Below are 41842 nucleotides of genomic sequence, written 5' to 3'. Positions count from 1 at the left end.
GGCGCTGGCCGATCCCCGACCGATGAGCTTGAAAGAAAAACAGCGCATGACACAGTTTACTTTACGCCCCCTCCGTCATTGGTCGTACCTTATATAGGTACGTGTGTTGAAACACAAGCGCAAGCCATATCATCAATACTATCCTGTCGTACCTTATATAGGTACGTGGGTTGAAACTCTGTCGTCTATAGATGAGATTGACAACTATGAGTCGTACCTTATATAGGTACGTGGGTTGAAACAAATATTTCTGTTGGTGCTTCTAAGTCTTCGGAACGTCGTACCTTATATAGGTACGTGGATTGAAACCGGGATATCAAATAAGAGTGAGTTTTTCGCAAAGGTCGTATTCTTTACGGGTACGTGGATTGAAACCAGAAAAGAAGATTACAGCAATCGTTGGAGCAAGTCGTATCCTTTACGGGTACGTGGATTGAAACCATATTCCGTAAAGTGCCTTTTCTACAGCCGCTCGTCGTATCCTTCACGGGTACGTGGGTTGAAATCTGTAAGTCGAGTACAGCGTGGCCGATCTTGTCGTCGTACCTTATATAGGTACATGGGTTGAAACATAGTATTTTGGAAAGCAGGTTCTTACGCATGAGTCGTACCTTATGTAGGTACGTGGATTGCAACTTTGTCTAATACGATCGTAAGATACGCGAGGTAGGTCGTACCTCATGCAGGTATATAGATTTCTCTGCGAGAAGGTTCTCGCAGAGAAATCCAATCCCATTTACACAATCGCCCTAATTTTATTCTATCAGCAACAGTTCTTCCGCCCAAGCCCCATCCAATACCAGTCCTGCCTGCGGATCATAGCTACTCGGATCCTCCAAAATGAAAACGCCTGAATATTCGATAACCTTACCACTCCGTACCAGCTCATCAAAGTCCCACTTTTTCACAGATACACTATATTGCTGTAACTTGCGTAATAGCCAAAATTCCGGACCTTTCTCTTTCAATTCTCTAATAAGAGCTGCACCATCACCATAATTGACCAGGATGGAAACAGAGTTCTTATCATCAATCAGGCAGAACTTCTCGGCAGCAGTTGCAAACATAAAGTTCATTTCTGCAAAACCTTTATATAACAAACCTTTTATATCTGCTTTATCAAAGGTATTACAACCACCATAAAAGAGCGTAAAATAACGAGCCATAACAGCCGGATCAAACAAATCCGTACGATCAGACATCCGAAGCAGTTCTCTCAAGGCAGTAGCTCCCTTCCCCATCAGACCACGTAAAAGAGTATTCTCTAAATTAAAGACAAAAACCTGACCTAATTGACCCACATGATTCAGTTTACCTTCCCTATTACACCGGCCTGCCGCCTGTATGACAGAATCCAATCCGGCAAAAGCCCGGTATACCACAGGAAAATCGATATCTACACCGGCTTCCACCAGCTGCGTGCTAATCACCCTGACAGGCTCATTGTTCTTCAGCTTTTCTTTTATCAATTTGATCACCTTCATTATATGTGCGGAACACATCATACGGGACAAGTGTAAAGTTCCTTTTGGCATCCTTTGATAAAGCTCCCGAGCTTCCTTACGGGTATTAACGATACAGAGCACACATTCGTAGCCGGTCAGTTCGTCGGCCAGATCATCGAAAGTCGTTGTCGACTCCGGCCAGTGTAATTCCACACGCTTAAAAGCTTCGAACAGATTTTCATGGGCAGAAGTTATTTCCTCAACCTGACTCTTCAACCCGTTAAAAGCATCTTGCCCCGTACCGATACGACCACTAAATACAGGCAACGTAGCGGTAGTAAACAGAATACTCACATTGAAAGCCGATTGCAAACCTTGTAATACATCCAACACCGGTCGTAGAAATTCGACCGGTAACATCTGTGCCTCATCCAAAATAACGATAGAATTACAGATATTATGGAGCTTACGACACCGCGAACTTCTACAGGCATATAATGACTCGAAGAACTGTACATTGGTGGTTACAACAATAGGAGCATCCCAGTTTTCTGTCGCCAACAAAGAAGCCGACCGTTCATCCTGCCGATCCACTTGCAGATTACTATGATGTTCCACCACATTTTCTTCTCCGAAGATTTTGCGTAATACGGCTGCCGTTTGCACAATGATGCTGGTGTAAGGGATAACGACTATGATACGATCCTTTTTATAACGAACCGCATGATCTAAAGCCCAGGCCATCGAAGCCAACGTCTTTCCTCCCCCCGTAGGTACCGTCAGACTGAAAAAGCCGGGGATATCTTTAGCTTTCTCCCGACAACGCGACAAAATAGATGCTCTCTTTTCATTGATAAAAGAAGAGGGAGCATTCACCGACAACTCTTCCATGTATTTATCAAAACATATTTTCAGCTCTTGCAAACTATCGTACTTACCTCTTCGCTCTGCTTGGTCAGGCATCATAAATTGCTCCGTATCCAAATAGTCGGCATCCACCAGACAAGAAAACAACATACGTATCCACAGATGAAACTCTTTTTCCGGATCACTCAATGCCGGAGCTTCCAAAGGCAGCAATTCTTCCAGCACTTCCACCGGAGCATCCTTTCGCATCTCCCCGCAGCACGACTCCTTTTGATAACGCCGACTCATATTCGCATCTCCGCCCGAAACCCAATCCAGTAAACCTGAATGATGCCCGGCAATACAATAGGACAACGGAGGATAACAATGCGGCAATTTCATTTTCGCCCAGATAGCTCCCGCTGTCGAATGATCCGGTTTATTCATCGGCTTCTTACTCTCTCCGGTCATTCCCGATGCATTACGAATATACGGCTGAAAATCTTCTGTAGTATACTTTCCCAGATCGTGCCATAACCCGGCCTGTTTTCCCCAGCCGGAAGCACCAAATACAGATGCAAAAGATTCACTGAATACGGATGTCCCTGTCAAATGCTCCTGCAATGTTTGAATTTTGAAAGATTCTTCATCCTTCCGGACATGAGCTATAAAGACATTTTCATCTCCAACTTCTTTCATACACAAAGTTTTATTATTTTATTTGTTATTTGCAATATTGAACCATACAAAGCTATATTACAATAATTTACGGCATTGCAAACACCTTATTCATTTGCAATACCGTTTGTCATCTGTCATACATCATTCATTCTTTACAACTGAATAACACGTTCCTTTCATGGTACGCCGCGAAGGTTTTTTATTTTTCTGCAATAGACGACCGAAGTAAGTCAACCGCTTGTTTCCCAACTTCACTCCACTTTTAGCTTGCAGATATTGAAGAATTTCAATAGCAGAAAGACTTTCACAAACCTCCTCGGGATATGGCGCACGAAAATACTGCAGGAATAACTGCTCTTCTACCGGAAGTTGCTGAAAAGCCTCGTTGTTTTTTGTCGTTGAAAACTCCTCTTCCGAAGTAAACCAATAACGTTCGCCAGCCGCTAAAGCAGCAGAAGCCTGTGCATAAAGCTGCTCGTAATTAATTGAAGCGGTATTGTCGATCGTCCCCGTTATGTCGATACAGATAAAACGTCGGCTTCCGGTCGGATCGGTCAACAAATCATAATTATTGCAGGTCGCGATAAACGAGGCATAACGATGTAAAGCCTGAACACTTCGTTTATAAGGCTGCCGGGCATTCACTACCGGCTTCTGAAGCACATGCTTCAGGAAACTCTGATAACCGGAACTGACCGAGTCGAACTCATCAATGTTTATCAGCGCAAAGCGAGTAAGCAGTAACTCCGCATCACGTTTATTTCCAAAATCGATACTATCCGTATAATACATACGTAAAGTTGGCGGCAACAAATTCCGGCACCATGTCGATTTGCCGCATCCCTGTGGACCGACCAGCAAAGGCAACGAACTATTAGCATGCAAATGATCGCGCCGACGCCAATGTGCCACCATACTCAAAAACCAGATATAAAACAGATTACGCCACGCCGGATTATCTGTCGGTAACGTATCTGCCAATGCCCGGATGTGATCTTTACCATCCCAGATCGGCAGATAATCCAGAAAATCTTCCAGCGGATAGAAAACCGGAACCCGGTCTGAATAGATATAACGTTTCACATCCCTGTCCCATAAAGGCAACTCTTCCGCTTGTGCGTTAAGCCCGATACTGTTCAACACCGTTTCGGTAACCGGGGCAAAATGAATATAAAAGGACCCTCTTGCCCGAAACTCCACCTCACCGGACAGCATATTCCGTCGAAACTCGTAACGGCGCTTCATAAACTCATTCGTTTTCACAGACAATAATTGCTCGGGAGCAACAACCGGCTTCTTTCCGAAATTATTCGACAACTGATAAGTCGTATGAATCATATCCCTTACCTCTTCTTCAAAAATAGACAAATATTGATAAACCATTGTCCAGCGTACGGCATCTTCTTCGGGAATACCGGAATGAAAACAGTTTTCGGCCAACCTGACAAGAAAAGGCCTGAGCTCTTTTCCCTCATCCAATCCCCCCGTTTTATCCAAAGCGTCCTGCATACAGGCATTATAAAAACGGGAAATGATACGACTACGGTCGTAACCCGGCATCATACGCAGCAAAGGATCTTCATATTCTCCGACCATTTCCCGGTAAGTCGCTTCAGCTGGCATTTGTAAAGGTTGCTCTTGTGTAAGTGGGATAGCCTGAGGATTATAATACAGCTCCGGATCATACGAATGCCGACAACCCTGATCCAGTACCGGTTTTTTCTGTTCTATATTCCGATTCAACTGAGCCTGGAAATAATTCACCGCACGCCGATAAGCTGCCGCATGAAAATATTCAGCCAGTTCTTTTGTCTGCGGCAGTGAGCCGTCCGGCAAAACGAAAGGTATCAGAATTTTTACGCTCTTTCCGCTTGAACCGGCAAAAGCAGCCAGCGTTTGCGGAGCCTGCGAAGCCAATGCTTTCATTTTCAATACCTCCTGCCGATCAGCCAAGCGGTCGACTTCCACCAGGACCAATCCGTTATAAGCCTGAAACTCCTGATTACTTTGTTTTCCCCGGAATACCGCGGCAAACAGCAATACCGGTATTTTATCTGCATGTATATTCCTGTCGCAAGGCATTGATGAAGATAATAATTCCCGCAGGTAATTTACTTCCCGGCTTTGTTCACCGGACTCAATGGCAGCCATCACCGCTGATAATTCTATATTTTTCAACGACTTACCATCGCCTTTTATTTGTGTAATTTTCATTCTTAGATCTATAAGTGCAACAATTCCATATGACAGATGACAAATACAATTGCAAACGAACAAGGCATTTGCAATTGTATATTCCGCTCAAGAACATATAATTACAGGAAAATATGACAAATAACAAATACTTTCCCAAAACTTTATGTATAAACGATTATTTCAGCTTCGTGAATTCAATACCACTCAGCTTTTCTTTTAGTTTCGGACTGGGTTTAAAGCTGATACTTTTCAATTTGATCGATTCGGCACGTATTTTAGAAGGAACTTCCACTTCCCGGTTCGGTTGGGCGGTGATACTGAACGTACCCAAACCGTCTATTGTAACGGTATAGCCATCTTTCAGATGAAATGCGATCATACGGGTCAGGTTTTCGATCATTCCTTTCACTTCTCCATAGTTGAAGGTGCTGGCATCGGCCATCTGTTCTGCCAGGGCGTCGAGATTAACATTACCGTTGCTTACGGTGGTTACTGAGTACTTCACCTGCTCTTTATTGGTAATATTGTCATTGATTTTCGTGAGTTTGTACTTTACAGCCATGCGGTTCCCTTTCTTTTAGATTTAATATTACTACTAGTTATATCATAGCTTACCACCTTCTATATCAAAGGTTACAATCCGGTAATATCAGCCTGTACAGGATAGTCGATTATGGTGTATAGGATAATCGGATAAAGTGTACACCGTGGTCTGCCGAGGTGTAGAGGATGGCTTTACTAAGTCAGGACTAAAGATATAAAATATCGGGAGAAAAGCAATAGTTTATAGCGAGTTTCTTTCTAAAAAGAAAAGAACAACTAAAACAGAGTAAAGCGGAAAAAGTAATGAACAACCGCAATATCGTAAAAACACATACCTAGTATTGCGAGGTATATAAATTTTATTTACTTTTGCGGCATGGATAATGAATTCATCGAAAAATGGAAGTCGCAGGTGAAGAAAGGAACACTTGCCTTTATTGTTTTAAACCTATTAAAACATAAAGAGATGTATGGCTATGAAATCATAGAGCACGTTTCAAAAACAATTTCTATCAACATTGCTGAAGGAACTCTGTATCCATTACTGAACAAATTAAAAGCAGAAGGACTTGTCATTTCCAAATGGGTGGATCAGACATCCGGAATCCCCCGGAAATATTATTCACTCACAGATCAGGGTAAAGCAACCCTGACAGAAATGACAGTTTCCTGGGATCAATTAACAGACTCTATTAAAAATCTATTGAAATGAAAAACATCGAATTTTCAGACAAAAACACAACTCTGTTATATGATAAATATATAAGTGAAGTGAAACACATGATTAGTACCTTGAGAAAAGAGGATCAGGAAGATATACTGATGGAACTCAATAGCCATATATATGAATCTATACAACACAATACATCAGGTTCCGAAACAGATAAAATAGCCGAAACCCTAGAAAGATTAGGAGAACCTCGTAAAACTTTTGCCCAACTCATTGCCGACCGCAAACTACAACAAGCGACAAAAACGTTTAACCCCTTACATGTTATGAAAGCACTGTCTTTAAATCTATCTAACGGGTTCATATATATTTTATTCAGCATTTCATACTTATTCTTATTTTGTTTTGGCTTTCTGATTTTCGCTAAACTGATATTTCCTCGCAACACAGGATTGTTTATTGGAGAAGATGATCTGTTTGTTGGATTTATAGCGAATATGACCGATAATTCTTTGTCGGAAGTTTTAGGTTATTGGTTCATCCCTATTATTCTCCTGGGAATGGTAATAATCTATTTGTTCATCACTTTATTACTCAGGCTAAAATGCAGATTAAAACTAAAAAAATAAATTATTTGCCTATATACATAGTATTACTAGGTTTCATTAAAACGGATAATAAACATATAATAATTAAAAACAAAAGAGTCATGAAGAGAATTGTTTTTTTAATATTCATATTGGTATGGAGCACTTTGTCTGAAGCCCAAACGATAGACGTGGCAAAATTGGACAGCTTATTCACATCCATTGAAAACCACAAAAAAGGAATGGGCTGTATCTCTATTTTCAAGAACGGAGAAGAGATATATCAAAGTAGTTACGGATATTCTGATGTTGAAAATCAAGTCAAAAACCAAACCGATACAAAATTCCGTATCGGTTCGATAAGTAAAACTTTTACTGCAACTATTATTATGAAGTTGGTGGAAGAAGGAAGGCTTTCGCTGACATCCAAGTTATCAGACTATTATCCTCAGATATCGAATGCAAATAAAATAACGATCGAATACTTACTACAACACAGAAGCGGCATTCCCAACTTTACCGATGTAGATGATTATACAAATTGGTGTACGGAAAAACAAACAAAAAAGGCATTACTGGATCGCATCATATCGGGTGGAACATCTTTTGAGCCGGGTGAGGAATTTGAATATTCAAACTCGAATTACGTACTCCTGACATATCTTGCAGAAGAAGCTTCTTCTAAAAGCTTTTCTGATTTACTTACTGAAATAATCTGTACACCGTGTCTTCTAAGCAATACTTACGTAGGAGAAAAGATCGATTCAAACAATAAAGAAGCATATTCATATATAAAACAATCCTCCGAATGGGAAAAGACAAAGGAAACGGATATGAGTATTCCTCTGGGTTCTGGTTTTATCGTTTCAAATGCTTATGATTTAAACAGGTTCATGTTCTACTTATTTTCTGAAAAGATAGTAAACTCAGAAAGTCTTAAACACATGACTTTATTGAAAGATAATTTTGGACTGGGTTTATTGAAAGTTCCTTTTCATGATCATACAGGTTACGGTCATACCGGTGGAATCGATGGATTCCAATCGAATGTTTTTTATTTTCCGGAAGAAAACCTGTCTATTGCCTTAGTAGAAAATGGCGTTTCTTATATGTTAAACAATATAGTTATAGGATGCCTAAGTATTTATTTTGGCAAAGCGTATGATCTCCCCGGATTTATTGATGCTATAACTATAACAGCAGAAGAACTGGATAAGTATATCGGTGTTTATTCTTCTCCCAACCTGCCTATTAAACTTACAATAACCAAGAAAGGTAATACCCTTATTGCACAAGGAACCGGACAACCGGAATTACCGTTAGAATGCGTCGGGAATAATATATTCCAATATGAAGGAGTCGATTTAACATTAGAGTTTTTACCGGAAGAAAACAAAATGATTTTGAAACAGTTAAAAATGACCTTCGACATGTCGAAGGAGAACTAAAAACCATTAAACAAATCAGACGCTGAAAGTGAACCCTGGCCACACACTTTCAACGTCTGATTTCTTATTTTCTTTAAAGCAATATCTACTATTTATCGAAACTCCCCTTCAACCTCCTTATCGATGGCTGGAAAAACGAAACCAGTCCAATCATTCCAACCAATACTCCTCCTATTATAAAGGTATTCCCGATCCCGATATTATCCGCCAGAAATCCGGTACTCAGCAATCCTATCATTGAAGGAAGCAAACTGACACTCATATAAAATGAGAACACCCGCCCCATCACCACCGGATTGATACGCGTCTGCATCACTGTAGTGAAAGATGCCATATAAAGAGAACCGGATATGCCGCCAATGGCCGTCAACCCGACAAACAAAGGATAACCCGAAACGGGTAATACGCCGGATAACAGGAATGTAATCCCTAACAAAATATACATCCAGTTTATCAATGAGATCTCGTTCAGTTTAAACTTCTTGATTCCCAGGAAGGCTCCTCCTAGCAAAGCACCTATCCCCCAAGCTGCCTCGACCAAGCTGATCTGATAAGCATTCCCCGAATAGTGATTCAGTGTCATCAAAGGGAACAACACACCGACCGGCATAATAAAGAAAGTAGCCAGGATAGACAGGACAAACAACCACGACAATCCATTCTGCGCACGCACCTCCGTATAGGCTTCTTTGGCTTCCTTCAATAATTGTACCTTTTGACTTCTCTCTTCATTCTCCGGATCAGGAATCTTTACAAACAGAAGCGAAGTACAAGCCAATGCTGCCCCGATCACATCCAACAGCAATATATTCGTCATCTCCATAAAGGAAATAAAAAGTGCTGCCAGAGCAGGTCCGGCAATATTACAGGCCGACTGAATGATCTGATTGATCCCGGCTATACGGATCAGTTCCGACTTAGGAGCCAGTAAAGGTACGGAAGCCTGCATCGCCGGCATATGAAAAGCCGATCCTACCGAACGCAAAGCCAGTAGGATATACACATGTCCGAGCTTCGCTACATCCAGATAGAACAGGACGGCAAGGATCAGCGTACAGAAAGCAATGAAGCTATCCGCCATGATCATGACCCGTTTCCTCTTCCAGCGGTCGACAAATATACCTGCAAACAATCCGAGTACCGACTGCGGAAGCATGGCGGCTATGGCAGCAAAAGCCAATACTTCAGCCGATTTAGTTTCAAAACTAAGCCATAAGATGATAGCGAAATTAACGATCGAACTGGTCAGGATAGAGAAGAACTGACCGGTCCATATAATAGCGAATACTTTTTTCCAGTTATTCATAACTTCTTTTTAATTAAAATAAAATATGTAGAAAAGAGGGTTCCCCATAGCCATGACAGGGAATCGAAACATAGGTTCAAAAGATAAGATGGCTCTTATCTATCGTTACACAAAGTAAACGAAACCAAATTTAGAAGTTATTGAACACATAAGATGATTTAATTTGATGCAATGATACGAATAAATTCCGAGATACCAAACTCTAAAAAAACGAAGGCTGCGGGATTCACATCCGACAGCCTTCTACACTAACCCTTAACTTTAACCAATGAAAAACAATAATCTACTTAATTAGTTTTTTAGCGAAGCGATTGCGGCTTCGTAATTCGGTTCGTTGGTAATTTCGGAAACAAGTTCCTCATAAACCACTTTACCTGCTTCGTTGACAACTATCACGCCACGGGCCAATAGACCTTTCAGCGGACCGTCAACCATCAGCATCCCGTACTTATCTTCAAAACATGAACACCGGAATGCAGAAAGTGTGATCACTTTATCGATGCCTTCCGTCGTACAGAAGCGTCCATGTGCAAAAGGTAAATCTTTTGATACGGCAAGTACCACAGTGTTGGGTAAAGAAGCGGCTTCTTTGTTGAAACGTCTCACCGAAGCGGCGCACACAGCAGTGTCCAGACTGGGAAATACGTTAATTACAACATTCTTACCTTTCAATTCTTTGAGAGATAATTCCGATAGATCACTTTTTACTCCTTTGAAATCCGGAGCCTCTGCTCCAACTGCCGGTAATGTACCGTTGGTATTTACTTCATTACCTTTAAATGTTATTTTTGCCATCTTTGTAGTATTTTATGTTTTACGTTAAAAGCGGCTCACAAATATAAGCGGCTTTGTATGACTAAAACAAAAGTTAAAGAATAATGTTTTTCCTTTTAACTCTTTTTAATTACTTGTTCAGAGAACAGTTTTTCTATCTTTGACGCAAAATTAAATGACATGGATTGGTTGATTATTTGTACATTACTTATCATCATTGTTTTACAGATTTTATTCCGTCCTAAAAAGGACAATACCGATACACAAAACGAATTGAAACGCCTGCTGGATGAAATGCAGCGTTCCTTCGAACGCATTGAAAAAAACTTCCGGGAGGACTTCCGCCTGAACCGCGAAGAAGGCCGCATCGTTGCCCGCGATAACAGGGAAGAGCTGACCCGTTCCATGAACGAATTTCGGGAAGCTTTCGACCGGGGGATCGCTTCCTTTAACAACCTGCAACGGGAAAAGTTCGCCAACCTGGACGAACAGCAGCGCATGTTGGTAGCAAACACCGAAAAACGTTTGGAGGAGATCCGCGTTACGGTAGACGAGAAATTACAAAAAACATTGAACGACCGGATCGGTCAGTCGTTCCGCCTGGTCACCGAACAACTGGAGAGTGTACAGAAAGGACTCGGGGAAATGCAGACACTGGCACAGGATGTAGGCGGCCTGAAACGGGTATTGAGCAATGTCAAGACACGGGGGAATATCGGAGAGATACAACTGAGTATGTTGCTGGAACAGATACTGGCTCCGGAACAATATGAGGCCAATGTTCATACCCGTAAAGGTTCGGATGCTGTCGTCGAATTTGCCGTCAAGTTGCCGGGACGGGATGATATACGCGAATACGTTTATCTTCCGATAGATGCCAAATTCCCGAAAGATATCTACGAACAGTTGCTGGATGCCTACGACAATGCCGATCCGCAGGCGATCGAGGCTGCCGGGAAGTTACTGGAAACGACGATCAAGAAGATGGCTAAAGATATTTCCGACAAATACCTGGCTCCGCCTGCGACGACCGATTTCGGCATCATGTTCCTGCCGTTCGAAGGTATTTATGCCGAAGTGGTACGCCGTTCTGCTTTAATGGAAGAGTTACAGCGTACTTACAAAGTGGTTGTAACGGGGCCTACTACGCTTGCCGCCATCCTGAACAGTTTGCAAATGGGTTTCCGCACACTGGCTATCCAGAAACATTCGGGAGAAGTATGGACCATTCTCGGTGCCGTAAAAAAGGAGTTCGAAAAGGTGGGCGGCATGCTGGAGAAAGCACAAAAGAACCTGCAAACGGCCAGCGGCCAGATAGAAGAAGTACTCGGTACCCGTACCCGCGCTATTCAACGAAAACTGAAAGATGTCGATACATTGAGCGACCGCGAAGCTCGTGCGATCATTCCTGAATTGGGACCGTTGACGGAGGAAGAGGATAATATAGAGGCTTAATTTTAGATCATACTAATTTGCAGAGATAAAGAATTATTATTTCCTTTGTATCAGTAAACATGTTCGTATGAAAAGGGATATAGTACTAAAAAAGCTCGCATTCTTAAAAGAGACGCTCTCGTCCCAATACGGGGTAAGCAAGATCGGCCTTTTTGGTTCCACTATACGCGGTGAGAACAAAAAGAATAGCGATATTGATATTTTGATAGATTTCCAGGAAGGAAAAGAAACCTATCAAAACTATATTTCAGTATGTGATATCCTGGAAAATTTCTTTCATAAACATAAACTGGATATAGTCACATTAAAAGGTCTCAGCCCTTTCATTGGCAAACAAATCCTCAATGAAGTAGAATATGTCTAAATCACATATCGTTTATTTACAGCATATACTTCAAGAATGTTACTACGTCACATCTGTTGTAACGGATAGTTTGCCTATGTACCAGTTCTTATCGGATGAAACATTAAAAAGAGCTGTTACCCGTAGCCTGGAAATCATAGGTGAAGCGACTAAGAAAATTCCGGCTGATGTAAAATATGAATGGAATGACATTTCATGGAAACAAATGGCAGGTATGAGAGATAAGTTAATTCATGATTATATGGGCGTTAATTATCTCATTGTTTGGGATGTTGCTAAAAATATTATACCGGTTCTTATTCCTCAGATTGAAGCCATTATTGATAATGAAAAAGAGAACAGGATAAACAGATGAAAAACGACGGTTTTACTTTCCGCAAACGGTTACGGAGTTTCGGGTATGCTTTCAATGGGATACGTTTATTGATTACCCGGGAACATAATGCCTGGATACATTGTTTTGTTGCTGTTTGTGTGGTTGTTGCCGGTATTTTGCTGGGACTGTCAGAGATGGAGTGGATCGCTGTCGTGATCGTGATCGGGGCCGTACTGGCTGCCGAAGCAGTCAACTCGGCACTGGAAGCGATAGCAGACTTCGTTTCGCCGGAATACAGCGAAGCCATTAAACGAACCAAAGACCTGGCGGCGGGAGCCGTATTAATCATAGCTATTGCCGCCGCAATCGTAGGCGGAATCATCTTTTTCCCTAAACTAATCGCTTTATGCTGAAACCAGGCGTTTTAAACAAAATAGAATCAATAACAGTTATTTAATTTAAATGATGAGAACAATGAAACTTCCCGAAGATCCGATGATGCTCTTCAGCGTAGTCAACATGAAACTGCGCGACCGTTATGCATCACTCGATGAATTATGTAGTAAAATGGACGTAGACAAAGATATGCTTGTCCACAAGTTGGCAATTGCCGGCTTTGAGTACAGTGCCGAGAACAATAAGTTCTGGTAACCTCCGTTTCTATATTTGCACTAACAATAAATATATGAAACGTACAACCTATCTCTTTGTCTTCCTCCTGGCCTTTATCACCTGTTTCCACGGTCATGCACAAGAAGTCAAGTTAAGCGGCAGCCGGAAAGCCGTCCGCACCTCGGGCGACGTACTTGCCTGCCTGACTCCGGCAGCCAGCCTGGCGACGGTATTGATCTTACAGGACTGGCAAGGATTGAAGCAAGGAGCACTGGCTGGTGTAAGTACCGTCGGAATGACGTATGCCCTGAAGTATCTGATCAAGAAAGAACGTCCGGACGGCAGCGACAACCATTCCTTCCCTTCCATGCACACCTCGGTATCTTTTACCGGAGCAGCTTTTATCCAACGCAGATATGGTTGGAAATGGGGAATTCCGGCATATGCCGTAGCTACCTATGTAGGTTGGAGCCGTACGTATGCCAAGAAACATGACTGGTGGGACGTGGCAGCCGGAGCTGCTATGGGTATCGGCAGTGCCTATATCTTTACTCGTCCGTTCGCCCAAAAGCACAACCTGACACTCAGCCCGCTTGCCGGTGACAAGCATTTCGGTATTTATGCCTCGATGACTTTCTGACGCCACACGGCACAGACAAAAAACAGCCCGGACATGTATTCGCTACAGATCCGGGCTTTATTAGCTCTACGTGGCTAATGTAATTTATATGAGAAATAATCACTCGTAATGTAAAGCCTCCGCCGGCTGAAGGCGTGCTGCCTCATTGGCCGGATACCAGATTCCGGCAATGATCATCCCTACGATCAACAGATAAGTGATCAGCATGCCTACGACAAAACGGAGGACCGTGTTATCCATCAGCACCGTATTCGTCAGATCTGCCAACATGATATTGACACAGATCACTACCGTCGGAATAAAGGCAAGAGTCAGCAACAAGATGCCTTCTCCCAGGACAGTGGTTCGCAGTTGGCTGCGAGTAGAACCTAATGCCATGCGAAGTCCCATTTCCCCCTGCCGCTGACGGGTACGGAACCAGAACGTACCGACTATCCCCAGAAATATATTGATCAGCAGGAAGAGCAGGATAGACAAACGGGTATTCATCTCTCCTTTGCCGTCACGTATGCCGTCCTCCCGTAAAACAGACAGGGGTGTGATACTCTGCAGATAAAGATTTCCAATCTCCACCTGATTACTATTCTCTTTCATAAAGGTATCGGCAAAATCCCTGTCCGCTTCCGGTTTTACCCTTACCGAGACTTCGGCCCAAGGAAGGAAATCGGCATTTATCGTTTTTATATCCCCTTCCCCCATACAGAGATAAACATTCGGTCTGGGCCGCTTGAATTCCGAACCACGCACAGTCCCGCAGATGGCTCCTACTTTAGTCGTCCAGGTATTATCACCGGAATAGACAATCTTTCCAAAGGCATCCTCCCCCTCGAATATCTTATCGGCTGCATCTTTTGTCAGGACAATGCTATTGACAGTCACCCCCTCTCCCGGCTGCCGGTTACTTCCCGGTACCGCAGGGATACGGTAGACATCAAAATACTCCGGTGTTACGTAATAGATGCGGCAAGCCGTCTTCTCCACTACCGTATCACGTCCCAAAGACATATAATTGTTTATATTGTTATACGGTACACCGAATCTCGACAAAGTAACAGCTTCCACCCCCGCATGCAGCCTGAGTCTGTTCATCGCATCCCACAGGTCCTCGCCTACAACTGCAGGATGCTCTTCGGGGGACAGATACCCTTCGGCACCTTCTTCGCGTGCACTGAACTGGAGCTTATAGGTATGGTCGATATCAAACCCCATAGGAGCATTGAAAGCATACAGTGTCACCAGCAAAAAATCGACTATGTACCACAAGCTAACGGCAACAAGCAACAGTTCACCGAACAACCAGCCGTTACTCTTCCGCTGGTTCCATATTTGTTTTAATATATGATTGATCATCTTCGTATGAGTTTAGTATTCATTCAACGCTTCCATCACATTCTTCCGAGCCATCCGGTAAGCCGGTATTCCCGCCGACAACAAGTTCAGTATAAGACAGAACACAAAGGCATAAAGGAATATCACCGGGTTAAGCAGCTCCGTCACCGACAACGCCGGCGTGCCTCCAAAGACAGAAGAGATAGAAGCAAAACTGTTACTCAGCAACCAGGTACGCATCAACCAGATCGCGATATAAGAGATGAACAATCCGATGATACCTCCCAGCAGGGTCAGCACCATACTTTCCGAAAGAATCTGCACCACCAGCGTTCCCCGGGTAGCTCCGAATGCCTTACGGATACCGATCTCCGACATGCGCTTCCGCATCTGCGACAAGGTCATCCCCGACAGGTTAATGGCAGGTACGAGCAACAGAATAACGATCACCAGCATATATTGCAGGATGGTCTTTGTCTTGTCAGGCCCCATAGCTCCCAACCCTTTGATCTCCCATTCCAGGTGGGTATCGGGCTGGTCGTACAGGGTGAGTTTGTAGTCGGCCAGCGAACTGTTGTAACGAACCAGCTGCCTGTCCAGTTCCTGCCGGATGGCTTCGAAATCGGAAGAGGAATGTGCCAGGATAATGGCCTGATACCACCCGGTTATACTCTCTGCCCAGGTATCGTCGGGGAAAGGCTGCGCCGAATAAGACACCCATACTTCGGAATACGAAGCTTTGGCAATCGTAGACACATCCTTCACTACGCCACTGACGGTATAGGGTTTATAGCTGATCATGATCGTCTTGCCAGCCGCATCAGAAGTACCATAAAGCCGATTGGCAAGCGACTCCGCGATAACGACCTTCTTGATACCCGACTGCACCTCTTCCTTCGTATACGGGCTACCGGCCACAAAGTCGAAGTCGAATATCTTCCAGAACACATCGTCGGTAAACAGCATCAGGCAATCTTTCTTCTCCTGCCCTCCCGGGATGGAAGCCAGCTGGCTGCGCCAAGGGGAAACGATGGCGACAGCTTCCGGCGTTTCCATTGTCTGGATACATTCCCGGATCGTTTTCAGGGAGAGGTAACCGTTACCATGATTTGCACCTTTAAAGTCACGTCCGCCCCACCGCACATACATGGTCCGGTCGCGGTTGTCCTCCGGCGAATAGTTATTTACCCTCACCTCGTAAGTGATCACCATCACCATGATCATACAGATAGCCAAAGCTGTTCCCAGAATGGAGATCAGGCTGAGGAGTTTATTCTCCTTCAGCATGGCCAGGGCTTGTTTGAAATAGAGTTTATACATAGTCGTTATTGTTGTTTATGCAAGGGCGGTTCGCGAACCGCCCGTACGAGATAGTTTATTCATAACGCAAGGCTTCCGCCGGTTTCATTCTCACGGCACGCCATGCCGGATACAGGATACCCGAGATGATCATCAATGCCATGAGCAAGCCGGTCAGAGCAATCCCCGTCAGGAAACGGACAGCGGTAAAGTCCGCCCAATTAAGGTTGACCAGTTCGGCTATCCCCAGGTTGAAACTGATAACAACGGCGGGTAGCATAGCCAAAGCAAGCATGACCAGCCCTTCACCTATCAGCAATGCCCGTAGGCCATGCCTGGTAGAGCCCAGGGCTACACGTAACCCCATCTCTCCCCAGCGATGCTGCGTGCGGAACCAAAATGTACCGGAGATTCCCAGAAAGATATTGATACTCAGGAAAACCAACAAGTTCAGGCGCATCCGGATATCACTTTCCACCGGACTCACTATTGCTTCCCTTATCAGCGAAGAAGAGCGGACATCCATCAGATAAAGGTTTCCAACCGACAGTTGCGCTCCCATATCCCGGCGGAAATCCTCACTGAAACGGGCCGCGGCATCGGGACGGATACGGATACACAGTTCCATATTCTCCAGGTTGCCCGAACCAAGCTCACCGGCTATCTCATCTTCCGACAATAGGGAGTAATAGCAAGGTCTGCTCTTCTCATATTCCGTCCAGCGGATAGGTATGCAGAGTGCCTTCACCTCTTTAAAGTAACCATCCTTCCCGATCTGCAGGCTCTTACCCGGAGCACTTTCTCCCGGCAGCAACTCTTCGGCGCCATTGGCAGACAAGATGATAGAATGTACGTCGAGTGCATCCGCCAACGCCGGACCGTTCCCACTTTCGCGCTCTATACGGAAAACACGGAAGAAAGAAGGTGTCACTTTATATCGTTGCATAGTCACCCCCACCGTATCTTTATAGAACAGGCGGCTGTAATAGACCTGGCTGGTATATCCCGTCGAAGCATACGGCTGAGAGCCGATCGACATAGATACTTCTTCTACGGACGGATACTGCCGGATACGCTCCATGATTGTCAGCAGGTCAGCTCCGGTAGTCGTTTCTTTCGTTTCGGGATCAATATAGCCGTCGCTTTCCGGGGTACGTTCTTTGATATCGACGCGGTAGGTATCCGCAATATCAAATCCCAGCGGGGTACGGACTATCGTGGACAGCACACTCATATAATCGATGACGTACCACAGGCAGACAGATATTAACATCAGTTCCGTCAGGATCCAGATATTCCTCTTGCGCTGATTCCATATGATTGTAAACAGGTGTTTGATCATTATATGTTCCTCCTCATTCTCCTTTTAACGATTCAACAATAGGTATCGACGACACACGCCACGCGGGAACGCAGGCACTCAGCAGGTTCAGAAAAGAACAGAACAGGAAGGCGATCAGGAACACCTCCGGACGGATCAGAGCCGATACCGGAACCTCCGCCGTCACATCCATGCCGAAATAGGTAGACGATGTGAACATCGAATCTTTCAGCAGATAAAGGAACCAATAAGAGAGCAATAACCCCAGCATCCCACTGATCACCGACACCACGATATTCTCGTACACGATCTGTCCGAGCAATCCCGCCCGTGTACTGCCGAAAGCTTTACGTACGCCCAGTTCGCTCACCCGTTCCTGCATCCGCGACAAGGTCAGTCCCGACAGGTTGATGGCAGGTACCAGCAAGGCGATCAGAATCGGGAGGATGGCACTGAGATAGATAGACTGCATATTGGGCATCCCCGGTCCGAAGCGCATCTCTTCCACATATTTCGTATCGGGCTGGTCATAGAAATAGACTTTATGATCGACCAGCGTATTATTATACTGTTCCGTTTGCCGGGTGATCTCGTCGCGTATCTCATCGAAGTCGGACGACGAACGGGCAACGATCATACATTTGTAATGCCCCATGATATTTTCCGAACCTTTTATCTCCGGAATACCGGCTGCGGTAAAAGGTACCCAGGCATGGGCATAGGAGAAAGTAGTACGGGGTGTGACATCCGCCACCACGGCACAGACCGTATAGGTAATAAAACTAAACTGCATGGTCTTGCCTACCACCTGATCGATCGTACCGAACATCCGGCGTGCCAGCCATTCGCTGATCACCACTTTCCGGATACCGGCATCAAACTCGGCTTTGGTATAGAGATTTCCCCTCAGCACGTTGAAGGAACAGATTTTCCAGAACACATCGTCGGTAAAGAGCACGAAACAGCGTTCGCCCGGATTACCGGGAACCGTTGCCAGGCGTGACTGTGCCGGCGAAGTGATGCTCACCGCTTCCGGTATCTCCAGCGACTGGAAACACTCGCGGATCGTCTTCAGCGACAGATAACCGTTCGCCTGGGTACTCTCAGTCAGTTTATCCTGCACGCCGACCCATTTGACATAAAGCGTCCGTTCGCGGGCGGTCTCCGGAGCTATATTCCTGTACATTGCCTGATGGCTGATAATGATCGTCATAATGAACGATATCGCCAGGGCCGTACCGAATATGGAGATGAAAGTGAGCCAGGGACTTTCTTTCATCATTTGTATGGTTTGTTTGAAGTATTGTTTATACATAGCTTTTGTTGTTTATATTTTGTATATACAGTTCGTATTAGGGAACGCAGACGACGCAGACAGAGCGCAGAAGAACACTGATAAGAATATTAATTAGTCTGCGAAACTCTGCGTTATCTGCGTCGTCTGCGTCCCCTAATATAGACTGTAAACAGGATTTACTCATAATGTAATGCTTCCGCCGGTTCCAGATGTGCCGCCTTGCGGGACGGATACCAGACAGCTAAAGTGATAATAACAGCCAATAATAGCCATGTCAGCAAGCTGACAAGCAACAGGCGACCGACAGTCACCTCCATGACTTCCGTGCTCAGCAGGCCGGCGAAGGCTACATTCACACAGATCAGCAAGGCAGGTACGGCAGTAATGGTCAGTATCATCAATCCTTCACCGATCAGCAACTGCTGCAGGCGGAGACGGGTAGAACCGACAGCCATGCGAATCCCCAGCTCGTTACGGCGGCGGTTCACACGGAACCAGAATGTCCCGATCACAGCCAAAAAGACATTGATCAGCAGGAAGAGGTTAATGGCAACGTCCAGCTTCTGCCCACCCGTATTCATCGAGGTAGCCAGATAGTTCGTACGTACATCGGGATAATATTGAACATTCGCCAGCCAGAAGTTTCCTGCCGCCAGCCGGTGTTTCATATCTTTTTTAAAACGGACGGCATATTCGGAAGCACTTTCCGCCGCGACATTCGGACGAACCCGGAAACAGATCTGCATCTTCCCCAGCTCCTGTTCACCCATCCTGAGGATACTCCGTTCCTTCATCTCTTTAAAGACAATCGAAGGCGGTTGACTGAACTCTTCGCGTTTCACAGCCCCCGTCACTCCCTTCACACGAAAACGAAAGGTATCATCCTGAAGGATAAGCAACTCCTCGCCGTCCACCTTCGTCGAACCGAAACATTCCATCGCCATCGGCTCACTGATAAGGATACCCTCCTGAATAGCAGATGCCAGCTCATCCGATGAACCACCATCAGCCGTATGTATATCGAATACACGAAAATAACCGGGTGTAACGTTGAAGTCAAAGGCATTCCGGAAAAGAGAATCCTTCTCCTGAAAGTAAGTTTCCGAATTGGACATATAGGTATAAGGCATCGAAGCGCCGTTCGCCATACCTACCACCTGCACGTCGGGATGTGCCTCCAACTGGCGGATGATACGCATGAAATCCTCTCCCGCCCCCTGGCTTCCCTTTTCGTAGGCAATATAGGAAGCGCTGCTTGAAGGACGCACTGCCAGCGTCACCTTATAGACATTTTCAAATGAATATTCCATCGGTTGCGCCTGTGTTATCCGGTTCATCATCATCCGGTCGACGGCGTACCAAAGCAGTACAAAGACGACAAGTAGTTCGATAAACACCCAGGTATTGCTGCGGCGTTGTGTCTTGATCAGTTTCAGTATATGTAACAGCATATCTATCTCTTTAATTGTGGTTTAATGACTCAGTTATATTCACACGGATCGCACGCCAGGCAGGGATCATCGACGACATCAGGTTCAATACGAAGCAAACCAGGAAGGCATAGCCGAACACGGCCGGACTCAACAGCATTCCGAATGTCAGTTCCGTCTGCACACTGCCCTGTATCATGGCAATGATACCCGGAGTAAGCAGCAACTGCTGGAAAAGCGCGACCATCCCATAAGAGACCAGTAGTCCAACCAATCCGCCCGGCAGCATCAGCAACAAGTTTTCTATCAATACCTGTGTCAACAGCCGGTTCTTACGTGCCCCGAAAGCCTTCCGCACACCCAGTTCGGAGATGCGATCCTGCATCCGTGAAGCGTTCAGTCCGGACAAGTTCAGAGCCGGGATCAGCATGAAAAGCAGGATCAGAAACAGGAGTATCAGATAAACCGCAGTCACGGAGCCGCCCATCACAAACTGGCGGACCACATGCGTCAGATGCGTCTCCACCCCATTCATCATACTTAGCTTTCCGTCGGCCAGGGTCGTATTATAACGGTCGATCATTTCTTCCAATTCATGGCTCACCTCATCGGCTCCCATCCCGTCGGCAGGTAGAATACAGACCGTCAGCAAGCCGACCGACACATCACGTTCGTCGGAAGCCGCCATAACCAGCGGTATGGAAGTATAAGGCATCCACATATCGGCATAAACGGACGGTGTCACGGCAGAGATATCCTTTACCACACCGCTGACGGAATATTCGGTATCATCGAGCAGGATGCTTTTTCCCGTCACACCGGTCGCCGTCGAAAAAATACGCCGTGCCAACGATTCGGAAACGACCACGCGGGGGAAACCCGACTGGAACTCCTCCTCACTAAACGGCTTCCCTTCGATAAAAGAAAAAGAAAAGAGGCGCCAGAAGCTATTGTTCGTCCCCATCACCTGCACCTTCTGCGGGTCGTCTCCGCCGGGAATCTGCACATAGGTATCACCATGAAGCAGGCTTGTAATGGCCGTGTTGGTCATCAGTGCCACCTCCTTCGCCGACTTCAACGGCATCAGGCATTCTTTAGCAGAACGGATGCCCCAGAAGAAAGTGGTGTTACTTTTACCCCGTTCATATTTCATCTGGTCGACATACAGATATTTGCCGCGATGCACTTCGGGAGCGATATCGGCGGTACGGATATGGTACACGATCGCCATGACCATCACCATCGAGATAGCCAGTCCGGTACCGATAATGTAGACCGCGCTGTAGAAGCGGTTCTGCTTCATCAGGTTCCAGGCTTGTTTGAAGTATTGTTTATACATGGTTCTATTCCTTTACTTTGTGTTTTTACTCATATTCTAAGACCGTTATTCATAGTGCAGGGCTTCGGCAGGTTCCAGATGCGACGCTTTGCGCGACGGATACCAGGTTGCCAGGATGATCGTTAATGCCAACGTCGCCCAGGTAATCAGGCTGACGACAAAGAAACGTAGCGTACCGGCAGGCATCACCGTAGCGGAAAGGAGATCCATCCAGACCAGGTTCGCACAGACCAGCAAGGCCGGGAGTGCGGCAAGTGTCAGCAGAACCACTCCCTCCCCGATCATCAGCGTCTGAATGCCCGAACGGGTGGAACCGACCGCCATACGTAATCCTAGTTCACTGCGCCGGCGGTTCACGCGGAACCAGAAAGTACCGATCACAGCCAGGAAGACGTTTACCAGGAAGAAAACACCCAGTGCGGAGAATAGCTTCCGGTTGTTGGTTTCCTTCGAGTTAGCCAGGAAGTCGGCACGTATATCCCGGTAACTTACCACGTCCGACACCCAATAATTCCCGGCTGTCAACTGACGTTTCATCTCTTTCAGGAACTGCTGTCCGTAGTCGGGAGAAGAGATCCCCGGACGCGTCCGGAATGTAACCTGTATCCGCGTAAAATCACTTTCACCCATTTTCCTCTGAAACAAAGGCAAATCCAAACGGGTAAAGAGTGTATTCTGATGTATCAGATCGTATTCATCGTTACGTAGCTGTTCTGTTACGGCCACTACATGCCTGGGTATCGAATCGCCATATCCATACAGTTCCGCTCCGATCACATCAGTACGTCCAAAAAGCTCTTCTGCTATTCCGGCAGAGATTGCCATATCTGTCGTGTTCAGCATATCCGGCAACTTCTTTCCCAGCTCCTCCGAAGACTCCCCTGTAGCCGAACGAATACCGAATACCCGTAAATAGCCGGGTGATACCAGCATAGACCGTACATCCAAATGAGTAGAATCCCTCCTTATCCCGTCTCCCATATTGGAGTGCGTATAAGGCAGCGAATAATACGATACCCCCACTACTTCCACATCCGGATGCCGCTCGATGCGTTCGATGATACGTTCGAAGTTATGCAACGGCTCCTCGCTTCCCTCCTCATACCGGATGAACGAAGGACTTTCCGCCGGGCGAATCGAAACGACTGCCTGATAAACATTATCCAGCTTGAAACCTATCGGACGGTTCATCTGAATACCCTGCATCAGGAAATAATCCGCCATGAACCACAGTACGACAAATACGACCAGCAGTTCTGCCAGCACCCAGCTATTGCTACGGAACTGTGCCTTAATCAATTTCAATATATGTGTTACCATTGTCTTATCGTTTTATTATCCGTTCAACGCATCTGTTATATTCACCCGGACAGCCCGCCATGCCGGGACCATCGAAGACAGCAGGTTCAGCACCAGACAGATAAGGAAAGCGTAAAAGAACACCTCCATATTCAACAGCATCCCCGGTGAAAGAGCTATCGTGTTGCCTGTCCCCATCTGCATCGCAAAGAATCCGGAAGACAACAGGATATTCCGGAAAAGAAACACCAGCACATACGAGAACAGCAACCCGGCTATTCCCCCCGGCAACATCAGTATCATATTCTCGGCAAATATCTGCGACAACAGGGTCGAACGCGATGCCCCGAAGGCCTTCCGTATGCCGACTTCCGGAATGCGGTCCTGCATATGCGACGTATTCAACCCCGACAGGTTCAACGCCGGGACCAGCAGGAAAAGCAGCAGTACGACAGCAAGAATGAAATAGGTTTGCTTCCTGTCCTTATAAAACAAGCTGCCGATCATATAATCCGCATAAGACACAGGCTTGCCGTATGTAACCTGCCCTCCGGCCAAACCCGTATTATAACGTTTCACCGACTCCGCCAATTCATCCGTCAGCGTACCGATATCTTTCGCGTCACGAAGCTGAATCTTAGCGATCAGAGGTCCGGCCGAACCCTCATCCTCACTCGTCATCTCTTTCATTATAGCATTCAAAGAAGAGTAAGGAACCCAAACTTCCGCATAGACATCGGAAGTAATGCCGGACACATCGGCCACTACCCCGCTTACGGTATATCTCGCCTCATTAATCAATAAGGTCTGCCCGGTCGCCTCGTTTTCCCCGAACAGGCGGCGGGCCAACGATCCGGCCAACACCACACGCGGAAGGCCAGACTCGAAATCTGCTTCGGTAAACGGTTTCCCCTCCCGGAAGTTAAACGAATAGACTTTCCAGAACTGGTCGTTGCACCCCAGCAGGTTGACCTTCGGCATTTCTTCATGCCCGGGAACCTGTACAAAAATATCCCCCAACATAAAACGTGTAATAGAGGGATCGGTAGTGACAGCCACCGCCTCAGGCGTCTTCAGGTTATAAATCACTTCCTTTAGGAACCGGGGACCGCAACTACTGTTCAACGAGCCTTTATCATCGTTCATCCGGTAAGAAACATATCTTACATAACATATCCGGTCACGGTGGACCTCCGGTGCAATATTGGCTGTCCGGATATGGTAAACCACCGCCATCACCATTACCATCGAAATGGCCAGTCCCGTACCGATGATATAAACGGTACTGAAGAAGCGGTTTTGCTTCATCAGGTTCCAGGCTTGTTTGAAGTATTGTTTATACATGGTGCTATATTATTTGTTTTGTTTCTGCAAAGGCAAATGCCGTGCCATAAATGTAACCAGCTGATAGTAAGCATGAATGCCAAATCCGGAAGTGTTCAATAACGAACAGTGCTCACGGTTTCGAACACTGCGGTGTCCGGTATGATATATTGTCCGGACATATTACCTATCTTTGCATTCAATAGTAACCTATAAGTCTTATGGATAAAGAACTTCCCCAATCGAAGATGACCGTCAAACCCGGTAAACTATTCGTCAACCTGACTAAAAGCCAGCTTCCCGGACAGGAACCGTTTTATAAAGGAACACTTCCCTTTCATCCTTCACTGACCCTCGAGGATATCGCCGAACGCGCAGTGAAGAATCGTTCTTCCTATTCGCACGGGACGCTCATTGCTTCCTTCCGCACGATGGTGGAAGAGATATATGGTGCCATCGAAGACGGCTTCAACGTCGACTTCGGACTGGGGCGGACAGAAATGACCGTCAAGGGCCGCTTCAAGACTGAATACGAGAAGTTCGACCGCGAACGGCATGCGATTTGCATCAAACTCCGTCCTTCGCCCCGGCTTAATCAACTGGCCGGTTGGTTTCCGGCGGAGGTCATCCCTTACTACCGCAACGCACCGCTACCCAACGAAGTCAGCATCCATAATGACTGCTACCGTCAACAGGAGGATCGCGAGTTCTGCGTTATCCCAGCCAACTATACTCTTCCGCTCTTCATTCATGGCAGCCGTCTCAAATTGATGGGCGATCATCCGGAAGTAGGCATCATCATCAGACAGGAAGAGGGCGAGAAAAAGTATTTCATCAATCCCCGGATGGTTTTTATCAATGAGTCGACACACCTGGCCTTTATGCTGCCCGAGCCGTTGACACCGGGCAGGTGGGTGGCGGAGGTGCATAGTCAGTACAATCCTAGCTACCGCCTCTATCAAAAGCCTCGTGTGGGGATGGTCACCCTTACTGTACTCGACACTACCGCATCGGGACGCGGCGACTAACTGTATCCGGGTGCGGATCTTCACCGCATCGGGATGCGGTAGTCTACTGCATCAGGGTGCGGCACTGCCTATCCTTAGGCTATCGACACTACTCTCTAACGGTGTCGGGGTAGTACACAGTCTCCATCAGTCTTGCCAGTGACACACCCCCTGCCCCCTCTCAAGAGGGGAAAGATTACTCCCGCCATTGAAACGGACGGCATCGGCCATCCTAAGGGAACGCGAAGCGTTCCGGGAAAGGCCTCAGCCGGTGAGCGTTAAACGAAGGTGAAAGACGAAGCGTCCGGAGGCTGTGCTGTTTGAGCGAAGCGAGTTCACAGACGACAGCGTAGTCTTTCACCGGAGTAGCGAAGCGAGTGCAGCCTTGATCTTTTGGTTACTTTTGGATCAAGCCAAAAGTAACGACCTATTGAACCTGGCGTCCGTCGAAGAAACGCACCGTACGGCTGGTTTGCTGTGCCTGTGCCTCGTTATGGGTAACCATTACTATGGTGCGTCCGTCTTCCTTGTTCAGTTTATGAAGTATCTCCATAACCTCGATACCCATCTTTGAGTCCAGGTTACCGGTCGGCTCATCCGCCAGGATGATCTCGGGATTACCGACGATCGCACGGGCAATGGCTACACGCTGGCACTGACCACCGGACAACTGGGTCGGGAAGTGACGCATACGGTGACTCAGACCGACCTTTTCGAGAACGGCTTCGGCTGCCTTGCGGCGTTCGGAGGAAGAGACGTTGCGGTAAAGTAACGGCAACTCCACATTATCCAGGACATTCAGGGAATTGATCAGGTGGAACGACTGGAAGACAAAGCCCAGCGTCTTATTACGGAAAGCTGCCAGTTGCTTGTCGTTCATATGGCTCGTATCCGTACCGGCAATTTCCACCATACCGCCTGTCGGAGCGTCCAGCAGGCCGATAATGTTCAATAAGGTCGATTTTCCACAACCGGATGGTCCCATGATGCTCAGGAATTCACCTTTCCGGATATCCAGATTTACATTTTCCAGAGCAACTGTTTCGATCTCCTTCGTGCGGTAGATCTTTTCGAGGTTTGTTAACTTGATCATGATGTTTGATATTTAATTGTTATTATTGATTAATTCGTTATTTACAAGTTTTAAGTTCTCTCTTTATCAAAGTCAGAGGTAACTATTCTCTTATCAATGTGACTTCGCAAATGCAGGTTCATTTGCCGTCTGCTTTAGCTGACGGTTTACAGTTGTTTCTCTCTCTTGGCTTCAGCCACATTTCTCTTCAATAGAGAGATTGTTTAAATGGGACTAAAGTCCAAAGAGATAAACCATTTACTTATCCGTCAGCTAAAGCAGACGGCAAATGAACCTGTAACTAGGCATGTCTTATTTATGACTGATGGCTTATACCTTGATAGGTTCACATCTTTCTATATTTATTTTCTTATTCATAATGTAGTGCCTCCGCCGGTTTCATCTTCATCGCTTTACGGATCGGGAACCAGATACCGAGGGTGATCATTCCTGCCATCAGCAGATAAGCCCCTCCAAAGGTCGCCGCGAACCGCCACCAGGTATACGGAAGACGATAGGTGTCAGGCATATCGAAGTAAAGCATATTGATGATGAATACCAGCAGGAAAGGGACAGTGAGAGCCAACAGGATAAGTCCTTCGAGGTTCATCAGGCGGCTGAGCTGACGACGGTTCGAGCCGAGAGCGACACGCAATCCCATCTCCCCCTGTCGTGCCTGCGTACGCAGCCAGAAGGTTCCGATGATACCGAAAAAGACGTTGATCAGCATGAAACCCACCAGGGCGGTCTTTTTCTTCATATTGTCTTCGCGGCTCTTCAGAATCTGGCTTCTCATTTCACTGAGCGGGACGACACTCGAAACGTAGACATTGTTAACCGTCAGCCGGTCTCCCATCCCTTGCAGGAGTGCTTCCATGTCTTCCGCCCGGAAACCGGGTTTCATTCGCACCAGGCAGTCGACAGCCTGCGGTTGATTCTCTTCAATTTCCCCGAGCAGCTGCTCCCGGGTGGGTATCTGGTAAAAGAAAGGTATGCTCTCTTTATATTCCGACTCGCGGACGGAACCGGAAACCGCCAGGACGAGCAGCTCATCCGAACTCTCGGGATGATACTTGACAAACTGCCCACGAGCCGAACCTTTCTCCCCGTAGAAAGCACGCTCCATATCGGCGGAAATAACGATCCCGGTTCGTTGTCCGATAAGCGTTGAAAGATCCTTTCCCTCTTTTTCTTTTATCCGCAATACGGTAAAATACTCAGGAGTGACGGTCGACTGTCGGAAACCTGCCTTGATAAACGTATCCGCATCTGCCCGGAAGAGTGTCGACCAGGAACGGTTCTCCGTATAGACACAGCCGACGTGGGACAATGAAACTTCTTCCACCTTGTCTTCCTGACGGATGTTGTCGACCAGACGCAGTACGTCCTCACCTTGTCGGGTGGTGAGTAACGAGTCTTCCACGTACCCCGAAGTACCCGGCATAATAACTCCCAACTGCACCTTATAAACATTATCGATATTGAAACCCAACGGTTGGTAGTAGGTGTACTTATCCACTAGCAGTGAATCCATCATGACCCATAGAATGCCGACTACAACCAGAAGTTCGGCAAAGATCCAGCCATTGCTGCGCCGTTGGTTCCAGATTATCTTTAGTACATGCTTTATCATTTTCGTTTCGTCTTTTATCTTGTTATTTATCTATCAAGTCTTCTCCTTTCAACGAGCCGGCTATCTGTTCATTGGCAATGCGCAGGGCAGGTATCCCAGCTGAGAGCAAGTTGAGCAACAAGCAGAATAACAAGGCGATGAAGAAGATACCGGGCTTAAACAGCATATCGCCTTGCAACGTCGTATCGGCATTGGGCAACAAGAAGTCGCGACAGACAGTCAGAAGCAGGAACGAAAGGATCAGGCCGATCACACCACCTAGCAGGGTCGTCACACTGTTTTCATAAAGAACCTGGCGTACAAGTGCACCGGAGGTTGCCCCGAATGCCTTACGAACTCCCATCTCCCCGCGGCGTTTCTGTACGGCCGATTGCGTCACGCCCATCAGGTTCAGCGCCGGAACGAGCAGTAGGAAAAGCAGCAGGCCACCCATCTCCGCGAGGAAATCTTTCAGTTCGACTTTGACCTGCCCGATTGTACCGATTGCCTTGTCGAAACGGGTAATCGGGTTATGGAAAAAATGAATCTCAGCTTCCTGCTTCGTTGAGTTATAACGAGCGATCTGTCCCTTCAGTTCTTGGCGGATGGCATCGAAGTCAGATGCATCACGAGCCAACAGGCAGGTATTGAAAGCACCCGACATATTCTCGAGGTATGCCATATTGAGTACCATCGGATTGGTCGTATAAGGTGTCCAGACTTGTCCGTAGGAAGAGTCGGAGGCACGGCTGACATCTTTCACCACCCCGCAAATCGTAAAAGGCTGACGGTCGATGATGACCGGCTTTCCTACTACCTGAGTCGTGCCATACAGCCCCCTCGCAACACTCTCGCAGACAACAGCCTGGTGAATGCCGGATGTGAAGTCTGCCTCCGTGAACGGCTTGCCTTCCAGAAAAGAGAAGGCGTAGACCTTCCAGAAACCCGGATCGGTATAAAAGATCTTATATGTCTTAAACATTTGCCTACCGGGCAACGACAAAGGGTATGACATCGTGAACCAGGCAGACACGGCTTCGGGCGTTTTCAACGAATAGAAGCATTCGCGGACAGCTTCGACAGACATGTTTCCTCTGCTCCAGCTGTTCTTAGTCTTTACTTCGGTTCCTTGTTCCACATAGAGCATCCGGTCGCGGTTCACCTCTGGTACAAAATTGGTCAGCTGTACCTGAAAGACCAGGATGACGATCATGATCATTGCGATAGACAGTGCCGTTCCGAGTATGGATATCACACTGATGAGAGGATTCTCACGCAGCATGCTCAGGGCTTGTTTTATATATTGTTTGATCATATTATTGTTGGGTAGGGACGGTTATTTGATTTTAAGCTTGTTCTTGTCCTTGTAGCTGCTCATGTCGGAGACGATGACTTCGTCGCCGGGCTGCAGGCCGCTGATCACTTCCACGTATTCGTAATTGCTGTCACCCAGCTGGACTTTGCGTTTCAGCAGTTGGTCGCCGTTGATGACGAACAGTTCGTATTCGCCTTTGCCAACGTAATAAGAGGCATTAGCGATACGCAAAACGTCGTCTTTTATTGCGTTCATCACATATACGTCTGTCTTCAGGCCGGAGCGGAGGCGGCGGTGGTTGTCTTCCTCCAACTGTACGGTAAAGGAGATGACGCCGTTCTTTGAAAGCGGGGTGACGTCGCTGACGGTACCTTCCAGCTTATCGCTGCCGATCTTAACGACCGCCTTACTGCCTGCGGCGATACGGTCGCCATACGTGTCGGCTATCTCTCCTTCGATCTTGAAATGGGACAGGTCGGAGACGATGGCGACTTTCGTTCCCTGTGGCACCTGGGCACCGATCTCGTTGTTCACATACGTCAGGATAGCCTTACGCGGCGAACGAATCTGGGCATCGTCGAGGGTACGTTTCGTTTCGGAAAGACCTTTGCGGAAGATATTGAGGTCGAGCTCTTTTACCTTCAGGTCAGCCTCGGAAAGGGCTTGTTCGTTGATGTATTTCTGTTCGTCTTCCTTCAGTTTGAGCTGGCTGACGTTGAAATCGAGTTCTACCTGGCGCACTTTGTCGGTTGTTCCGGCACCGAGGCTGTCGAGATAGCGTTCGTTACGGAGTTCCACGGCTTTCCGGTCGAGTTCCATGCGGGACACTTTCAGTTTCATTTCCATTTCAGACAGCTTGCTTTGGTTGGTGACTTTCAGCTTTTCCAGTTCCAGGCGTTTCATCTGTTCTTCATCCAGCAGTTTGTTGTATTCGGTTTCTGCACTTTGCAGGTCCAGTTTCAGGATGGGGGTACCGACATCCACGGAGTCACCGCCTTTTTTATAGATCTCGACGATGCGGGAATTGATCGGTGAGTTGATTATTTCTTCAAAGGCGGGAATCACTTTCCCGGATGCGCTGACCGATACTTCGATCACCCCTTTATCCACTTTCGAAATAGTAATGTCTTTACGATTCAGGCTGGTTTGCAGAAAAGAGATGACAACGGCAACGACGAGAACGATGCTCCCTACCCCTGCCCCGATCTTGATGATCTGTTTGCGTTGTTCTTTTCTCCGAACCTCTTTCGATATCTCTCTGTCCATATTTAGTATTGTTTTTATTTTCTGTCCTCCTAGGGGCAAACTCCGTGCCAAAAAGCTAAACAGCTGATTATGTGCAAAAAGGAAGGATGAATGTGTGTTCAATATCGGACAGTGTGTTCGGTTTTACGGAAAACATTCCAGGTATGACGGTTGTTCTTATTACCATTAAAACAGTAAACGTATGAATGCTAAAACAACACTTTTCACACTCTTCGCGGGTTTAGCCATCCTGCTGGCTGGTTGCGACAATAACGACGATGATCACAAAGATGCAATCGAACCGACCGAACCGGTTATGCAGGCTTTCAACAAGAAATATCCGAATGCCTCCAACCCGATCTTTACGATAGAGGGTAATTACTACGTAGCGGAATTCACGAACAACGGTGTCTCTACCGAAGCGTGGCTAACCGAACAGGGCAAGTGGATGATGGACAAAGCGGATACACCTTTCAACCAGCTTCCGGAAGCGGTGACCGCCGCATTCGATAACGGACTTTATGCCGGTTGGAAAGTGGATGATTCCTATACGATCAACCGGGATAGTATGGCAGTCGTTTATAAGATCGATGCCGAAAAAGGGAACAGTGATATGGATCTGTATTACTCCCCGTACGGCAATCTTATCAAGGCTGTAAATAACGAAGGGAATGAGGATGCCCCGATCGTGATACCGGCAGAGGTACATACATTGATGGCATTCACCTTTGCTACCTGCGACTTGCTGGATATACAGAGTAATGCCGACGGGTATATCCTGAATATGCTGGATGGAAAGGTGTACAAGATTACTCAGTTGAATAAGAATTATTTATGGCAAAGCACTTCCTACCAGATCGCGGAGCAGAATGTACCGGAGATCATCATGGATAGTTTCCAGTCTACGGGCTATGTCGGAGATACGATTGAATCAATCCTGGTAAAGATCGATGCAAACGGCACATTCTATACCTTTACCGTCGATCACAATGGGCAGAGCACAGAGGTTACGTTCGATGCGATCGGAAATATCGTACAATGAGTAAGGTTCGTATTTAGAAAGAATTGAGCCAATGTTGCAATAATAGAAAATATTGAACCCAAATGACAGGTTTTGTAGGGGCGGGGTTTACCCGCCCTTTGCGACAATAATATAACAACCGATGGAGAAGGGCAGGCAGACCCCGCCCCTACCAACGACACGACATTCAAAACTGATAATATCCGAATCTATCCATAAAAAAATCCCCTTCGCAGAATGATGTGCGAAAGGGATTTTCTCTATACATTAAATAATCTTATCTACTTATCAACTCGATCCGTGCGCTCTTGACTCCCGGTGAAGAAGCTTCGAAGTAGATCGTTCCCGGAGTCTCTTCCGTTTGTACGATGGCGGTCAGCTGTCCGCTGAACAGTTTCATCTGTGGAGCCTGGAAAGATTCGAGGCTTGCCGAATTACCGTTGGCAGCCGCTTTATATGTACCGGCTCCACGAACATTGAACTTGATCTGGTTGGTGGCATCCGGACAAAGGTTTCCGTTCTTATCTACTACCCGCACATTGATGAAAGACAAGTCTTTGCCATCGGCTGTCAGATTATTGCGATCAGCAGAAAGCTCGATATGATGAGGTTTACCGGCTGTATGTACTTCCTCTTCGGCAACAGCGTTTCCATCCTTATCGTAAGCAATCACTTTCAGCGTACCCGGCTCATATTTGGTATCCATCCACATCAGGCGATAGCGTTTCTGACGTTCGAAACTCTTCTGAGCTGCTTCGGTATAACTGCTGTCGATGTCGATGCTCAGATCTTTCGTACGTTTGCCCTGGCTCTTTCCGTTGATGAACAGCTCGGCAGAAGGATAGTTGGTGTAAACGAACACCGGAGTCACTTCACCTTCACGTCCCGGCCATGTCCAGTGAGGCAAGACATGTAACGTCTTTTCAGCCTTGTTCCAATGACTGCGATACAGATAGTAGCGGTCCTTTGGAATACCGGCCAGGTCAATGATACCGAACAGGGAACTATGGCTCGGCCAGTTGGTATAATACGGAGTCGGTTCACCCAGATAGTCGAAACCGGTCCATACGAACTCGCCGATACAATAAGGCAGGTCTTCATGCTGGATGAAATCGTCTTCCGGCAAGTTTGACCAGCCGCAATGCTCTACGTCGTAAGAAGAACTCTGATGATCGTCGTAGACAGCCATCGCCTTGCGTTCAACCGGGAATTTATAGACACCGCGTGAACTTACCGTTGAAGCCGTCTCACTTCCCAGAATAATTTCCTGCGGTAGTTTCTTGTAATTAACCTGATATCTGAACGGACGGTAGTTGAAACCGGCAACCTCCATTACCGCAGCAAAGTTATTGTTTACGACAGCATCCGGCGCATCCATACCCTGCGTTACCGGGCGAGTCGGGTCTTCCCGGTGGCAGATGTCCTGCAGGAAGCGGGCGATCTTGGCATCTCCTTCAATCCACTGGTTCGGAACTTCATTTCCGATACACCACATCACCACACTCGGGTTATTACGGAAATGGTGAACCAGGTTTACCATATCTTTTTCCGCCCATTCATCGAAGAAGAGATTGTAGCCGTTCTTACATTTAGCGACATTCCACTCGTCGAAGCTTTCAGCCATCAGCATCATACCCATCTCATCACAAGCCTTCACCAGTTCAGGGGCAGGCATGTTGTGGGAAGTACGGATCGCATTACACCCCATCTCTTTCAGGATACGGATTTGGCGACGGATAGCGGCATCATTCACGGCTGCCCCCAACGGCCCCAGGTCATGGTGGTTACATACGCCTTTGAACACGGTCTTTTCACCGTTCAGGAAAAAGCCTTTACCCGGAATGATCTCGATAGAACGGATACCGAACGGGGTCGTGTATTCGTCTTTCAACTCGGTTCCGTTCCGGTACAAACGGCTTTCTGCCACATACAGGGCCGGCATATCCGGTGACCAAAGTGTCGGAGTATGAACAATAAACTCCTGGTCGACCGAACCGTTATTATATTTAATGTCGGTCAATGGAAGCATTGTCTCTACCAGCATCTGTCCGTTCGGATTACGAAGGCTTGTTTTTACTGCATATTGTTTCGGGTCAGCTCCTGCCGGCAGGTTCACCTTCGTGTTTACATTCACTTTGGCAAATTCTTTCTTTACGATAGGAGTTGTCACATACGTTCCCCAAACAGGGATATGTGCATCTTCCGTAACAATCACATGCACGTTACGATACAGACCGGCTCCGGGATACCAGCGGGATGATTCCGGCAGGTTTTCCAGACGGACAGCCAATGTATTTTTCTGTCCCGGTTTCAGATACTTCGTAATATCGAAATGAAACGAGTTATATCCGTAAGGCCAATACCCTACTTCTTCTCCGTTAATATACACTTTCGCATGGCTCATCGCTCCATCGAACAGGATGGATGCTTTTTTACCTTCAGCGAACTGGGGGACTTCAAACTCGGTACGGTACCAACCGACACCAACAAAAGGCAAACCGCCTGTACGTCCGGCGTGTTCCATTGCCTCTTTCTGGCCATCCTGTGAAATGGCTACTTCCTGCTTGTCGTTCTGGGAACTGAACGGACCGTATATCGCCCAATCGTGAGGGACTGTCACCGATTGCCATTTACTGTCGTCGAAAGCGGGTTTGATAAAGTCGGGGTTATCCTCACGGGTGAACTTCCAGTTTTTCTCCAGAAGGAACTCACTGCGTACTTGTGCTGAAAGGTTGGTCAGCAGTCCGAATAACGCGACTAAAATAACTAAATTGAATCTTTTCATGCGCATTTTAATGTTTTTGTAGTTCTTAGCGCAGCAAAAATAGCTAAATTTGCAGCTTTCACAAACTAAATCTACAATAACAAGTTACTGAATATGTTAATTCAACTAGCGTTTGTACTAATTGCAATTATAATCGGAGCCCGTCTTGGTGGTATCGGGCTTGGTGTTTTAGGTGGACTCGGGCTTGCCGTACTGACTTTTGTCTTCGGGCTCGAACCAACTTCTCCTCCTATCGACGTAATGTTGATGATCGTAGCCGTCATCGCTGCAGCCAGTTGCATGCAGGCAGCCGGTGGCCTGGACCTGATGGTGAAATGGGCAGAAAAACTTCTTCGTAAGAATCCTTCCAAAATTACAATATTAAGTCCGCTGGTTACCTATGTTTTCACATTCATTGCCGGGACAGGACATGTAGCCTACTCGGTTTTACCGGTTATCGCGGAAGTGGCGACCGAAACGAAAATACGTCCGGAACGCCCGCTGGGTATTGCCGTGATCGCTTCACAGCAGGCTATTACAGCCAGTCCGATCTCTGCTGCTACCGTGGCTCTGTTGAGTATGCTGGTAGGACAAGGGTTCAATGTGACTCTATTCGATATTCTGATGATCTCCGTGCCTTGTACGCTGGCAGGTGTGCTGGCTGGTGCTTTCTATTCCCTACGTGTCGGTAAAGAGCTGGAAGACGATCCTGAATTCAAAAGACGTATTGCTGAAGGAGAATTCACAACCCAGAAGTATGAGTTGAAAGATGTAAAGAATCAGAAAGCGGCCGGCTGGTCGGTCATCATATTTATCCTGGCGACTATCGGTATCATCCTGTTCGGTTCTATCGAAAGTATCCGTCCGACATTCAACGGCCAGTCTCTGTCGATGGCTTACATTATCGAGATATTGATGTTATCGGCTGCTGCCATCATCCTACTGGCAACCCGGACGGACGGGATCAAAGCCGTTCAGGGTTCGGTTTTTTCTGCCGGTATGCAGGCTGTTGTCGCCATCTTCGGTATTGCCTGGATGGGCGACACTTTTATCGGCGGGAATATGGCGGAGCTGAAAGGCTCGATTGAACAGATCGTTACCGAAATGCCTTGGTTATTCGGGATCGCCCTGTTTCTGATGTCTATTCTGCTGTTCAGCCAGGCAGCAACCGTACGTGCTTTGCTTCCTTTAGGATTGGCGCTGGGAATATCTCCTTATATGTTAATCGCCCTCTTCCCTGCCGTAAACGGTTACTTTTTCATACCGAATTATCCGACAGTCGTAGCTGCGATCAATTTTGACCGTACAGGAACTACCCATATCGGGAAATATATCCTGAATCACTCTTTTATGATCCCCGGATTGATCGCAACCGGAGTTTCTGTATTGCTTGGACTACTTCTTATACAATTATTTTAAGGATAGTCGGCAGTAACTTTTAAAACGGACATACGGAAAAATTGACAAGTATATTAGCCATATTGCTATGTCATCGATTCTTTATCCTGTGTAACTTTGCACTGTAAATAAAAACAATAAGCATATGAAACCAGTAGAATTGACAAAAGCAGATTTCATTCAGAAAGTAGGTAATTTCGAAGCTGACCCGAAAGATTGGAAATATATAGGAGATAAACCTTGTATCGTAGATTTCCAGGCACCATGGTGTGGTTACTGCAAACGTTTGGACCCGATATTGGATGAATTCGCCGAAACGTATGACGGAAAACTGGATATCTATAAAGTAAATGTAGACGATGAGGAAGCTTTGGAAACGGCATTCAACATCCGTACTATCCCTACACTCCTTATCTGCAAACCAGACGGGACAAAAGAATTCATGCTTGGAACAATGCCCAAGCACGAGTTAAAAAAGATCATTGAAGAAAATATCCTGAAATAAGAGTCATTACACTCCGTTATTTACGGACTGTAATATGGAAACAGCCTTGCTTGCGTTCGTGCTTGATATAACAACGTTCAGCCTTTCGCTGATCGCGGAGCACAGACGCAAGTACCATTTTCAGACGGTCGCTATCGATATTCAAGGTATCCTTTTCGTCTATTTTGGTATAACGAACCCAGGAAATATCAAAGGTTGTTCCGTAACGATGAGCAGAATTCATAGAAGCGTTATAGTTGCGTTTTCCTAATTTCTTCACGTCATCGACTGTACGGGTAACGCTTGTCACTTTTATTTTATAAATGGAAGCATTCAGGTTATAAAGGGAATCCTGGAAATTCCGTCCGATATCTTCCAGCAATGTAGCAGCTTCGGGGATCAGATAAGGGATGGAATGTTTCAATTCTTCCACTTCATAATAATCGCAGGTCTTGATCTCCTTCATTTTCTTAGAGGCATGTTCGGCATCATCCCGATTACTGATAGGTTCTATTCCTATTTTCTGTGCTACCGCCAGTTGAACATCATTCAAGTCATTAAAGTCCCGGTTATAACTACCATTATACCAAATGGTTTTCAACTCACCCCGCTTTTCCTTGCAAGAAGAAAAAGCACAAACAGCCATCAATACGGCCAGTAAACTTATTGTATTTATAAATAATTTCATCCCTTTTGATTTTGGGAAACAAAAATAAGAAAAATAACAGACTTAACAGGACAAGAGAAAAAAGATTTCGTACTTTTGTAAACAGTATAAATAAAAGAATATGGATATGAGTACTTTAGAACTAAAACTTTCACTGATTGAACAATTAAAGCAAATCGATGACGAGCAGTTGTTGCATAAGATCAAAAATCTTATCAGCCAGCACACAGGCAAGAAAGTCGAACGCCTGCCAGCACAAATGACGGTAGATGAGCTGAAAGAGGTGTTGAAAAAATCTATAGAAGAATCCAAACAAGGGTTAGGTATGACTTCCGATGAATTACGAAAAAGACACCCTCTATACCAACAAGATTAAAGTGGTTACCACAAGCTATTACCTTACTTGAAAATATTTACGATTATTACAGTAAGAAGAGCGAATGCTCTGCCGTTCGCTTATATAACAGAATTATTGATTCTGCCGACTTGTTAAAGACATTTCCTCACGCAGGACCTCTCGAACCTTCATTAAAGGATTTTCCACAAAACTTTCATTCGTTTGTTGTCGAAAAACATTACAAGCTGATCTATACGATCAGTCCCGACCTCATCGAAATACATGCCATATGGGATTGCAGGCAAGACGACTGGAAGCTTAAAGAAATGTTCCGATAGTTATATCTCAAAAAAAAGCCCGAATCTATTTAGGAGACAAAGAATATTACTAATTTTGCGTACCTAAATAATAGATGGGATAAAAACATAAAAATTATAAAGAAAAAGGAAAAGAACGGATGATAGAACGAATATATATTCTGGAAAGTGTAGACCCGGTTATTTTTTACGGAGTGAACAATGCGAACATGCAGCTTATCAAAACACTGTTTCCCAAGCTTCGCATCGTTGCCCGAGGAAATGTGATGAAAGTAATCGGAGACGAAGATGAATCCGAACTGTTCCTGAAGAAAATCCGGGAAGTTGAGAAATACTGCGAAGAGTTCAATTCCCTGACAGAAGATGTCATACTCGACATTATTAAAGGCAAAGCCCCGACTGTCGTTAAACAGGAGAACCTGATCATTCATGGGATGAACGGTAAGGCGATCGTTGCCCGTACCGAAAACCAGCAATTACTGGTGAAGGCATTCGAAAATAACGACCTGGTATTTGCCACCGGCCCGGCCGGAACAGGTAAGACATTCGTAGCCATCGCCCTGGCCGTAAAAGCATTAAAGAACAAAGAAATAAGAAAGATCATCCTAAGTCGTCCCGCCGTCGAAGCCGGCGAGAAGCTGGGATTCCTTCCGGGAGAAATGAAAGACAAGCTCGATCCGTACCTCCAGCCGTTGTACGATGCCCTGCAGGATATGATACCGGGAGCGAAACTCAAAGAGTATATGGAAAATAATGTGATTCAGATTGCCCCGCTGGCTTTTATGCGCGGACGTACGCTGAACGATGCCGTTATTATCCTCGATGAAGCACAAAATACGACTACGCACCAGATCAAGATGTTCCTCACCCGCCTGGGTATGAACGCTAAAATGATTATTACCGGTGACGTAACGCAAATCGACCTTCCCCCCACAGCAACTTCCGGACTCGTGCAGGCCATGCAGATACTGAAAGGCGTAAAAGGGATCGGCAAAATTGAATTCGATAAGAAAGATATCGTACGACATAAACTGGTGCAACGTATAGTGGAAGCGTACGACAAATTCGACGATAAACGACGCAGTGAGACAAAGGCCCACTCGCCTAAAACAACAATAGAAAAGAACAACAAACTATCAGAAAACAATTAAAAATAAATTGGTCATGAAGAAGGCGTTAGTTAAAACAGATTACAATTTCCCGGGACAAAAGAGTGTCTATCATGGTAAAGTACGCGACGTGTACAATATCAATGACGAAGTATTGGTGATGGTCGCAACCGACCGTATTTCAGCTTTCGACGTAGTATTGCCGGAAGGTATTCCTTACAAAGGCCAGATGTTGAACCAGATTGCTGCCAAATTCCTTGACGCGACCACCGACATTTGCCCGAACTGGAAAATGGCTTCACCCGACCCAATGGTTACCGTTGGTGTGCAGTGCGAAGGTTTCCCTGTTGAAATGATCGTACGCGGTTACCTTTGCGGTAGCGCATGGCGTGCTTACAAAAGCGGTGTACGCGAAATCTGTGGTGTGAAACTGCCGGAAGGTATGCGCGAAAACCAGCGTTTCCCGGAACCTATCATCACCCCGACAACGAAAGCTGCCATCGGTGCTCACGACGAAGATATCTCCAAAGAAGAAATCCTGAAACAGGGACTTGTTTCTGAAGCCGACTACGCCGTTCTTGAAAAATATACAATGGAGCTCTTCAAACGTGGTACAGAGATCGCAGCCGGACGCGGACTGATCCTGGTCGACACCAAATATGAATTCGGTCACCGTGACGGTAAGATCTACCTGATCGATGAGATTCATACACCGGACTCTTCCCGTTATTTCTATTCAGAAGGTTACGAAGACCGTTTCGCCAAAGGTGAACCGCAGAAACAGCTGTCTAAAGAATTTGTTCGCGAATGGTTGATGGATAACGGCTTCCAGGGTAAAGCAGGCCAGGTAGTTCCTGAAATGACTCCGGCTATCGTCGAAGGTATCAGCGACCGTTACATTGAGTTATTCGAACACATCACCGGCGAAAAATTCGTGAAAGGCGATACAGACGACTTGCTTGCACGTATCGAAAAGAACGTTACAGATTATCTGAACAATAAATAAGAATATATGAAGTACGGTTCGGAACAGATTTTACCTTACAACAGGGAAGAACAAAAGAGCACACAAGTCAGACGTATGTTCGACTCGATTGCAGGCACCTATGATCTGCTGAACCATACGCTCTCGTTCGGAATTGATAAAATATGGCGCAGGAAAGGCATTGCTTTCCTGCGTCCTTTTTCTCCGAAGTCGATACTGGATATCGCAACCGGAACAGGTGACCTGGCCATCTCCATGCAAAAGAAACTGAAGGCAGACCGGATCATCGGCGCCGACATTTCGGAAGGCATGATGCAGGTCGGACGTGAAAAAGTAGCCCGTGCCGGTCTTTCGGAGCATATTTCGTTCGAACAACAAGACTGTACGGCGCTCACTTATCCGGACAATTCGTTCGATGCCGTTACTGCCGCATTCGGAGTACGTAACTTTGAAAATATAGAACAAGGAATAGCAGAGATGTTCAGGGTCCTGAAACCCGGTGGCCATCTCATGATCCTGGAGCTTTCCACCCCGGAACATTTTCCGATGAAACAGCTCTACCGCATTTATTCAAAGACGATCATTCCATTTATAGGCCGGTTGTTCTCAAAGGAAAAAGCGGCATACAGTTATTTACCGGAATCCATCAAGGTCGTTCCTCAAGGAAAGGTTATGGAGAAACTACTCGCACGGCAAGGTTTTGCACAGGCGAAAGCACGTACCTTTACCTTTGGGATTTGTTCATTATATACAGCCAGTAAGGACAGTTCGCGAACTGCCCCTACAATTTAAACATAAAAAAGAAGAAGGTTATGCAGAAATATGGTTTATTGGGATATCCACTCGGGCACTCGTTTTCCAAAACTTATTTCAACCAGAAGTTTGAGGCGGAAAAGATAGATGCTCAATATGTAAATTTCGAGATTCCGAACATCAAAGAGATAAAGAATGTTCTGAAAGAGAATCCCGAATTAAATGGTTTGAACGTTACGATCCCTTATAAAGAACAGGTGATCCCTTATCTGGACGAACTGGATGAAGATGCACGCCTGATCGGTGCCGTCAACGTGATCAAGTTTACAAAAGGTCTTTTCGGCAGGAAACTGAAAGGTTACAATTCCGACATTATCGGTTTCAAGCAGTCGATCGAACCCTTATTGAATGAAACACACCGGAAAGCCCTGATCCTCGGAACAGGCGGAGCTTCTAAAGCAGTCTTCCAGGGATTGAAGCAGTTGGGTGTCGGAGCTACTTTGGTATCACGCAAGCCAAAAGAATTTTGCATTACCTATGAGGAGATCACACCTAAGACGATGGAACAATACACTGTCATTGTCAATACCACACCGCTCGGAATGTTCCCTAACATCAACAGTTGCCCGGATATTCCTTACGATCTGCTCACCCCAGACCATCTGTTATACGACCTGCTGTATAACCCGGATGAAACACTTTTTATGAAGAAAGGAAAAGAAAAAGGAGCCGTCGTTAAAAACGGTCTTGAGATGCTGTTGTTGCAAGCGTTCGCAGCCTGGGAAATCTGGCAGAAATAAAAAACTAAAAAAACAACTATCATACTATCACAAATAGCCAAAATGTTTTGATATTTAAAGGATAAGACCTATGACAGTTGTTATGATAGTACTATTTTCAACCATCATACTATCACAAAACTACCCGACAAAGTTGGTGATGTATATATCTTATTATTAACGATATAGTCAGATATCTTTCTTGAGACCCGGGTCTCTATACCCTTCACACCCGGGTCTTAGTATCGTTCACATCCGGGTGTAAAAGATGGGAAAATGGGGATCAGAACAAGAAGTACAAGCGATTCCTGCGAAAAAAAACAGCTTTAGTCGGACAAAAAAGATAGGATGCTACTGTTTTTCCGTCATATACTTCCAGAAACGGGCAGGCATATGCTGTCGGTGTAGCTTCAGGTTGATACGTTCTTTGATAGCAATCGTCTTGAAATACTCTTTC

The 41842-nt window shown here is 46.1% G+C and carries 39 protein-coding genes (1 of these 39 only partly in view); 19 read left to right on the top strand and 20 right to left on the bottom strand.

The window, feature by feature from the left end; translation table 11 throughout:
* Positions 1 to 755 precede the first annotated feature (755 nt).
* From cas3 to DWX23_RS18600, 3 genes are all read right to left on the bottom strand, one after another.
* On the bottom strand, positions 756 to 2990 hold the full coding sequence (gene cas3 / locus DWX23_RS18610; RefSeq protein WP_122375541.1) for a CRISPR-associated helicase Cas3': 2235 nt from the start codon (positions 2988 to 2990) through the stop codon (positions 756 to 758).
* 123 nt (positions 2991 to 3113) lie between these two features.
* Positions 3114 to 5186 carry a BT4734/BF3469 family protein gene (locus DWX23_RS18605; protein ID WP_122375540.1) on the bottom strand — a complete coding sequence of 691 codons (2073 nt, stop codon included), beginning with the start codon at positions 5184 to 5186 and terminating at the stop codon, positions 3114 to 3116.
* A 157-nt stretch (positions 5187 to 5343) separates the two neighbouring features.
* Entirely contained in the window at positions 5344 to 5730 is a 387-nt protein-coding gene (locus DWX23_RS18600) for an HU family DNA-binding protein (RefSeq protein ID WP_122352325.1), read from the bottom strand.
* Between the two features lie 357 nt (positions 5731 to 6087).
* On the opposite strand from DWX23_RS18600, the gene DWX23_RS18595 reads away from it, so the two are divergent.
* From DWX23_RS18595 to DWX23_RS18585, 3 genes are read left to right on the top strand one after another with little or no spacing between them, the layout of a single operon-like run.
* Entirely contained in the window at positions 6088 to 6423 is a 336-nt protein-coding gene (locus DWX23_RS18595) for a PadR family transcriptional regulator (RefSeq protein WP_122375539.1), read from the top strand.
* On the top strand, positions 6420 to 7010 hold the full coding sequence (locus DWX23_RS18590) for an HAAS domain-containing protein (RefSeq protein WP_122375538.1): 591 nt from the start codon (positions 6420 to 6422) through the stop codon (positions 7008 to 7010). The genes DWX23_RS18595 and DWX23_RS18590 overlap by 4 nt, the downstream gene beginning before the upstream one ends.
* Positions 6986 to 8416: a serine hydrolase gene (locus tag DWX23_RS18585; RefSeq protein WP_122375537.1), complete on the top strand. Its 1431-nt coding sequence runs from the start codon at positions 6986 to 6988 to the stop codon at positions 8414 to 8416. Before DWX23_RS18590 ends, DWX23_RS18585 begins: the two co-directional genes overlap by 25 nt.
* A gap of 88 nt (positions 8417 to 8504) precedes the next feature.
* On the opposite strand, the gene DWX23_RS18580 is transcribed toward DWX23_RS18585, so the two are convergent.
* Together DWX23_RS18580 and tpx are read right to left on the bottom strand one after the other, a co-directional pair.
* Positions 8505 to 9722: an MFS transporter gene (locus DWX23_RS18580; RefSeq protein ID WP_122375536.1), complete on the bottom strand. Its 1218-nt coding sequence runs from the start codon at positions 9720 to 9722 to the stop codon at positions 8505 to 8507.
* 291 nt (positions 9723 to 10013) lie between these two features.
* Positions 10014 to 10517 (bottom strand): thiol peroxidase, encoded by a 504-nt coding sequence (gene tpx, locus DWX23_RS18575; protein ID WP_122363330.1) that lies wholly within the window; start codon positions 10515 to 10517, stop codon positions 10014 to 10016.
* 159 nt (positions 10518 to 10676) lie between these two features.
* On the opposite strand from tpx, the gene DWX23_RS18570 reads away from it, so the two are divergent.
* From DWX23_RS18570 to DWX23_RS18545, 6 genes are all read left to right on the top strand, one after another.
* Complete coding sequence (locus tag DWX23_RS18570) at positions 10677 to 11951, top strand: DNA recombination protein RmuC (RefSeq protein ID WP_122375535.1); 1275 nt, start codon at positions 10677 to 10679, stop codon at positions 11949 to 11951.
* 67 nt (positions 11952 to 12018) lie between these two features.
* Complete coding sequence (locus DWX23_RS18565; protein ID WP_122352319.1) at positions 12019 to 12315, top strand: nucleotidyltransferase family protein; 297 nt, start codon at positions 12019 to 12021, stop codon at positions 12313 to 12315.
* Positions 12308 to 12670, top strand: coding sequence for a DUF86 domain-containing protein (locus tag DWX23_RS18560; RefSeq protein WP_122352318.1), 363 nt, complete (start codon positions 12308 to 12310; stop codon positions 12668 to 12670). The genes DWX23_RS18565 and DWX23_RS18560 overlap by 8 nt, the downstream gene beginning before the upstream one ends.
* On the top strand, positions 12667 to 13044 hold the full coding sequence (locus tag DWX23_RS18555; protein ID WP_122375534.1) for a diacylglycerol kinase: 378 nt from the start codon (positions 12667 to 12669) through the stop codon (positions 13042 to 13044). Before DWX23_RS18560 ends, DWX23_RS18555 begins: the two co-directional genes overlap by 4 nt.
* A 61-nt stretch (positions 13045 to 13105) precedes the next feature.
* Complete coding sequence (locus tag DWX23_RS18550) at positions 13106 to 13282, top strand: DUF4250 domain-containing protein (protein ID WP_122352368.1); 177 nt, start codon at positions 13106 to 13108, stop codon at positions 13280 to 13282.
* Between the two features lie 34 nt (positions 13283 to 13316).
* Positions 13317 to 13883, top strand: a complete 567-nt coding sequence (locus tag DWX23_RS18545; RefSeq protein WP_122375533.1) for a phosphatase PAP2 family protein — start codon at positions 13317 to 13319, stop codon at positions 13881 to 13883.
* 99 nt (positions 13884 to 13982) lie between these two features.
* Here the strand turns inward: DWX23_RS18545 and DWX23_RS18540 are convergent, their stop codons facing one another.
* The 8 genes from DWX23_RS18540 to DWX23_RS18505 all read right to left on the bottom strand — a co-directional run bounded on the left by DWX23_RS18540 (position 13983) and on the right by DWX23_RS18505 (position 24541).
* Positions 13983 to 15233, bottom strand: a complete 1251-nt coding sequence (locus tag DWX23_RS18540; protein WP_122375532.1) for an ABC transporter permease — start codon at positions 15231 to 15233, stop codon at positions 13983 to 13985.
* A 12-nt stretch (positions 15234 to 15245) separates the two neighbouring features.
* Positions 15246 to 16532: an ABC transporter permease gene (locus DWX23_RS18535; RefSeq protein WP_122375531.1), complete on the bottom strand. Its 1287-nt coding sequence runs from the start codon at positions 16530 to 16532 to the stop codon at positions 15246 to 15248.
* Positions 16533 to 16587: 55 nt separating this feature from the next.
* Positions 16588 to 17853, bottom strand: a complete 1266-nt coding sequence (locus DWX23_RS18530) for an ABC transporter permease (RefSeq protein WP_122375530.1) — start codon at positions 17851 to 17853, stop codon at positions 16588 to 16590.
* Positions 17854 to 17866: 13 nt separating this feature from the next.
* Positions 17867 to 19147: an ABC transporter permease gene (locus DWX23_RS18525; RefSeq protein ID WP_122375529.1), complete on the bottom strand. Its 1281-nt coding sequence runs from the start codon at positions 19145 to 19147 to the stop codon at positions 17867 to 17869.
* 158 nt (positions 19148 to 19305) lie between these two features.
* Positions 19306 to 20580 (bottom strand): ABC transporter permease, encoded by a 1275-nt coding sequence (locus DWX23_RS18520; RefSeq protein ID WP_122375528.1) that lies wholly within the window; start codon positions 20578 to 20580, stop codon positions 19306 to 19308.
* A 10-nt stretch (positions 20581 to 20590) separates the two neighbouring features.
* On the bottom strand, positions 20591 to 21898 hold the full coding sequence (locus tag DWX23_RS18515) for an ABC transporter permease (protein WP_122375527.1): 1308 nt from the start codon (positions 21896 to 21898) through the stop codon (positions 20591 to 20593).
* 45 nt (positions 21899 to 21943) lie between these two features.
* A complete protein-coding gene (locus DWX23_RS18510) occupies positions 21944 to 23218 on the bottom strand; it encodes an FtsX-like permease family protein (RefSeq protein ID WP_122375526.1) in 1275 nt (424 codons plus the stop codon).
* Between the two features lie 15 nt (positions 23219 to 23233).
* Positions 23234 to 24541, bottom strand: coding sequence for an ABC transporter permease (locus DWX23_RS18505; RefSeq protein ID WP_122375525.1), 1308 nt, complete (start codon positions 24539 to 24541; stop codon positions 23234 to 23236).
* A gap of 200 nt (positions 24542 to 24741) precedes the next feature.
* On the opposite strand from DWX23_RS18505, the gene DWX23_RS18500 reads away from it, so the two are divergent.
* The gene (locus tag DWX23_RS18500) at positions 24742 to 25548 is read left to right on the top strand and encodes a DNA-binding domain-containing protein (RefSeq protein WP_122375524.1); all 807 of its coding nucleotides are present in this window, start codon (positions 24742 to 24744) and stop codon (positions 25546 to 25548) included.
* Between the two features lie 406 nt (positions 25549 to 25954).
* On the opposite strand, the gene DWX23_RS18495 is transcribed toward DWX23_RS18500, so the two are convergent.
* From DWX23_RS18495 to DWX23_RS18480, 4 genes are all read right to left on the bottom strand, one after another.
* Positions 25955 to 26620 (bottom strand): ABC transporter ATP-binding protein, encoded by a 666-nt coding sequence (locus tag DWX23_RS18495; protein ID WP_122352306.1) that lies wholly within the window; start codon positions 26618 to 26620, stop codon positions 25955 to 25957.
* A 349-nt stretch (positions 26621 to 26969) separates the two neighbouring features.
* A complete protein-coding gene (locus tag DWX23_RS18490) occupies positions 26970 to 28232 on the bottom strand; it encodes an FtsX-like permease family protein (RefSeq protein ID WP_122375523.1) in 1263 nt (420 codons plus the stop codon).
* A 22-nt stretch (positions 28233 to 28254) separates the two neighbouring features.
* On the bottom strand, positions 28255 to 29526 hold the full coding sequence (locus DWX23_RS18485; protein WP_122375522.1) for an ABC transporter permease: 1272 nt from the start codon (positions 29524 to 29526) through the stop codon (positions 28255 to 28257).
* A gap of 21 nt (positions 29527 to 29547) precedes the next feature.
* Entirely contained in the window at positions 29548 to 30792 is a 1245-nt protein-coding gene (locus DWX23_RS18480; RefSeq protein WP_122352303.1) for an efflux RND transporter periplasmic adaptor subunit, read from the bottom strand.
* A gap of 181 nt (positions 30793 to 30973) precedes the next feature.
* On the opposite strand from DWX23_RS18480, the gene DWX23_RS18475 reads away from it, so the two are divergent.
* Positions 30974 to 31813, top strand: coding sequence for a PepSY-like domain-containing protein (locus DWX23_RS18475; RefSeq protein ID WP_122375521.1), 840 nt, complete (start codon positions 30974 to 30976; stop codon positions 31811 to 31813).
* Positions 31814 to 32069: 256 nt separating this feature from the next.
* On the opposite strand, the gene galB is transcribed toward DWX23_RS18475, so the two are convergent.
* Positions 32070 to 34577: a beta-galactosidase GalB gene (gene galB, locus DWX23_RS18470; protein WP_122375551.1), complete on the bottom strand. Its 2508-nt coding sequence runs from the start codon at positions 34575 to 34577 to the stop codon at positions 32070 to 32072.
* A 93-nt stretch (positions 34578 to 34670) separates the two neighbouring features.
* On the opposite strand from galB, the gene DWX23_RS18465 reads away from it, so the two are divergent.
* Complete coding sequence (locus DWX23_RS18465; protein WP_122352301.1) at positions 34671 to 35975, top strand: anaerobic C4-dicarboxylate transporter family protein; 1305 nt, start codon at positions 34671 to 34673, stop codon at positions 35973 to 35975.
* Positions 35976 to 36099: 124 nt separating this feature from the next.
* Entirely contained in the window at positions 36100 to 36459 is a 360-nt protein-coding gene (locus tag DWX23_RS18460; protein ID WP_122352300.1) for a co-chaperone YbbN, read from the top strand.
* A 16-nt stretch (positions 36460 to 36475) separates the two neighbouring features.
* On the opposite strand, the gene DWX23_RS18455 is transcribed toward DWX23_RS18460, so the two are convergent.
* On the bottom strand, positions 36476 to 37126 hold the full coding sequence (locus DWX23_RS18455) for a DUF5715 family protein (RefSeq protein ID WP_122352299.1): 651 nt from the start codon (positions 37124 to 37126) through the stop codon (positions 36476 to 36478).
* 106 nt (positions 37127 to 37232) lie between these two features.
* Here DWX23_RS18455 and DWX23_RS18450 point away from each other — a divergent pair, with 106 nt between their 5' ends.
* The 6 genes from DWX23_RS18450 (at position 37233) to DWX23_RS18425 (ending at position 41406) form a co-directional block, all read left to right on the top strand.
* Positions 37233 to 37481, top strand: coding sequence for a hypothetical protein (locus tag DWX23_RS18450; RefSeq protein WP_122375550.1), 249 nt, complete (start codon positions 37233 to 37235; stop codon positions 37479 to 37481).
* The gene (locus DWX23_RS18445) at positions 37445 to 37780 is read left to right on the top strand and encodes a type II toxin-antitoxin system RelE/ParE family toxin (protein ID WP_370450105.1); all 336 of its coding nucleotides are present in this window, start codon (positions 37445 to 37447) and stop codon (positions 37778 to 37780) included. The genes DWX23_RS18450 and DWX23_RS18445 overlap by 37 nt, the downstream gene beginning before the upstream one ends.
* Positions 37781 to 37899: 119 nt before the next feature.
* Positions 37900 to 38910 (top strand): PhoH family protein, encoded by a 1011-nt coding sequence (locus DWX23_RS18440; protein WP_122352297.1) that lies wholly within the window; start codon positions 37900 to 37902, stop codon positions 38908 to 38910.
* Between the two features lie 13 nt (positions 38911 to 38923).
* Entirely contained in the window at positions 38924 to 39874 is a 951-nt protein-coding gene (locus tag DWX23_RS18435) for a phosphoribosylaminoimidazolesuccinocarboxamide synthase (RefSeq protein ID WP_122352296.1), read from the top strand.
* Between the two features lie 6 nt (positions 39875 to 39880).
* Positions 39881 to 40645 (top strand): bifunctional demethylmenaquinone methyltransferase/2-methoxy-6-polyprenyl-1,4-benzoquinol methylase UbiE, encoded by a 765-nt coding sequence (ubiE, locus tag DWX23_RS18430; protein ID WP_122352295.1) that lies wholly within the window; start codon positions 39881 to 39883, stop codon positions 40643 to 40645.
* Positions 40646 to 40665: 20 nt separating this feature from the next.
* Positions 40666 to 41406: a shikimate dehydrogenase gene (locus tag DWX23_RS18425; RefSeq protein WP_122352294.1), complete on the top strand. Its 741-nt coding sequence runs from the start codon at positions 40666 to 40668 to the stop codon at positions 41404 to 41406.
* A gap of 330 nt (positions 41407 to 41736) precedes the next feature.
* Here DWX23_RS18425 and DWX23_RS18420 read toward each other — a convergent pair whose 3' ends face one another.
* Positions 41737 to 41842 carry the end of a TIGR03915 family putative DNA repair protein gene (locus DWX23_RS18420; protein ID WP_122375520.1) on the bottom strand. The gene runs 659 nt beyond the window's last position, so 106 of the gene's 765 nt are visible here — the last part of the coding sequence; the start codon falls outside the window, past its right edge; its stop codon occupies positions 41737 to 41739.

It is taken from the genome of Parabacteroides sp. AF18-52, from assembly GCF_003479145.1.
GTDB lineage: Bacteria > Bacteroidota > Bacteroidia > Bacteroidales > Tannerellaceae > Parabacteroides > Parabacteroides faecis.
Note: the sequence above shows the minus strand (reverse complement) of the source record. Positions and strands in the feature narration are given on the sequence as shown.

What these genes read in the sequence shown, in the direction of transcription:
- cas3 (WP_122375541.1), bottom strand. Translation starts at nt 2,990, where the DNA reads ATGAAAGAAGTTGGAGATGAAAATGTCTTTATAGCTCATGTCCGGAAG.
- DWX23_RS18605 (WP_122375540.1), bottom strand. Translation starts at nt 5,186, where the DNA reads ATGAAAATTACACAAATAAAAGGCGATGGTAAGTCGTTGAAAAATATA.
- DWX23_RS18600 (WP_122352325.1), bottom strand. Translation starts at nt 5,730, where the DNA reads ATGGCTGTAAAGTACAAACTCACGAAAATCAATGACAATATTACCAAT.
- DWX23_RS18595 (WP_122375539.1), top strand. Translation starts at nt 6,088, where the DNA reads ATGGATAATGAATTCATCGAAAAATGGAAGTCGCAGGTGAAGAAAGGA.
- DWX23_RS18590 (WP_122375538.1), top strand. Translation starts at nt 6,420, where the DNA reads ATGAAAAACATCGAATTTTCAGACAAAAACACAACTCTGTTATATGAT.
- DWX23_RS18585 (WP_122375537.1), top strand. Translation starts at nt 6,986, where the DNA reads ATGCAGATTAAAACTAAAAAAATAAATTATTTGCCTATATACATAGTA.
- DWX23_RS18580 (WP_122375536.1), bottom strand. Translation starts at nt 9,722, where the DNA reads ATGAATAACTGGAAAAAAGTATTCGCTATTATATGGACCGGTCAGTTC.
- tpx (WP_122363330.1), bottom strand. Translation starts at nt 10,517, where the DNA reads ATGGCAAAAATAACATTTAAAGGTAATGAAGTAAATACCAACGGTACA.
- DWX23_RS18570 (WP_122375535.1), top strand. Translation starts at nt 10,677, where the DNA reads ATGGATTGGTTGATTATTTGTACATTACTTATCATCATTGTTTTACAG.
- DWX23_RS18565 (WP_122352319.1), top strand. Translation starts at nt 12,019, where the DNA reads ATGAAAAGGGATATAGTACTAAAAAAGCTCGCATTCTTAAAAGAGACG.
- DWX23_RS18560 (WP_122352318.1), top strand. Translation starts at nt 12,308, where the DNA reads ATGTCTAAATCACATATCGTTTATTTACAGCATATACTTCAAGAATGT.
- DWX23_RS18555 (WP_122375534.1), top strand. Translation starts at nt 12,667, where the DNA reads ATGAAAAACGACGGTTTTACTTTCCGCAAACGGTTACGGAGTTTCGGG.
- DWX23_RS18550 (WP_122352368.1), top strand. Translation starts at nt 13,106, where the DNA reads ATGAAACTTCCCGAAGATCCGATGATGCTCTTCAGCGTAGTCAACATG.
- DWX23_RS18545 (WP_122375533.1), top strand. Translation starts at nt 13,317, where the DNA reads ATGAAACGTACAACCTATCTCTTTGTCTTCCTCCTGGCCTTTATCACC.
- DWX23_RS18540 (WP_122375532.1), bottom strand. Translation starts at nt 15,233, where the DNA reads ATGATCAATCATATATTAAAACAAATATGGAACCAGCGGAAGAGTAAC.
- DWX23_RS18535 (WP_122375531.1), bottom strand. Translation starts at nt 16,532, where the DNA reads ATGTATAAACTCTATTTCAAACAAGCCCTGGCCATGCTGAAGGAGAAT.
- DWX23_RS18530 (WP_122375530.1), bottom strand. Translation starts at nt 17,853, where the DNA reads ATGATCAAACACCTGTTTACAATCATATGGAATCAGCGCAAGAGGAAT.
- DWX23_RS18525 (WP_122375529.1), bottom strand. Translation starts at nt 19,147, where the DNA reads ATGTATAAACAATACTTCAAACAAACCATACAAATGATGAAAGAAAGT.
- DWX23_RS18520 (WP_122375528.1), bottom strand. Translation starts at nt 20,580, where the DNA reads ATGCTGTTACATATACTGAAACTGATCAAGACACAACGCCGCAGCAAT.
- DWX23_RS18515 (WP_122375527.1), bottom strand. Translation starts at nt 21,898, where the DNA reads ATGTATAAACAATACTTCAAACAAGCCTGGAACCTGATGAAGCAGAAC.
- DWX23_RS18510 (WP_122375526.1), bottom strand. Translation starts at nt 23,218, where the DNA reads ATGGTAACACATATATTGAAATTGATTAAGGCACAGTTCCGTAGCAAT.
- DWX23_RS18505 (WP_122375525.1), bottom strand. Translation starts at nt 24,541, where the DNA reads ATGTATAAACAATACTTCAAACAAGCCTGGAACCTGATGAAGCAAAAC.
- DWX23_RS18500 (WP_122375524.1), top strand. Translation starts at nt 24,742, where the DNA reads ATGGATAAAGAACTTCCCCAATCGAAGATGACCGTCAAACCCGGTAAA.
- DWX23_RS18495 (WP_122352306.1), bottom strand. Translation starts at nt 26,620, where the DNA reads ATGATCAAGTTAACAAACCTCGAAAAGATCTACCGCACGAAGGAGATC.
- DWX23_RS18490 (WP_122375523.1), bottom strand. Translation starts at nt 28,232, where the DNA reads ATGATAAAGCATGTACTAAAGATAATCTGGAACCAACGGCGCAGCAAT.
- DWX23_RS18485 (WP_122375522.1), bottom strand. Translation starts at nt 29,526, where the DNA reads ATGATCAAACAATATATAAAACAAGCCCTGAGCATGCTGCGTGAGAAT.
- DWX23_RS18480 (WP_122352303.1), bottom strand. Translation starts at nt 30,792, where the DNA reads ATGGACAGAGAGATATCGAAAGAGGTTCGGAGAAAAGAACAACGCAAA.
- DWX23_RS18475 (WP_122375521.1), top strand. Translation starts at nt 30,974, where the DNA reads ATGAATGCTAAAACAACACTTTTCACACTCTTCGCGGGTTTAGCCATC.
- galB (WP_122375551.1), bottom strand. Translation starts at nt 34,577, where the DNA reads ATGAAAAGATTCAATTTAGTTATTTTAGTCGCGTTATTCGGACTGCTG.
- DWX23_RS18465 (WP_122352301.1), top strand. Translation starts at nt 34,671, where the DNA reads ATGTTAATTCAACTAGCGTTTGTACTAATTGCAATTATAATCGGAGCC.
- DWX23_RS18460 (WP_122352300.1), top strand. Translation starts at nt 36,100, where the DNA reads ATGAAACCAGTAGAATTGACAAAAGCAGATTTCATTCAGAAAGTAGGT.
- DWX23_RS18455 (WP_122352299.1), bottom strand. Translation starts at nt 37,126, where the DNA reads ATGAAATTATTTATAAATACAATAAGTTTACTGGCCGTATTGATGGCT.
- DWX23_RS18450 (WP_122375550.1), top strand. Translation starts at nt 37,233, where the DNA reads ATGAGTACTTTAGAACTAAAACTTTCACTGATTGAACAATTAAAGCAA.
- DWX23_RS18440 (WP_122352297.1), top strand. Translation starts at nt 37,900, where the DNA reads ATGATAGAACGAATATATATTCTGGAAAGTGTAGACCCGGTTATTTTT.
- DWX23_RS18435 (WP_122352296.1), top strand. Translation starts at nt 38,924, where the DNA reads ATGAAGAAGGCGTTAGTTAAAACAGATTACAATTTCCCGGGACAAAAG.
- ubiE (WP_122352295.1), top strand. Translation starts at nt 39,881, where the DNA reads ATGAAGTACGGTTCGGAACAGATTTTACCTTACAACAGGGAAGAACAA.
- DWX23_RS18425 (WP_122352294.1), top strand. Translation starts at nt 40,666, where the DNA reads ATGCAGAAATATGGTTTATTGGGATATCCACTCGGGCACTCGTTTTCC.